We start from the raw sequence: 53108 nt of genomic DNA, 5'->3' as shown, positions 1-53108 counted from the left end.
GTTTGTCGCCGGTTACTTGGCCGGAAGGACCAGCCGGATCTGGACCGCAGTGCCGCCACCTTCACGTGGAAGCCACTGGATGCTCCCGCCAAGTTCACTGGTGACCAGCGTGCGTACGATCTGCAGGCCAAGACCCTCTACGTGGGGTGTGTCAGGAAGGCCCACCCCGTCGTCGGCAATCGTCACAGTGAGCTCCTCGCCGTCGTCCCCTTCGGAGCGGTCGGCAAGAAGCCAGACTGTTCCCGCCCGCCCTTCCAGGCCATGCTCCACAGCATTGGTGACGAGTTCATTGATCACCAGCGCCAGTGGAGTGGCAAAATCACTCGGCAATTCTCCGAACAGGCCTGAACGCTCGGTCCGGACCTGTTGCGATGGCGAAGCCACTTCAGCGGAAAGCCGGAACTGCCGCCCGATCAGTTCGTCAAAGTCCACGCTCTGTGTGAGGCCCTGGGACAGGGTCTCATGAACCAGCGCAATGGTTGCCACCCGGCGCATCGCCTGCTCGAGCCCCTGTTTCGCTTCATCGCTGACCATTCGGCGGGATTGCATCCGCAGCAGTGCGGCAACGGTCTGCAGGTTGTTTTTGACGCGGTGGTGGATCTCGCGGATGGTGGCATCTTTGGTCACGAGTTCCATCTCGCGCCGCCGGAGTTCGGACACGTCGCGGCAGAGGACCAGCGCGCCGAAGCGCTGCTGCTCATCACGCAGTGGAATTGCCCGCAGTGACAGGCTCACGCCGCGGGACTCGATCTCACTGCGCCACGGCATCCGGCCGGTTACTACCAGGGGCAAGGTTTCGTCCACCATCCGGCGGTCCTTCAGCAGGTTTGCCGTGACCTCGGCCAGCGAGCGTCCCTCCAGCGATTCCCCGTCACCCAGGCGCCGGAAAGCGGAGACCCCGTTGGGGCTTGCGTACTGCACCACACCCTCGGCGTCCAGCCTGATGAGCCCGTCCCCCACACGGGGCGCGCCGCGGCGGGAACCTGTGGGTGACGCGAAGTCCGGCCACAGCCCCAAGGTGCCCATCCGCAGCAGATCGTAGGCGCACTGCCGGTACGTCAGTTCCAGCCGTGAAGGCATGCGCGAACTCGACAGGTCCATGTGCGTGGTGACCACGGCCAGGGTGCGCCCGTTCCGGACCATGGGCACAGCCTCAACGCGGAGCGCCATCTCGCTGCTCCAGTTGGTTTCACTGGAGCGTTCGATGGAACGGCTGTTCCAGGCCTTGTCCACCAGCGGCTGGAGGTCCGAGCGGATGGGTTCGCCCACGAAGTCGCCGTGGAACACCGTATGGGTGGTGGATGGCCGGACGTGCGCCAGCGCCACATACCCGTGGTCGGGGTGGGGGAACCACAGCGCCAGGTCCGCGAACGCCAGGTCCGCGACCATCTGCCAGTCCCCCACCAGGAGGTGCAGCCATTCGGCATCGCCCGGCCCGAAATCAGCGTGTTCCCTGATAGGGTCCGTAAAGATTGCCACTGCACCTCCATTTGCGACGCAGCATAGGCTAGCGTCGGACGATTGACCTCAAGAGCCTCAATGCTACCGATAGTGAAGCCATATCGTCGGCCTCGAGGGCATTGACCTCATCGAACATGCTCTTCGCCCGGCCGAGCTGCTCCGCGTTCTGCGCTTCCCAGTCCTTGAGCCGCGCTTCCGGTGAGTCGCCGGCCGCGGTGGCGTCCAGCACCGCCGTCGTCATGTCCGAGACTGTGGAGTACAGGTCATCGCGCAAGGCCGCCCTGGCCAGGGCCTGCCACCGGTCCTGCCGCGGCAGGCTGCTGATCCGTTCCAGGAGCGAATCCGCATGGAACCGGTTGAATACGGTGTAGTAGACCGCTGCAATCTCCTCCACCGGATTCTTGCGCGCCCGCGCAATCTTCGCGATGTCCAGCAGGACAAAGCTCTCGAAGAGCTCCGCCCACCGCAGGGCCAGCCCTTCGGGAAGCTCCCACTCGCGCGCCGTCTCAAGCCAGCCGGCTACCCTGTCCCGGTCGTCGCCGCGCAGGTAGTCCAGCAGGCGGGCCCGCATCGGGTCGACGAGGGGCTTGAATTCCTCCACAACGTCGGCAATGGGCCGGGTAACGCCGCCCTGTCCCAGCAGCCACCGGACTGCGCGGTCGAGCAGCCGCCGGATGTCCAGGTGGACGGTGCTCCACTGTTCGGTGGGGAACGACGCCGGCAGGCTGTTCAGTTCCTCAACCATCGCGTCCAGCTCGTAAACCTCGCGCAGGGCGACGAAGGCTTTCGCCACGGCAACTTCCGAAGCCGAAGTCTCTTCCATGGTCCGGAAGGCGAAGGTGATACCGCCAAGGTTGATCATGTCGTTCGCCACTACCGTGGCGATGATTTCGCGGCGCAGCGGATGCGTGTCCAGCTCCGCGTCGAAGCGATCGCGCAGCTGCTCCGGGAAGTAGGCGCGCAGCGTCTTCCTAAACCACGGGTCGTCGGCGAGGTCGCTGTCGCGCAGCGCGGAGGCCAGTTCAATCTTGGCGTAGGCGGCAAGCACCGACAGCTCCGGCGAGGTCAGGCCCTGGCCCTGCTGCAGCCGTTCCTGCAGCTCGGCCGTGGTGGGCAGCGCCTCAAGCTCCCGGTTCAGGTCGGCCTTCTTCTCCAGCCAGTCCATCAGGCGTTCGTAGCTCGGGCTCCACTCGGCCACGCGGGTACGGTCGTTCAGCAGCAGGATGTTCTGGTCGATGTTGTCCTCAAGGACGAGCCGGCCCACCTCGTCGGTCATCGAGGCAAGGAACCCGGCGCGCTCTTCGGCGGACAGCTTCCCGGCAGCCACCATCCGGTCCACGAAGATCTTGATGTTGACCTCGTGGTCCGAGCAGTCCACGCCGGCAGAGTTATCGATGGCATCCGTGTTAAGGATGACCCCCTGCAGCGCAGCCTCAATACGGCCACGCTGCGTCATGCCAAGGTTTCCGCCTTCGCCGACTACCTTGACGCGCAGGTCCTTGCCGTCCACGCGGATCGCATCGTTGGCCTTGTCCCCTACCGAGGCATTGGTTTCAGTGCTCGCCTTGATGTAGGTTCCGATGCCGCCGTTGTACAGCAGGTCCGCAGGCGCCAGCAGGATGGCGCGGAGGAGTTCGGGGGGGCTGAGTTCGGTGGTGTCCGCAGGCAGTCCCAGGGCAGCCCGGACCTGGGCCGACACCGGAATCGACTTCGCCTGGCGCGGGAACACGCCGCCGCCTTCGCTGATGAGGGACTTGTTGTAGTCGTCCCACGAAGACCTGGGCAGTTCGAACAACCGCTGCCGCTCCACAAACGAGGTCTCCTCGTCCGGGTTGGGGTCGAGGAAGATGTGGCGGTGGTCAAAGGCCGCAACCAGCCGGATATGGCGGGAAAGGAGCATGCCGTTGCCGAACACATCGCCGGACATGTCCCCCACACCCACCACGCTGAACGGCTGCGTCTGCGTGTCCAGGTCAAGCTCGCTGAAGTGGCGCTTTACAGATTCCCAGGCGCCCCGGGCGGTGATGCCCATGGCCTTGTGGTCGTATCCCACCGATCCGCCGGATGCAAAGGCATCCCCGAGCCAGAAACCGTATTCGGCGGCCAGCCCGTTGGCGATGTCTGAGAAGGTTGCGGTTCCCTTGTCGGCCGCCACCACGAGGTAGGAATCGTCGTCGTCGTGCCGGACAACGTCCGACGGCGGGACGAGCCGCTCGCGGCCGCCTTCCGTCAGGAGGTTGTCGGTGAGGTCGAGCAGGCCGCGGATGAACGTCTTGTAGCTTTCGATGCCTTCGGCCATCCACGCGGCGCGGTCCACTGAGGGATCCGGGAGCTGTTTGGCGAAGAAACCACCCTTGGCACCGGTGGGCACGATGACCGCGTTCTTCACCGTCTGGGCCTTCACCAGGCCCAGGACTTCGGTGCGGAAATCTTCACGCCGGTCGGACCAGCGCAGGCCGCCGCGGGCCACCTTGCCGAACCGGAGATGGACGCCCTCGACGCGGGGGGCGTAGACCCAGATTTCGAACATGGGGCGCGGGAAGGGCAGCCCCTTGATCTGCGCCGGATCCAGCTTGAAGCTTAGGTGCGGCTTGTACTGGTAGAAGTTGGTCCGGAGTGTGGATTCGATCAGGTTGAGGAAGGTCCGCAGGACGCGGTCCGCATCCAGGGTGGCAACTTTTTCGATGGCCTCGGCCAGTTCTGAACGCACCGATGCCTGGGCCTCAACCCGCTGGTCTTCGCTCAGCGACGGATCGAACCGGGCGGCGAACAGAGCGCTGAGGCCCCTGGTCACGTCCGGATTCGCGAGCAGCGTGTCCGCCATAAAACCGAAGGAATTGGCGTTGCCCATCTGGCGCATGTACCGGGCGTAGGCGCGCAGCACCGTGATCTGGCGCCACTGCAGTCCCTCCCGGAGGGCCAGCCTGTCAAAAGCGTCGGACTCGGCAGCGCCGGTCACGGCGGCACCGAACGAATCGGCCAACAGCTCGTTGGTGGCCAGCGGATCAACCCCTGCCGGGTACTTCAGGCCGAGGTCATACAGGAAGAAGTCGCGGCGGTCCGCCGTCTCGATCTCGAACGGGCGCTCGTCGAGCACCTCCAGGCCAAGGTTGTGGAAGAAGGGCAGGATCTGGCTCAGGCTCTTTGGCTCCAGCATGTAGAGCTTGACCCGGGCGTCCTCCTCCAGCGTCGCCCCCGCACCTTCGGGCAGGTAAACGTGGACGCCCGGGCGTTCCTGCTTCGCTCCTGCCGTCCGTTCCGCGGCTGCACCATATTTTTCGAAGCGGGCGATGTCCTCAAGGGCGTCCTCAACTTCATAGTCCACCCGGTAACTTGCCGGAAAGGCTTCGGACCAGATGGCTGCAAGCTCCTTGGCCTCAGCGACGTCCCGGCCTTCGCGCAAAACTTCGGCGATGCCCTCACTCCAGGAGCGGGCGGCCAACACGAGCCGCTTTTCCAGTTCCTCTGTGTTCACATGGCTGACGTCGGCACCTTTGGGCAGGCGGATGCGGAAGAAGAGCCTGGCGAGTGCAGATTCCGTCATCCGCGCCTCGTAGTCGATGGACACGGCCTGGAAGGTTTCGCGCAGTTCCTGCTCGATGCGGAGCCGGACGTTCGTGGTGTATCTGTCCCTGGGAAGGTAGACCACCGCGGACATAAAGCGTCCGTAAATATCGGGCCGCAGGAAAAGCCGGGTGCGCCGGCGCTCCTGCAGTTTCTGGATTCCCAGGGCTGTGGCGGCGAGGTCCGGGACCTCGATCTGGAAGAGTTCGTCCCTGGGGTAGGTCTCCAGGATGCCCAGGAGGTCCTTGCCCGAGTGCGAGTCCGGCGGGAAGCCGGCGCTGTTCAGGACGGCGTCGACCTTTTCCCGGACGATCGGGATGCTGCGGACGGAGCCGGTGTAGGCGCTGGTGGCGAAAAGGCCGATAAAGCGCTGCTCACCGTTGACGTTGCCTGCCGCGTCGAAACTCTTGATGCCGATGTAGTCGAGGTATGCGGAGCGGTGGACCGTGGAGCGCGAGTTGGCTTTCGTGATGACAAGGGCACGCTTTTCGCGGGCTTTCTTCCTGCCGGTGTCCGTCAGGTGCTGGATATGCGGTGAATCCGCGGCTGCGCGCAGCAGTCCCAGGCCGCTGTCTTCGCGCAGTTCCAGGACGTCTTCCCCGTCCACGTTGAGCAGGTCGTATTCGCGGTAGCCCAGGAAAGTGAAGTTGCCGTCGTCCAGCCAGTGCAGCAGGTCCTTCGCCTGGCGCAGCTCGGCAATCTGCGCAGGGTTGGCCACCTTGTCCAAATTCTCGGCGATTTCGAGCGCTTTCTGGCGCATCTTGGGCCAGTCTTCAACCGCCGCCCGGACGTCATTGAGAACCCGGCGCAGGCCTTCCAGGAGCGAGGCCTTCACTTCATCGGAGACGCGGTTGATCTCAACGGCGATCCACGACTCCATGTACGAGGCGTTTTCACCCTGGGCGATGAGGTGGGACAGGTTGGGCATGGCAGCGGTGTCACCGCTGGAGATGCCGATATGGGAGGGAACCTTATTAACCTTCACCAGCGCGCCGGTTTCCCTGTTGCGGGCGGCTACAAACAAGGGGTGGACCACCAGCCTGATGGCCGCGTGCTGGCGGACCAGCTCTGCGTTGACGGAATCGACAAGGAAGGGCATGTCGTCTGTGATAACGAAGACCACGCTGCTGTCTTCCTCATCTTCGATGGAGATGTTCGCCTGGCCGGGTTTCCGGACGGAAGCGGCGCTGCGGTGCCTTTCCGCCCGGGTGGTCAGTACGTCCCCGGTGTAACTCCGGGCGTCCTCTTCGGCCAGGTGCTCATAGTAGTCCCCGAGAAAGCCTTCACGGCCTTCAATGGAAAGGGGCTGATCCTCCACGCTGGATCCAGACGACATCGACAAACGCCTCCATCACAAGTCTTCGCTGCATCGTTGCAGCTCTTACGGCGAGCCTAGTCTTTTAGTTTCCGCCTTGCTGTGGAAGAAAATACAGAGGTTTTAGATTATTGCTGGGCAGGTGCACAAACAAGGGCGGCGATGGCGCGGCGAAGCGGAGAATCCGGGGCAGCCTCGAGCAGCAGGGAGCCTCCGAGCAGCGCCGCGTCCGCCGCCGCTGCGTCGTCCGGCAGGAAGGCTTTGACTTCCGACGCCGGGCCGTACCGTGCCCAGGCATCCTGCAGTTGACGCTCCGGGCCCCGGCCCACCGAGGACGAGCGGACTTTGTTCATGACCACGACGGGCGCGGCCTGCGGCACTGCGGCTTCAAGCTCGGCGAGGCCGCGGACAAGGCGGGGCACGCCCACGGGATCGGCGGCTCCCACGGCGTAGACAGTGTCCGCCAGCTCCAGCGAACGAAGGGTGGCTGCATTGCGCCGCGGAGCCATCGTGTCAAAACTCAGTTCCTCGTCAGCCTCCAGGCAGAAACCGGTGTCCACCACAACAACTTCGGCAATCTGGCGGGCACGTTCAAGCACCAAGGCAAGGGCCGGTGCCCGCAGTTCGGTCCAGCGATCCGCGCGCGTGATACCGGTGAGTACACGGAAGGAGCCGAGTTTTGTGGCAACCGGAGTGGCCACCCTCTTCAAGGCGGCAGCGTCCAGCAGGCCCTGGTCCGCAAGCCTGCAAGCCTGGGCGAGGCCGGCGGATTCATCCATCAGGCCCAGCACCGCAGCAATGCTCGCCCCATAACTGTCCGCATCAACAAGGAGGACGCTTTTGCCTTCTGCGGCCAGTTCCCCGGCAATATTCGCCGCAACGGTGGTCCGGCCCGGTGATCCTGCCGGTCCCCAGACCGCGATGATCCGCCCGGGACCGGGTTCGTCAGGACTGCTGGCAGATTCCACTTCAATGGGGGTGAGGGCCGCCCCGGGATCGGCCGCGGAACTCCGGTGGGCTCCGCGGGGTCCGTCCCCGGTGAGCAATGCCACCGCCTCGGCAATCCTGTCCGACAGCACCGCCGATTCAACCCCGGTCAGGGCTGAGGCCACCCCTATCCCCCTCAGCCTGGCGGCTTCCTCGGCAGAGTCGGTCAGTGCGATGACGGCTACACCCACTGCGCCCAGGCGGTCAACAAGGGACGCGGTCAGATCCTCGGAGCCGTCCGCCACTACCGCAGCCCGCGCGAGGCCGCTCTGGCATGCGGCCAGCAGCTCGGTAAGCTCCGTACATCTCCGCACTACCGTCACGGGTCCATGCAGGCGTTCGAGCCCGCCGACCAGGTCCTCGCGGCTCTGGCCAACGGTGACGACGGGAATGCTCATCGAGTGCCGCCCCCCGGATTCCAGACCACGGAGATCTTCGCTTCATTGGCCTGCGCACCAAGCAGGGCAGGCATCTGCGCGTCCTCGACGAGCACCATGAGCACGGTGGTGCGGGATGATCCCAGCGCAGTTGTACCCTCGGTGACCTCGGCGATCTCAGCGCCGGGAAGCAGAAGTTTCGGTTCGCTGAATCCATTACGCGCGTCAGGCTGGGCCACCCAGACATCAACCCTGGCGCCCGGGACCGCCTGGGCGGGCAGTGTTTCCTCAATGGCCAGGGCAACAGGCTTGCGGTCAAGCTCATCAACCGCGCCCAGGCTGGCCTTGGGCACCAGCTGGCCCTTGCCGATTCTTTGTACTGCCACAACGCCTTCCGGCAGCCCCGACTCGGCCGTGATGTACTGCGACTCCACCTCATTCAGCCTGACCTTGGCCCGCACTACATTCTCAGGCGTGAGCTTTTCACCCACGGAGATGCCGTCCCGGGCAGCATAGACCTCTGTGGTCCGGTCCGCACTCCCCACCAGGAAAACGACGCCGGCCACGGATGCCAGCACCAGGAGGACACCTACCAACAGACGGGGATCCTTCCAGGAAGGTCTTTTCAACCTGGCCGCTGTGGCAGATGACTCAGGAACCATTACTTTTTCTCCCCCCGATGTGCAGCGGGACTGCACAATGTACCCCGACTCCCCATTGTTGCGGCAGGCGCCCGGGAACAAAAGCCATAAATCCAAACAAGGTCAAATTGTGGATAACGCCAGCAAAGAACACCCAACAGTGGCAAAATGAGGGCATGCCCAGGTTTCTCACGCTCGCAGATGTCGCGGAACAGCTTCAGATCAATTCCCCGGCTGCTTACGCCCTCGTGCGCAGCGGTGAGCTCAAGGCCATCCAGGTGGGCGGCCGGGGCCAGTGGCGCGTCGAGGAAAAGATGCTTGAGCAATACATCGAGGAACGCTACGCCGAGGCCAGCCGGATGATCCAGGAGTCCAAGTCCAAGTCGGTCTGACTCCTGTCCACGAGCCTAGGCCGCTACTCCCACGCCAGCTCACTCGACTGAACGGAGTGAGCTGATGGCCCCCAAGGCAGTAAAGGGAATAGTGGCAACCTGGCTGACCTGATGGTTGCGCCGCGCCTCCCCGCGAGGAAGGACTGCAAGGTCAAGATGATCCTTTCCAACACGATCGATTACCCCTCCCAGCCGCACCGACCCCGAAGCACTCCCCACAAGGACTGAGAGCTCCGCCCGGTCCCGTGCCATGCTGCGCAGGGCATGGGACAGCCCCAGCCTGCTCCGGACCGCCGACGTCTCCATGACTGAGAGCCTGCCCAACCCCACGTACCGTGCCGCCGCTGCATACGGCACCAGAACCTGGTGCTGTTCTTCGTTCAGAACCAGTGCATCTGCGCCGGCGTACATCAGCGTGCCTGAAAATGATTCCCCTGACGACAGGAAGACGGTAAGCCGGCAGCCCAACACTGCACGCAATCGGTCAGCGAGTTCCAGGCCAACCATTTCCGCCCTGGCCCGTTCGTTGATTTCGGCGTCAAGAGCCAGCCGGTCCGCTTCGGTGAATTGGCTTTCCAGGTCGTTAAAGAGTGCATCCCAGCGCATTCGGCCAGCGTAGGGTCCTACTGCCCATCGGTCAACGGCCGAAATCTTTTTCTCTCCAACGTATGGACAAAGGACGAATAGTGAGGGCAAACTGAAGCCACTTGCATCAAAGACCATCAAAGTACATCAAACAGGAGCTCCAATGGCGAAAGAAGTTGGACCGCAACCGTGGACCGACGCCATTTGCGCGGCAGTAATACTGCTGTTGGGTGTGCTGCTGTACGTAGTTGGTGCCGGGCTGCTTGAACAATGGCAGCAGTCCTCGCTCCACCGCCAGGGACCGGACGTGGAGGACCTGCTCTCAGCGGCGGCAGCAATCAGCGGGGCCCTCCTGGTGGGCTGGTGGGTTGTGTCCCTGCTCCTGGCCACAGCAACCACAGCGCTGGACCGGATGGGAAACCTTCGGGCCGCAGCAGTAACGCGGAGACTGTCGCCGGCCTTTATGCGGCGGCTGGTGCTTGCTGCCCTGTCTGTCCAGCTCGTGGCTGGCCCTGCCGCCCACGCGGATACGACAGTTCCGGGTCCGCAGTGGGCTCCCACCCAAGACCAGGTTTCCTCCGCTCCGGCGGACCCCGGAAACGCCGCCGGCTCATCGGCTTTTACCACCCCCGGTGACGGAGCCGACCGGGTGATGGCCCATCCGCCGATTGAAGAAGTTGTGAAGGACAACACGCCTCCTCCCTCCAGGCTTGAGCCGGGCTGGCAGCCAGCCGCCCCGACGATGAGCCCAGGACTGTTGACGGCTCCCGGAGTGCGCAGCATCGGGGACGCAGGAACGGAAGCCAGGGCCGTCACGGTCCTTGCCGGAGACACGTTGTGGGACATCGCCGCGTTTGCCTTGGGGCCGGAAGCGACGGATGTCGACGTCGCCTTGGCGTGGCCCCGGTGGTACGAGGCCAACCGGTCCGTCATCGGCCAGAATCCGGATGTGCTGCTTCCGGGACAAATCCTTCAGCCGCCCTCCGCGGCATAACTACGGGCCGGGCTTCCAAGTATCCCGGCCGCTCATTAAGGGGAATGCTATGACTGCAGTTACACCGATCAGGGCTGGCCAGCGACCTGGAGAGGCAGGAAGCCCTGCCCGGCAGGTCCTACCGGCTCCCGCCTCCGGATCCGCGCCAACCCATGCCGGAAATCCTGCGGGATTGCGGCCCGTTGATGAACTTTCCGAGGTCCGCGCGGTCACCAGGAGCACGGTGCAGGCGGCCATGGAGGTGCTCGCCGGAATCCGGCCAGTCCACCAGCTGGCACGCCGGCTGGACCCGCGGTGCCTGTCAGCTCTGCAGCACCGTGCCTGTCTCATCAGGCGCGAAGTGGCCCGGACGAACAATCCGGCACTGGCACGGCTGCACAGGAATTCAACGGTTCGCTCGGTGCGCGTTTGCGAAGTGGCTGCGGGAATTTTCGAGGCCAGTGCCGTGGTGGTTGACGACGTCCGTGCCCGGGCTGTTGCGCTTCGGCTGGAACGGGGCAAGCAGGTGTGGCGGGTCACTGAGCTTGTCATTGGCTGAGGACCCACGTCATTGGCCGAGGGCCGCGGCCCTCAGCAGCACCGAACTGCAGTGGAACTGGAGCAGGGCCGGGATATGCATCCCGGCCCTGCTCCAGTTGTGAACTTTCCGCCCGCTATCCGGCGGGCGGTTACCGCTTCTTCTTCTTCGCGGGGCGCTTGGCAGCATCCTGGGCTGCTGCCTTGGCCGGGTTTCCAGAACGGCCGGACTGCCGCGTCTCCACCCGGGTCTGCGTGCCGCCGCTTTCGCTGGGCGCCGTGTACTGCAGCTGCGCCGGCTGCGCCGGGGCTTCCAGCCCGGCGGCCCGCACCTGGGGCTCGACGTGCTCGGTGTGCCCGCCCTCGGCGTCGGCAACCACCACGTCCTGGGCGGGAGTGACTTCCACTTCCAGATTGAACAGGAAGCCCACACTTTCCTCACGGATGGCTTCCATCATGCTCTGGAACAAAGCGAAGCCCTCACGCTGGTACTCAACGAGCGGGTCGCGCTGGGCCATGGCACGGAGTCCGATGCCCTCCTTGAGATAGTCCATCTCGTAAAGGTGTTCCTGCCACTTACGTCCGATGACTGAAAGGACAACCCGGCGCTCCAGCTCGCGCATGCTTTCCGAGCCAATGGTCTCTTCCCGGGCCTGGTAGACCAGACGCGCATCGGACAGCAGCTCTTCCTTCAGCATCTCGACAGTAAGCCTGGACTTTCCGCCGGCTTCCTCGATGATCTCCTCCGGGGTGACACTGACCGGGTAGAGCGTTTTGAGGTTGGTCCACAGCTGGTGGAAGTCCCAGTCGTCCCCGTTGCCTTCGGCGGTCGCAGCGTCGATAAGAGCCGTGATGGTGTCCTCCACGAAGTACTGCACCTTCTCGTGCAGGTCGTCGCCTTCGAGGATGCGGCGGCGGTCGCCGTAAATGGCCTCGCGCTGGCGGTTGAGGACGTCGTCGTACTTCAGGACGTTCTTGCGCTGTTCGGCGTTGCGGCCCTCCACCTGGCCCTGCGCGGACGCAATGGCGCGGGAGACCAGCTTGGATTCCAGTGCGACGTCGTCGGGTACTGAGCTGTTCATCAGGCGTTCGGCCGCGCCGGAATTGAAGAGGCGCATCAGGTCATCGGTCAGTGAGAGGTAGAACCGGGACTCGCCCGGGTCCCCCTGGCGGCCGGAACGGCCGCGGAGCTGGTTGTCGATGCGGCGTGACTCGTGCCGCTCAGTGCCCAGCACGTAGAGGCCGCCGAGGTTCAGCACTTCCTCGTGTTCGTCCTTGACAGACTGCTTTGCAGCTTCCAGGGCGTCGGGCCAGGCGGACTCGTATTCAGCTGAGTTCTCTTCCGGGTCAAGCCCGCGCTTCGCCAATTCGGCCACGGCAGTGAATTCGGCGTTGCCGCCGAGCATGATGTCGGTACCGCGGCCGGCCATGTTGGTTGCCACGGTGACGGCACCCTTGCGGCCGGCCTGGGCCACGATGGCAGCTTCACGTGCGTGGTTCTTTGCGTTCAGGACCTCGTGGCGGATGCCTTCCTTGGCCAGGAGCCGCGACAGGTATTCGCTCTTCTCGACGCTGGTGGTGCCCACAAGCACCGGCTGGCCTTTTTCGTGGCGCTCGGCGATGTCCTTGACGACGGCGTCGAATTTGACGGTTTCGTTCTTGAAAACGAGGTCCGGCTGGTCGATCCGCTGCATGTCCCGGTTGGTGGGAATGGGCACCACTCCGAGCTTGTAGGTACTCATGAATTCCGCGGCCTCGGTCTCGGCGGTACCGGTCATGCCCGAGAGTTTGTGGTACATGCGGAAGTAGTTCTGCAGCGTCACCGTGGCCAAAGTCTGGTTCTCGGCTTTGATCTCAACGCCTTCTTTGGCCTCAATGGCCTGGTGCATGCCCTCGTTGTACCGGCGGCCGGCGAGGATACGCCCGGTGTGCTCGTCAACGATCAGGACCTCGCCGTCGAGGATGACGTAGTCCTTGTCCCGCTTGAACAGTTCCTTGGCCTTGATGGCGTTGTTGAGGAAACCGATCAGGGGTGTATTGGCGGATTCGTACAGGTTTTGGATTCCGAGGTAGTCCTCGACCTTTTCGATGCCGCTTTCCAGGACGCCGACGGTGCGCTTCTTTTCATCGACTTCGTAGTCCTTCTCCGGCTGGAGCCGGAGAACAACCTTGGCAAATTCGCTGTACCAGCGGTTGGTGTCGCCCTGGGCGGGACCGGAAATAATGAGCGGCGTACGCGCCTCGTCGATGAGGATGGAGTCCACTTCGTCAACGATGGCGAAGTGATGTCCGCGCTGGACCAGCTCGGCCTTGTCCCAGGCCATATTGTCGCGGAGGTAGTCGAAGCCGAATTCATTGTTGGTGCCGTACGTGATGTCGGCGGCGTACATCTGGCGCCGGACGGAGGGATCCTGGTTCGAAAGGATGCAGCCGCTGGTCAGGCCAAGGAAACGGTACACGCGGCCCATGAGGTCTGACTGGTATTCAGCCAGGTAGTCGTTCACCGTAACGACGTGGACACCCTTGCCGCTGAGCGCATTGAGGTAGGCAGGAGCCGTTGCCACCAGGGTCTTGCCTTCACCGGTCTTCATTTCTGCGATGTTGCCCAGGTGCAATGCGGCGCCGCCCATCAGCTGGACGTCGAAGTGGCGCATTCCCAGCGTGCGTGAGGACGCTTCCCGGACCGCGGCAAAGGCCTCCGGAAGCAGGTCGTCAAGCTTTTCGCCGTCCTGGTGGCGTTCGCGCAACCTGTCAGTTTCCTCGCGGAGTTCGGCATCCGTGAAGGTCTTGAACGAGTCTTCCAGGGCATTGATGGAATCGGCATAGTTCCGCAGTTGCCGGAGTGTTTTTTTGTCACCCGTGCGGAGAAGTTTTTCGATAAGTGATGCCACGTGAAGATGCTCCCAGTCTTTGCCGCCGAATTCTGGCGTTTTTAGTCTACGGGAGAGACACCGGACCGCTACTTGTTTTCCCTCAGAGCGGAGAGCGGCCTATCCCGCTGCCACCGCATGGGCGAGTTCCCCGGCGAGATCGCCCCGCGGGCAGACCTCCACACCGGGCAGTCCCAGCCAGTCCCCCATCAACCTGAGCTCCGCGGCGAGTTCGACGGCGGTATCCGGCGGGGCACCAGGTTCGGCAAAGGCGGACCGGGCCAGCAGTTTCCCGGCTGCGCGGTCAGCTTTGAGGTCCACCCGCGCCACGATCCTGTCGCGCAGGAGGAAGGGCAGGACGTAGTACCCGTACCTCCTTTTGTGTTCGGGCGTGTAGATCTCGATCCGGTAGTGGAAGCCGAACAGTTCCTCCAGCCGGCGCCGCTCAAAAACCAGGGAATCGAACGGGCTCAGCAGGGCGCGGCCGGCCGCACTCCGCGGCAGCCTGGCCTCGGCATGAAGGAACACCTCACGGTTCCAGCCCGCCACGGTCACCGGCTCCAGCCTGCCGGACTCCACCAGATGCTCGACTGATGCCGCGGCCGCCTTGACGGGGGTTCGGAAGTAATCGGCGAAACACCGCACGGTGCCGATGCCGTGGGCCCGCGCGGCGGCGTCGATAAGCCTGTGCAGGGCACGAACCGGATCATCCTCCCCCGGTTCAGCAACCGAAAGATCCGGCAGCACCTTCGAGGTGAGCGTATACCGCCGCTCAAATTGCTCGGTCCTGGAGGCCGCCGACACAAGGCCTTCCTCGAAAAGGTGCTCGAGGACCCGCTTGACCGCGCTCCAGTTCCAGCCCCAGTTGTTGTTCTGCTTTTCCTCGACATGGCCGATCCTGTCCGCGATCTGCGCCGCAGTCAGGGGCCGTGCCGTGGCGAGTGTTTGCAGGATCCTGGCGGAGATGGCGGCGCGCACGGCCGGATCCATGCTGTGGGCACCTACCCAGGTGCGTTTCTGCCACAAGCGGAGATCGGCGAAGTGCTCGGGCCGGATGTAGCTGGCTTCGTGGGCCCAGTACTCCACCATGCGCCGGGGATGGGTGGCCGACATCCGCTGGAGGATGGTGCGGTCGTAGTTCCCGAGCCGGGAGAAGAAAGGAAGGAAGTGGCTCCTGGCGAGGACATTGACGGAATCGATCTGGACAAGCTGGAGCCGGGCAAAGGTCCGGCCCACCGTCCGTGATGTCACGGGGCCGGTGGGCCGTCCTTTGTCGAGTCCCTGTGCTGCCAATGCGATCCGCCGGGCCTGGTCCAGGCTCAGCGTCGGCACATCAGTCCTCTCTGTGGATGGTGGTTACCACCCTAGGCGTTGGCTGCTGCGTCGTCGGAACGGTACGCGAGGATCTTTTCTTCAACCACGGTGTCGCCCGGTTCGCATTCGTGGTCCAGGGTGATTACCCCGTAGGTCCAGCCGCGGCGCCGGTACACAACAGACGGTGTGTTCGTGGCCTTATCCACGAAGAGATAGAAATCGTGGCCCACAAGTTCCATGTTGTCCACGGCGTCATCGAGTGAAAGCGACGCGGCGGGGAAGACTTTGCGCCGGATCAGGACCGGGGAATTACCGGCCGGGATGTCGTTGTCGACATCATAAGGAGACTTTTCTGCGGGAGCCGGCGAAGCTTCGCTGCGGTGGCTCGCCTCGACGTAAATCGGTTCGTGGGCGCTGGCGGGTTCAAGCGTGGCGGTGGCTTCACGGACGGCTTTGGGTGTGTGGCGTCCGTGGTGGACCTTCTTGCGGTCCTTGGCGCGGCGGAGCCGCTCGAGCAGCTTGTTGTATGCGAGGTCGAAGGCAGCGAATTTATCAGCGGCGCTTGCTTCGGCACGGATCACCGGCCCCCTGCCCAGTACTGTCACTTCTACAGTCAGCTGGTCGCCGGTCTGCCGTGAGTTGGTCTCCTTTGAAACTTTCGCATCGACGCGCTGGACCTTGTCCCCCAACGACTCGATCTTTGAGATCTTCTCCCCGGCATATTCGCGGAACCGGTCTGAGACTGTCAGATTTCGTCCGCTGATCATAAACTCCATGGTGCCCTCCAAATGACTTCGGTGACACGACGGCAGCACTTCGCTGGGCCGATCTGTTTGACAGTCAAGCCCCTTTCCGAGCCGCCATCGACAGGTACATTCTGTTCTTGGTACCCACCACCGACGTTAGTTCATAGCCACCCGTTATTCATCCTTTCGTGGTTTATTTTTTTCTAAGTCATGCCCCTTTCCGCGGCCCTCAACGGATGCGGCGCCGGCACCTGCGGAGTCCGGCGGGCGTGTCGCGGCGAGGACTACGGCGCCGGTCACCACAGCACCCGCGAGGTGCAGCGCCCGGGCTGCTTCCGAGAGCGTGGCCCCCGTCGTGAGGACGTCGTCGACAATGATGCAGGGGTGTCCGGCCACCTTGTTCCGCCCGCGCCGGCGGACCCGCATGGAGCCCCGCACCCGCCTGGCGCGGCCGCCGCGGTCCAGGCCTTTCTGGCCTCCGGGCAGCTGCAGAACGCCGGCTCCGCTCTTTTCCAGGACGTTAACCACGGGAAGGTCCGGCAACTCGCGTGAGACCTTCCGCAGGAGCAGGTGGACGGGGCTGAAGCCACGCTTCAGGAAAGCTGCGTTGCTGGTGGGTACCGGCACCAGGAGGATGCCTGCTGTGCCCTCCGTTCCCGCCCGGACGGCACCGGCGAGCGCCCGGCCCAGGCTGTTCCCGAGCTGGTGCTGGCCGTGCCGTTTGAAAGAAAGCAGGGCCTGCGCCAGTTCCTCCCTGTACACGCCTGCGGCTACCGCCGGCAACAGCACCGTCCCGCCGACGTCCATTAGGGCCGGAGCTCCCTGTTCAGCCCGAAAAGGTTCATGGGTGAGCCGTCGGATGTTGCGGTCGCATGGAATGCACAGCGCCCGGTCTTCGGCTCCACAGCATACGCAGTCCACCGGAACCGCCAGTGCGAGGAGATCCGCTGCCGCTCCTGCCAGGTGGTCCCCCAGTCGCAGCAACGCGCTGTGGTGGTCGGAGCGGTGCCTTGCAGGGCGCTCATCGGCCGGGACAAGGTCCGGGTCGAGGCGGACGTTCCCTGGCGCCCCGGCCGGCACCGTCAGTCTGTGGCTCACCGGTCAAGCATCCGCCGGGCATGTCCAAGGGGACACCCCACAGGCCCCCTATGTGGACAACAGCACCGCCTTCAGCCCGGGAATGAGGGGTCGATAGGTCCCTTGATCTGCGGCGACCAGCCGTTGCCCAGCCGCTGGAAGACGCCCTCCGCGGACTGGGCGTAGATTTCCTCCGGTCCGTTGCCGGCACTGAGTGCCACGAGCCCCGGCCACGGAGCCAGCTGCTGCGGCTGCCCCGACGTGAGCGAGAGCAGTTCCGGTGTGACGTTCGAACCGGCCGCCCCCTTCATTACGGCAACGGTGGTATCGCTGACCCACACACCTTGGTCGGGCCCGCTTTCGGTGGCCAGTGTGACAGGCGGCGTGAGCTCGCGGGGCGTGCCGTCGCCGCCGCGGATAATGCCCGTGACCTGCACCCGGGTCTTTCCGTTTTGCTCTGAGATCACCAGCGCGCGGACTCCCTCCCGCGAGATCCGGAAGTCCTTGACCGTCCGGCCCGCCAGCCAGGCGGGTGTCAGCGTGGCCGAGGGTACGGAGGCCCCCTCGGCCACTCCGGTGGGCCGGAACGCGACAACTTCGGTTCCCCCCGTGGCTCCCGGGCCCGCCGACCACAGCCAGTCGCTAAGCCCGAATGACGGCGGCGTCAGGGCGCTTCGTGTGGTCAGTGCCCTGGCAGGCTGGCCGGGATTGATGCTGTACAGGGTGGTGCGGCTGTCGTTGAGGAAAGCTGCCGTCTGCGATACCGGCGATTCGGCGGGGAACCGCGGCGTCAGAGACGATACCGGCTGAATGTCCGGCAACGGCGAGATCCTGTTGTTTTCGTATCGGACGAGCTCGTTGCCGCTGACCGCGATCTGGCGTGAGGGCACACTCTTGTCCACCACCGGGGGCAGGACCGAGCCGTTATCCTCCACGCGGACCAGGTCCTGGTTGGCGCGGAGCTCAACATTGACGACGTCCGGCTGGCTGCGGAAGGTCAGCGTCAGCTGCATCTGCATCCGCAGCCGGTCTTCGGGCGATGTTTCCGTCAGTTCCTTGGCGGTCAGGTCCACCTGGGCTGCACCTGAAACAACGGGCACCGATTCCCGGGCCAGCTTGATGCCTGAGGGAAAGGCGCTGGCTACGGCACCCCGCAGGTACGGCGCCGGCCCTGCAAGCAGCGCGCTGGTCATCGCCTTGACGGTTTTGTTCTTGATGAACCAGCGAACGTCCGGCACCGCATAGGTGAACGTGGGGTCATAGAAGTAGATGGGGTACGCGCCGTAGATTACCTTGAAGGTTTCTTCGGCGATGGCAGTCCCGTCGGGCAGGGCAGAAATACGCCACTCCCCGTCCACCTGCGTGACGGTGACCGGGATTTTTTCGATGGTCCCTTCCGGTGACTGGGTTGCTATCCCGTCAGCATCCACGGTGTACGCGACGTCGAGTTCGTAGTTGTAGACGTTTTCGGCTTCGCCGGGCACAACCTTCGCTTCCCGGTATACGAGGGCACGCTGGTCCGGCTTCCAGGAAACGGACGAGGCCTGGGTCAGATACTGCCGCGCGACTGCGTAGTCGTCCTCGTAGCCGCTGCCGGCACGATAGAAGTAGTCGATGATCGTTTCCGGTGACGCGCCGGCTTGCGGCGCTGCCGGCAGGAACACCGGGGCGCTCAGGTTGCCCGCACTGCTCTCGCTGCTTTTGCCCACAGGGCCGGACGTTGGTATCCGGGCGCAGCCGGCCAGCAGGGCAAGCAGGAGCACCAGCAGCGAAGCGGCCAGCCTGGCCCCGGTGGCGGCACGGCCCGTCATGGAGTCTCCTTCGAGGGTGCGGGAGCCAGCGGAGTGCCGGCCTCAAGGACCAGCATGTTCCTGTTGTCTGTTTCGCCGGGGATAGTGATGTCCTCCGGTTCCAGCTGCACGGGTGACTTATCGATCTCTTCCCCCTGGCGCAGGGGCAGTGTCAGCCTGAAGTTGGCACCGCTGCCCTTCTTACCCCACGCCTGCAGCCACCCGTTGTGGAGCTTGGTGTCCTCCATTGCGATGGAAAGCCCGAGGCCGCTGCCGCCTGTGGTGCGGGCACGGGCCGGGTCTGCCCGCCAGAACCTGTCGAACACACGCGCGGCTTCCGCAGGCGCCATGCCGATGCCGTGGTCGCGGACGGCGATCCCGACGGCGGTCTGGCTGGCTCCCACGGTGACCGTCACCGGCTTCCCCTCGCCGTGTTCCACTGCATTGAGGATCAGGTTCCGCAAGATGCGGTCGATCCTGCGGGCGTCCATCTCGACGACGATGGCGCCTGCGGGGGCGCTCAGGATGATCTCGGAGCCGTATTCGGCGGCGACCGGCGCCGCCCCTTCGATCACGTGGGCCACTACCTGAAGGATGTCTTCCGGCTCGGCGTCGAGCATGGCAACGCCGGCGTCGAAACGGGAAATTTCCAGCAGGTCCGAAAGGAGGGACTGGAACCGCTCCACCTGGTTGTACAGCAGCTCCGCCGAACGCTTGTTGATGGGATCGAAATCGTCCCGGGCGTCGTACAGCACTTCGGCGGCCATCCGGACTGTGGTCAACGGTGTCCTCAGTTCATGGGAGACGTCGGACACGAAGCGCTGCTGCATCTGGGACAGCGTAGCCAGCTGGGTGATCTGCTCCTGGAGGCTGGCCGCCATGTGGTTGAAGGAGGCACCAAGGCGTGCCACCTCGTCCTCGCCCCGGACCACCATCCGTTCCTGCAGCTGGCCGGCCGCGAGTTTTTCGGAGACCATTGCGGCATGGCTCACGGGGCTGACCACGTTGCGGGTCACGTACCAGGCTATGGCGCCGATCATCAGGACCAGCACCGCCCCGCCGGCCCACAGCACGCTTTGAATCTCGTTCAGGGTCTGCTGGGCGGTGTTGAGGTCGTAGATCAGGTACAGCTCGTAGACGGTGCCGTTAAAGGTCACCTTGTTTCCCACGGCGATGCCGGGCCGGTCCTCGGTGCCCACCGGGATCACGGTTGAGGCCCAATACTGGTCCTTTCCGGATTCCTGGACGGCCTTACGCAGTTCCGGGGGGATGACGCTGACGGTCAGCTGGTCCGAAGCCCGTGATTCCACCCAGCGGTTCCGCGGCTTGGTCTGTTCGGGCATCGCCTCGAAGACGTATCTCCGCTGGATCACCGAGCCCCGGCCCTCCACGGCGTTCAGGGTGTCGTACACCAGGGTGATCACGCTGGACTGGTCGGTGACCTGGGCGCCGTCGAACGTGTCCTGCACCTGCTTGACGTTGTAGCGTGTCTCGGACTCCGCCTGGGTCAGCCGCTCCTGGAAGAGGTTGTTGGCGATCTGGTTCGAAAGATAAGCGCCCACTACGGCAAAGGACGTAATGGCCAGGAGCAGGGTGGTCAGGACCGTGCGGAACTGCAGCGACCGGCGCCACCGCTGATGGAGCGCCCGTCCTATATACCGGAGGGCCGGGAGGAACTTCCGGAACCCGGTCCTTACCAGCCTGGCGACGCGCAGGCTGACAATCAGGGCGCGGCGCTGCCAGATCCTGGCCTGGAAGGACAGCCGCCGGAAGCCGACGGCGCGGGCATCGGTATGTTCTGGACCATTGGGGTGCCCAGGCTGGTGGTTCCCGCCTGCGGGGCCGGCAGGACTTTCCGTGGCGGGTTCGTTTGCAGGTCCCCCGGGGGGAACTGCGGGGTCAGGCCCCTGCTTTGTAGCCGACACCACGCACCGTCAGGACAACTTCCGGGGCTTCCGGGTCCTGCTCGATTTTGGACCGGAGCCGCTGGACATGGACATTGACCAGCCGCGTGTCGGCGGCGTGGCGGTAGCCCCAGACCTGCTCCAGCAGCAGCTCGCGGGTGAACACCTGCCACGGCTTGCGGGCGAGTGCCACCAGGAGGTCGAACTCCAGGGGCGTCAGGGAAATCCGCTCGTTGCCCCGGCTCACTGTATGGCCGGCGACGTCGATGGTGATGTCGGCGATCTTGAGGGTTTCGGGGGCCTTCTGGTCGCCGGGACGCAGCCGGGCACGGACGCGCGCCACCAGCTCGGCAGGTTTGAAGGGCTTGGGCACGTAGTCGTCGGCGCCGGATTCCAGCCCCCGGACGACGTCGGAGGTGTCCGACTTGGCGGTCAGCATCACGATGGGCACGTCCGACTCCGCCCGGACCTGCCGGCAGACTTCGATCCCGTCCACACCTGGAAGCATCAGGTCCAGCAGGACGAGGTCGGGCCTGGATGAACGGAACACGTCGAGCGCCTTGGCGCCGTCAGCGCAGAACACCGGTTCGAAGCCGTCATTGCGAAGAACAATTCCGATCATCTCGGCCAGTGCTTCGTCATCGTCTACCACCAGAATGCGTGCCTTCATAGTTATATATTCCCTTATCAGGCAGGCTTTGTCCTGTTCAGCGCCTTGCGGCATGGCGGAACGCTAGGTAGCCGTGCCCGCGGAACTATAGGCTGGGAGCATTGCCGGAGGTTCCCGGTGCCCACCGTTCTGTCGCGGCCCGGGCCTGGCTGCTTCAGTCACTGGTACAGGGGGAAGGAACACGGGTGTCAGAACAGGATCCGGGCGCGGAGCGGCCCCAGCCACCTGGCGGGCAGCCGCCTGGTGCGGGCGGGCAACCCCAATGGGGCCAGCAGCCTGGCTGGGGTGCGGCGCCTGGCTGGGGACAACCCCAAGGCCAGCCGTACTGGGGCTCGCCGCAGCCTCCCTACCCGGGCCCGCCCTATGGCCCGCCAACTTATGGCCAGCCTGCTTTCGGCCAACCGCCCTTCAGCCCCTACGGCCAGCCCCGCTACGTTTCGCCGCCGAAACCGGGAATCGTCCCGCTTCGTCCCCTGATGTTCGGCGAGATTCTGGACGGGTCCTTCCAGACCATCCGCCGGAACCCCAAGGCCATGCTGGGTGCTTCCCTCCTCGCCCAGTCCCTTGCTGCGATCCTTGCCGCTGTGATCACTGCCGTCACCGCAACCTCCATGGTCTCCATAGAGGCCTGGGCAGAGAGCGCCAGCCCGGCTGACTTTGCCTCCCTGGGCCTGGGGTTCCTGGCCGCCGTCCTGCTGGTTGCCATCCTTACCCTCTTTATCTCGGCCGTCCTCCAGGGAGCCATGGTGGTGCCGGTGGCACGGTCCATCCTCAACCGCCCCACGGGGTTCCGGCAGATGTGGATCCTGGCACGTTCGCGGGCGTGGACACTGGTACGCCTGGCTGCGGTGATGATGCTGGCCGGCCTGCTCGCTTTCCTGCTGCCCGCAGGCCTGGCCGCAGCGCTGGTTTCCACCATGGAAGGAACGGGGATCCTTTTCCTTATCCCCCTGATTCCCGCTGTTGTTGCCTTGCTTATCTGGATCTATATCAAACTGATGGTGGCGCCCGCCGCCGTCGTGATCGAAGATCTGGGCGCGCTCCAAGCCTTGCGCCGTTCCTGGGCGCTGACCCGCGCCAACTGGTGGCGGATCTTCGGCATCACCCTGGTGGTGAGCATGCTGGTGGGCATCATCGGGCAGGTGGTCATGATCCCGGTGAGCCTGCTACCCACGTTCCTCTCCGGTTTCCTGTCGCCACATGCCGGCAGTGACCAGGACATCACAGTGGCGGTTGCCGTAGGGGTTGCCACGGCGATTGTGGGCGCCCTGGTGGGCGCTGTCGGTTATGCCTTCCAGACCTCTGTTATGGCTTTGATTTACATGGATCTGCGGATGCGCAAGGACGGCCTGGATATTGCGCTGCTCCGCCAGCTGGAAACCGGGGCGGACCCGGATGGCATTCCGGGCCGCGGCATCGCCGCCAGTCCTGGGCCGGTGCCCGGGACCGGCCAGGGCGGGGTCTGGCCGGATGTCCGCTGAGCCTCCTGTCCTGCCCGCCGCGGAGGAAGCCCGCCGCTGGGCCGCCGAGGAACTGTCCAAGTCCGAATACCGGGAAGCGGAACCTGGCTGGCTGGACTCGTTGTGGCGCGGTTTCCTGGACTGGCTGGCATCGCTGGACGGGCCGCCCGGAGCCGACGCCCCGGTGCCGGGCCCTGCCATCGGCGTCGTAATCGCCGTGGTCATTGCTGTTGCCATCATCCTGGCCCGGCCCCGCCTGAATCCCAGAGCCCGGCAAGCCAGGGAAGTCTTCGAGCCGGACAGCGAACTCACTGCCTCGGACTACCGGCAGCGGGCAGCCGCGTCGGCCGCCGCCGGGAAGTGGGGGGACGCCGTCGTCGACCGCTTCCGTGCCGTGGTCCGCTCCGCCGAAGACCGCGTGGTACTCGAACCCCAGCCTGGCCGGACGGCGGACGAAGCCGCTGTCGCCCTGTCCCGGCCCTTCCCGGCCGAAGCAGCGCGCCTGGACCACGCCGCAAGGACTTTCGATGCAGTCCGCTACGGAAACTGGGCCCCGGGCAGCCCCGACTACGAGGCACTGACCAGGCTGGATACGGACCTCGAGGCAACCAGACCCGTCCGGCCGGAAACGGCGCTGGATCCGGCGGGCCAGCCATGACCGAAGCCCTGCAGGATACAGCCAGACCGGAAAACAAAGAAGACGGCGGCAGCCCGGATTCCCGGGCTGCACTGGGCAGGAACCCCTTGCACTGGCTTCGACGGCACCGCGGATTGGCGGTCCTGGCGGCCGTGGTGGCCGCCGCTTTGGGCCTGGTCATCTGGGGGCAGTTTGCCCCGAAGGGGGACGGTGTTCCCCTGTCCGTCCGGAATCCGGCACCGGAGGGCGCACGGGCTGTCAGCGAGATCCTTGGCCGCCACGGCGTAAGGGTCAACGACGTCGCAAGCTTCGACGAGGCCATGGCTGCGTTGGAGGGCAGCGGCTCCCCCACTCTCCTGCTCTACGACAGGAACGGGTACCTGGATGACGACCGGCTCAGCGAGCTGGCCGATGCCGCCGGGCAGGTGGTGGTGATCTCGCCCCGGCTGCAGACACTTGCCGCCCTGGACAGCGGCATCAGGCAAGCAGGTGTGGTGCCGGAGTCGGTGCCGGTCCTGGAGCCCGGTTGTTCCCTGCCGGACGCAGAGGCCGCCGGCCAGGTCACCGGCGAGGGTGGCTTTGTGTACGACGGCGGGACGTCCTGTTACCGGCCTGCCGGCACCAGCGCCGGGCTGATGGCCGTCAGCGGCGACGGCCGCCTCACCGTGCTGGGCAGTACCGCTGTCCTCAGCAACGACAAGCTCGACGAACTCGGCAACGCCGCCCTGGCCATCCGCACGCTCGGCAGCTCACCGGAGCTCGTGTGGTACCTCCCGTCCCTTGAAGATCTGGACACCACCGGTTCCCCGCAAACACTCGACGAACTGGCACCTGACTGGTCGCGCTTTATCGGGTTGTGGCTTGCCGTGGTGGCACTGGCGGCCATCGTGTGGCGCGGCCGGCGGCACGGACCGCTGGTGTTCGAACCCCTGCCAGTGGTGGTCAAGGCAGTGGAAACCGCGGAGGGAAGGGCCCGGCTTTACCAGGACGCGCGCGCCATCGGGCAGGCAAGGGACAACCTCCGCGCCGGAACCCTGGTGCGTTTGGCCAGGAAACTCCGCCTGGGTCCGGCCGCCACGGCCGATGAAGCCGCCGAAGCGGCAGCCCGGTTCCTGTCCCGGCCTTCCCATGAGGTCAAGCAGCTCCTGAACGAACATCCGCGCACCGAGGCACGGCTTGTGGCCTGGGCGCAGGAACTGAACACCCTAGAGAAAGAGGTCAGTAGCCGATGAGCGAACAAGGCAGCGGCCCCCGGGTCCTTGATTCCAGCGGCCAGGACCCTGCCGGACATGCTTCAGCCCGGCAGGCGCTCCTTGACGTGCGCCATGAGGTGGCAAAGGCCGTGGTGGGGCAGGACGCCACCGTTACGGGCCTGCTGATCGCCCTGCTGTCCCAGGGGCATGTGCTGCTGGAGGGCGTACCCGGTGTGGCCAAGACCCTGCTTGTCCGTGCACTGTCCGCGGCGCTGAGCCTCGACACCAAGAGGGTGCAGTTCACGCCTGACCTCATGCCGGGCGACGTCACCGGCTCCCTGGTCTATGACTCGCACACCTCGGAATTTTCGTTCCGCGAAGGTCCTGTGTTCACCAATCTCCTGCTGGCCGACGAAATCAACCGGACGCCGCCCAAGACGCAGGCCTCACTCCTTGAGGCCATGGAGGAACGGCAGGTCTCGGTGGACGGCGCCTCCCGCCCGCTGCCCTCACCGTTCCTGGTTGCCGCCACCCAGAACCCGGTGGAGTACGAGGGCACCTATTCCCTCCCCGAGGCACAGCTGGACCGGTTCCTGCTGAAGCTCACCATGCCGCTGCCGGAACGCCGCGATGAGATGGAAGTTATCCGGCGGCACGCGGCCGGCTTTGACCCCCGCGACCTTGCGGCAGCCGGCGTCCGGGCCGTGGCGGGCGCCGCGGATCTGGAGCGGGCCCGGCAGGCAGTGTCCACCGTGGCAGTGGAGCCAGAAATCATCGGTTACATCGTGGACCTGGTGCGGGCCACCCGTTCTGCGCCGTCCTTCCAGCTGGGCGTCTCACCCCGCGGCGCCACGGCCCTGCTGAACACGTCCCGCTCCTGGGCCTGGCTGTCCGGAAGGAGCTACGTCACTCCTGACGACGTCAAGGCCCTGGCACTGCCCTGCCTGCGGCACCGGGTGGCGCTGCAGCCGGAAGCGCAGATGGACGGGGTCCGGGTGGATGACGTACTGGGCAGCATCCTGGCCTCCGTTCCAGTACCCCGCTGATGGCCATCTCCGGGCGTTTTGTGCTCCTGGTGCTGGTGGGCCTGGTGCCGGTGCTGCTGCTGCCCGGCTGGGGAACCGTGTTCCTCGTTGCATGCTGCCTAGCCGCCCTGGCCGCCCTGGACCTGGTCCTGGCCGGTTCACCGCGCAGCGTTCATCTCGAGCGCCGGGACCCTGGCAACGTGAGCCTGCAGGGGACCGCGGAGTCCGTGCTTACTGTCACCAACAACGGCGGGCGCCGGCTGCACGGAACACTTCGGGACGCCTGGCAGCCATCCGCGGGAGCTCGGAATCCGGTCCGGAAACTTGACATTCCAGCTGGCGAAAGCCGACGGGCCACGGTGCGGCTGCAGCCTGTCCGGCGCGGGGACCTCAAGGCCCCGCACGTCACCATCCGCAGTTTCGGGCCGCTGCTGCTCGCGGCACGCCAGCGGACCCTCAGCTGCCCCGGGCTGTTGCGGGTCCTGCCGCCCTTCCATTCCCGCCGGCACCTGCCCTCCAAACTGCGGAAGCTGCGCGAACTGGACGGCAAGGCTGCCGTCCAGATCAGGGGTGCCGGGACTGAATTTGATTCCCTCCGCGATTACGTCCGGGGCGACGACGTCCGGTCCATCGACTGGCGTGCAACAGCCCGCCGTTCAGCGGTGGTGGTGCGCACCTGGCGGCCGGAACGCGACCGCCGCGTGGTGATGCTCCTGGATACATCACGGACGTCCGCAGCAAGGATCGGCGACGAGCCCTGCCTGGATACCGGTATGGAAGCCGCCCTCCTGCTGGGTGTCCTTGCGGAACGGGGCGGAGACAGGGTGGACTTCCTGGCTTTCGACCGGCGGACCCGGGCCAGGGCCGGATCAGCGGGCCAGGGGAACCTCCTCGGCCAACTGGTCCAGGCCATGGCCCCGCTGGAAGCCGAACTCATCGAACTGGATTGGCAGGCAATCCCGGTGCAGGTCCGCGCCGTGTCCGCGCACCGGTCCCTGGTGGTGCTGCTGACCTCTCTGGAAGGCGGCGCCCCGGAGGAAGGCCTGATCCCCACCGCTGTGCAACTGGCACGCCAGCATGTTGTGGTGGTGGCAGCGGTGCGGGACCCCCAACTCGGCCTGATGCTGCAGGAGCGCGGCAACGCCGCCGGGGTCTTCCGGGCCGCCGCCGCCGAGCGCTCACTCCTGCAGCGGGCAGCAGTAACGGCTGAACTCCGGCAGCACGGTGTGGAGGTGGTGGACGCAGAGCCGCAGGAGCTTCCGCCGAGGCTGGCCGACATGTACATCAGGCTCAAGGCGGCAGGTAGATTGTGAAGGACCAGCCAGCTTCCCGTTCCCCTCACAAGGAGGTCCTTCTTTGAACAGTCCCATTTACCGGCAGGCCCTCGGAACGGACTACGACCGGCTCCAGCCCGAACTGCAGGAATACTTTGCCCTCGCACCGGGCTCGGGCACGTACGGCGTGGGCGAAGGGACCTTCGACGTGGTGGGCTGCCGGCAGGACTGGCTGCGCCCCCTCCTGCGGCTTACCGGCGGCGAGGAAGCGTTCTTTCCCGAGTACGGGGAGGACATTCCCTTCCGGATTGAGAACCACGCCCACCAGGATCCCTTCGGCCGCTCCAGCTTGACCGCCCGACGGGAAATCCGGTTTCCCGGCCGGACGCGGATCTTCCAGGACACCACCAGCCTCACCAACCGGAACGGTGCACCCCAGCTGGTTGACTATGTGGGCCGGTACCGGCGGCTGGTGACGGACTTGAACCTTAGCGTTACCGCAGAGGGGCGGCTGCGCGGCGTGTCCGAAGCATCGAGGCTGTTTCTCGGCCCCCTTCGCATTCCCCTTCCCGCCGCCCTGGATGCCAAGGCCTACGCGGAGCAGTGGTGGGACCCGGCGGGGGGCAGCAACGGCAAGCACCGCATCCAGGTCAAAGTGATCCAGCCACAGATCGGGCTGGTCCTGGTCTACGCCGGCAGCTTCGACTACAGGCTGCGCCCCTACACGGGCGGAAGCTCCGCCCAGAGCTTCCTGCCCCGCTACGCGCAGCCCGACCGCTGGGAAAACAGGGTCTGACCCTAGCCCTGCGCCAGCTGATTCAGACCGTCCGCAACCTGGGTAAGCCGGCCGAGGATCGCTGTGGCTTGTGCCGGGGTGCGGCCAGCAAGTCCCGACGAGGGGGTGAGCCGGATGGTGCTGATCCCTTCAGGGGACAGGCCCAGCTGCCGCCACGGGCGCCACACTGCGTCAACGCAGTCGGCCGCCCGGGGCAGGGACTCCCCTGCCACGTTCAGGGCACCAATCCACAGCCGCTTGCCTGCTTCCGCGGCTCCCGCCAGTTGCTCCCACTGGCGGGAAGTCAACGCCCGCAGCGGAACAGCAATACCGTCCGCTCCGGCGGCCAGGATCTGCTCGAACGGCGCCTCGATCTCGGGAACGGAGATCACGATTTCCGCAGCGCCCGCCGCCCGTAACGCGTCCAGCACCACACGCCAGGATTCGCGTGCTTCGGAGGACGGGACTGCCCGCAGGGTGCGGTAGCCGCTCGAGGTCGGGATGGTGCCGGCCAGCAAGGCTGCGATATCAGGCTCATCGATCTGGACCACCAGCCGGGCTCCGGGAACGGCCGCCGCCACCCGGGAAAGGTGCCGGCCCACGCCGGCCGCAAGCGAGGCGGCAAGGTCCCGCCGGGCACCATAGTCGATCAGGGCGCGCTCGCCGTTGTGCAGGTGAAGGCCGGCCGCCAGGCTGAGCGGCCCTACCAGCTGCACTTTGATCTCGGCAGCCGGCCTGTCCTCGGTACCGGCAACATCGGCGAGGACGTTGATATCAGTGGCAAGCGCGGAGGCGGCCCGCCGGAAGTCCTTGCCGGGCCGGTCCACGAGGCGCCAACCGTAGGGCTGGACGTCGACGGCGAGTTCTTCCAGCAGGGTGGCCGTCCGTCCCAGTGCGTCTGAACCGACGCCCCGGTCCGGCAGTTCGGCAAGGAACGGCAGGTGCGGGCTGCCCAGCTCACCGCGGATGATCTTGGCCGCTTCCACCGGGTCCTCCCCGGGCCAGGAGCCGAGGCCGGTGGCAGTTACCTCCCGCGGCGGTGCCGGAACCTCAGCGGGCCTGGAACCGGCGTCGTGCCGTTGCTCCGTCACGCGAGTGCTGATGCCTGCGGGTGCTGTCCGGAGGCGGCCTCGTGGTCTTCGGCGATCGCTTCATGATGCCGGATGACCTCACCGATGATGAAGTTCAGGAACTTTTCCGCGAACGCGGGGTCCAGGTGTGCGTCTTCGGCCAGCCTGCGGAGCCGGGCGATCTGTGCCGCTTCCCGGCCGGGGTCCCCGGCGGGGAGCCGGTGGGCGGCTTTGAGGAAACCCACCTTCTGGGTTGCCTTGAAGCGCTCGGCAAGGAGGTACACCAGCGTGGCGTCGATGTTGTCGATGCTGGAACGGATGGACAGCAGTTCAGCCATCACCGACTTGTCCACCTGGCCGGCCAGGGAGCTGGCTGAGGGATCGTAGTCATCGGAGTCGGGAGCGTGGAGGTTGTGCTGCGTCATGGTTCAAGTCTATGGGCAGCCGAAGGAATCAACCGGGTGTTAAGCGCCGGTGCCGGCATTGTGCCGGCACCGGCGTTCAGAGACAAGAAGTTCTCAGATACCCAGCAACGCCCGGTTTTCTTCCCGCCGCCTCGCCTGTTCCTGCGGATCGGGTACCGGCAGGGAAGCGATGAGCCGCCGGGTGTAGTCGTGCTGCGGATTACCCATCACCTGGCTGCCGATGCCCTGTTCCACCAGCCTGCCCTTGTACAGCACGCCCACCCACTGGGACAGGATGTCCACAACCGCCAGGTCGTGGCTGATGAACAGGCAGGCGAACCCGAACTCCTGCTGGATGTCCCTGAACAGCTCCAGGACCTTCGCCTGCACTGAGACGTCCAGGGCCGACGTCGGCTCGTCAGCTATCAGCAGGCGCGGGTTCAGGCTCAGGGCCCGTGCCAGCGAGGCCCGCTGGCGCTGCCCGCCGGAGAGTTCGTGCGGGTAGCGTCCTGCGTACGACGCCGGCAGCTGGACTGCCTCGAGCAGCTCACCAACGCGTTTGCGCGCCTGCGCCGGGCTCGGCCTGGTGTGGATCACCATGGGTTCGGCGATGCAGTCCCCGATGGTCAGTTGCGGGTTGAAGGAGGCGGCAGGGTCCTGGAACACAAAGCCGATGTCCTTCCGCAGCGGCTTGAAGGTCCGCTCCCGGAGGTTGAGCATCTCGTACCCCAGCACTTTGAGGCTGCCGCCCGTGGTCCTGTTCAGCCCCGCGATGGCCCGGCCGATGGTGGTCTTCCCGGAGCCGGATTCCCCCACGAGCCCGAAAACCTCGCCCCGGGACAGGGTGAAACTGACACGGTCCACGGCCTTGTACGCGGGAGTTCCCAGCCTGCCCGGGTATTCGATGGTCAGGTTGTTGGCTTCAACCAGGATTTCCTCCTCCTGGTGGGCCCGGCGGGTCAGGCCCTCAGAGGCTGAATTGTGCCCCAGGTGCGGCACCGCGGCGAGGAGCTTGCGCGTGTAGTCCTGACGCGGTTCGGCAAACAGCGTCCGGGCCGGTGCTTCCTCAACCACGTCCCCCTGGTACATCACCACCACACGGTCGGCGAGGTCCGCCACCACCCCCATGTTGTGCGTGATGAGCACTATGGATGTGCCGTATTTGTCGCGGAGGTCCCGGAGCAGCTCCAGGATCTCAGCCTGGACCGTGACATCCAGGGCGGTGGTGGGTTCGTCCGCGACGATCAGGCCCGGATTCAGTGCCAATGCCGCCGCGATGACCACCCGCTGCTTCTGGCCGCCGGAGAACTGGTGGGGGTAGTAATTGACGCGGTGTTCGGGATCGGGGATGCCCACTTTGCGCAGGGCTTCGATGGCGCGGGCCTTCGCATCCCTGGCAGATACCCTTTTTCCGCCGCCGCTGCCCGCATGGGCCCTGATGCCTTCGGCGATCTGCCAGCCCACGGTGAACACCGGATTCAATGCGGTGGACGGCTCCTGGAACACCATGGCAACGTCGCGGCCCCGGATCTGGCGCAGCCGCGCCGCACTGACGCTGATCACGTTGGCCCCATTAATCAGTACGGTCCCGGAGCTGATGGCGGTCTCGGGAAGCAGGCCCAGGATGGTTTTCGCGGTGACCGTTTTGCCGGAGCCCGACTCCCCCACAATCGCCAGTACTTCGCCTTTCCTGACCTCGAGGCTGACGTCCTTGACCGCATGGACATCGCCGGCGTCGGTGGCGAACGTGACCTTAAGGTGGTCGATGTCGAGGACGGGATGGCCGGCGCCGGCCTGCTGGTCCGGCGACGGGTTGCTGTTGACGCTCACGAATTCCTCACTTCTGCTTCGATGGCCGCTGTGCCCGCGGGAGCCGGGGCGCTGCCGCCGCCGGCGCGTTTGCGGCCGCGGAGCCGCGGATCGTTCAGGTCGTTGATGCTCTCGCCCACCAGGGTGAGCCCGAGGACCGTCCACACGATCGCCAGGCCGGGGAACAACCCGGTCCACCAGATCCCTGAGGTGGTGTCCGCAAGGGCCTTGTTGAGGTCGAAGCCCCATTCGGCGGCGGAGCTCGGTTCGATGCCGAATCCCAGAAAGCCCAGTGCGGCGAGGGTGAGGATGGCTTCGGACGCGTTGAGCGTAAAGATCAGCGGCAGCGTCCTGGTGGCGTTCCGGTAGATGTGCCGGGTGATGATGCGGAAGTCGGAGGCACCCACCACCTTTGCCGATTCCACAAAGGGTTCAGCTTTGAGCCGGATGGTTTCGGCCCGGATCACCCGGAAATACTGCGGGATGAAGACCACCGTGATGGACACGGCCGCTGCCATGATGCCGCCCAGGAGGCTTGACTGGCCGCCGCTGATGACAATGGCCATCACGATGGCCACGAGCAAAGAGGGGAACGCATAGATGGCATCCGCAACCACCACCAGCACCCGGTCCAGCCACCCGCCCAGGTAACCGCTCACCAGGCCGAGGATAACGCCCGCGAAGATGGACAGGACAACGGCCACCACAATGACCAGCAAGGCCGTCTGCGTCCCCCAGATCACGCGGGATAGAACGTCGTAACCACCCACGGTGGTACCCAGCAGGTGTTTCCCGCCGGGCGGCTGCTGCGTGGGGAAGCTGCCGTCCGCATCAGAGAGCTGGGCGAAGCCGTACGGCGCGATCAACGGGGCAAGGAGGGAAGTCAGCAGGAACAGGCCGGTCAGGATCAGTCCAATGACCAGCATCCCCCGCTGCAGGCCAACGCTTTTGTTGAAATGCGAGACCACCGGCAGACGGCGGAAGAACGGTGCGCGCGGATTGGCCACGGGCGCGGGAACATCAGGAGTGCTCATGGTCAGTACCTCACGCGGGGATCGATCAGCGCGGCAATGATGTCCACGATGAAGTTGGTCATGGCAACGATGACCGCCAGGAGCACCACGATGCCCTGGACAGCCACGAAGTCCCGGGCAGTGAGATACGTGGCCAGCTGGAACCCCAGCCCCTTCCATTCGAAGGTCTTCTCCGTCAACACCGCACCGCCGAGCATCACGGCGATCTGCAGGCCCATGACGGTAATGATGGGGATCAGCGCCGGCTTGTAGGCGTGTTTGGTCACCAGCCGGAACTCACTCACGCCGCGGGACCGGCCCGCCTCCACGTAGTCCCTGCCCAGGGTGCCGATGACGTTGGTCCGGACGAGGCGCAGGAAAATGCCTGCCGTCAGGAGCCCCAGCGCAACGGCGGGCAGGACGGCGTGGGCCATGACGTCGCCGAGGGCTGCCATGTTTCCGCTGCGGAGGGCATCCAGCCAATAGATTCCGGTGGGCGCCTGCAGTGAGGTCAGCGCCAATTCGCTGGAGGTTTTCGCCCTGCCGGCAACGGGCAGCCAGCCGAGCCACACCGAGAACGTCAGCTTGAGCAGCAGGCCCGCGAAGAACACGGGGGTGGCGTAGCAGAGGATGGCGAAGATCCGCAGGACGGCGTCGGGAAGGTGGTCCCGGCGGTGGGCCGCCAGCATGCCCAGGGGTATCCCGACGAGCAGCGCCACTATCAGTGCGTTGATGCTGAGTTCCAGGGTGGCCGAGCCGTAGGTGGTGAGCATCTCGGTCACCCTGCGGTTATCCGAGAGCGTGGTGCCGAAGTTCCCGGTGGCCAGCTGGCCGAGGTATTCGAGGTACTGCACAAAGAGGGGCCTGTCATAGCCGGCCGCATGGATCCGCTCCTGCAGCTGCTCCGGCGGGAGGCGCCCGCCCATGGCCGCCGTAATCGGATCCCCGGTGATCCGCATCAGGAAAAACACCATGGTGACCAGGATGAAAATCGTGGGAAAGATCAGGAGGAACCGGATAAGGATATATTGGCCGAGCCCTCCGCCGGAGGATTTCTTTTTGGCCGGCAGCAATCCGTCCGCATCCGCGGGCGGTGTTTCAATCAAAGTGGTCATGGATTACCTAAAATTTTGGTGCCCCAGGCCAGCTGTCCCCCGATGCTGGCCGATAGCCGGCAACGAGGCGGGACGCACATGGCGTCCCGCCTCTGCCGCCGCCAGGGCCGGTTGATGTGGGGGCTACTTGGAGATAACACCCAGACGGGTCTTGAAGGACGCGTCCAAGGTTGTCTCCACACCCTTCACGTCTGCCCCGGCCACCAGGACCTGCGCACCCTGCAGGAGCGGCAGCGTCGAGAGGTCCTTGGCCACGGCTTCCTGCGTCTCGCCCAGGATCTTCACGCGTTCGTCCTTATCCACTGTGGTCAGCTGCTTCTGGATCAGCGACGCCACGTTGGGATTGTCGTAGTGGTTCTTCAGGAAGTTGTTGGGCACGAAGAACGGAGTGAGGTAGTTGTCCGGATCGGAATAGTCCGGGAACCAGCCCAGCTGGTACACCGGGTAGGCATCCGCGGTGCGGTCCTTGGAGTAGGTCACCCATTCGGTGGACTGCAGGTCCACGGTGAACAGCCCGGATTTCTCCAGCTGTTCCTTGATCATGGCGTATTCGTCGCCGGACGAGCTGCCGTAGTGGTCGGGGTTGTACTGGAGCTTGAGGTTGACCGGAGCCGTCACACCGGCGTCGGCAAAGACCTTCTTGGCCTTGTCCAGGCTAGGCTTGCCGCCCTCGCCGTACAGGTCCTTGAGCGGCTGCTCCGCCCCCAGGAAGCCATCAGGAACCACCGAGTACGCGGGAAGGTACGTTCCCTTGTAGACCTGGGTGGCGATGGCATCGCGGTCAACAATGTTGGCCATCGCCTGGCGGACGGCCAGGGCCTTGGCGGGATCAGCCTCGGGCGTCTTGGCGCCAAAAGGCATGGTGTCGAAGTTGAAGACGATGTAGCGCAGTTCCCCGCCCGGCCCCTTGTGGACCTTGACCTTGGAGTCCTTCTCAAGGTCCGCCACGTCGGTGGCCGTCAGCGACCGGCCGGCAACGTCGATGTTGCCCTGCTGGACATCGAGCTTCAGGTTGTTGGCATCGGCGTAGTACTTGATGTTGGCACCGTCGTTGGCCGGCTTGCCCAGCAGGCCCTGGTAGTCCGGGTTGGGCTTGAGGCTGACGAGTTCGTTCTTTTTGTAGCTTTCAATGCTGTAGGGCCCGGCGAACGGTTTGCCCTTGACGATGTCGTCGTCCGACATGACCTTGTCGGCGGGGAACACTTCTTCGTCCACGATCGGGCCGCAGTTGGAGGCAAGGACTCCGGGGAAGACCTGGTCGTTGGCGGCCTTGAGGTTGAAGACAACGGTGGAATCGTCCGTTGCCTCCACCGACTCCAGGTTCGCGAACAGCGAGGAGGGACCATTGGGGTCGGCGATCTTGACCACGCGGTCGATCGAGAACTTAACGTCCGAGGACGTGAGGGCGTGTCCGTTGGCGAATTTCAGGCCGGGCTTGAGCTTGACGGTGTACTCGGTGGGAGCCGTGAAGGAAGCGGATTCCGCGATGTCCGGTGATGCGTCCGCACTTCCGGGCTTGGCATTGAGCAGGAACGGGTACACCTGGTTCATCACCAGGAAGGAACCGGCGTCGTAGGAGCCGGCCGGATCGAGGGTGACCACTTTGTCAGTCGTTCCGAAGGTGATGGCGCCGCCCGCCGCGTCGCCGGTTGAGGTTCCGCCACCGCCTGAGGGGCCCGTGCAGGCTGTCAGTGCGAGCGCGGAAATGCCTGCCAGCGCGATAGCGCCGTGCAGTGCTTTGATGCTCTTGGTCATCTGTGAACTTTCTGTTCGATGAGTTCGCGCCCGCCTGCCTTTGTGTGGATACCTGGGGCCAGGCGGGAACGCTGTGCTGATGCCTAAATTCAATCAGAGAGTCAACCCTCAGGGCGGACCATTTTGTGAGTTGAGACACAAAATTTACCTGATTGATCCGGGGCTCTCAGTTGTCGGGGGATCAACGAACAAAACCGCCCCGGCAGGACCGGGGCGGTGATGGATTTTTTCTGGCTTAGAGCGCCGCGCGCTGCAGGGAGCGGGCGGCGTCGATGGTCGCCTGGCCCAGGACCCTGCTGCCCTGGTAGAGGACAACAGTCTGGCCTGGCGCGACGCCGCGCAGCGGGTTGGTCAAGGTCACCACCAGCTGGCCGGCGCCGTCCGATCCGCTGGGTTCCATCCGGGCCGTCGCGGGAACGGGGTCGCCATGTGCACGGACCTGCGCGTAGCAATCGAAGTCCTCGCCTGTGTCTACCTCGCCGATGGGCAGCCCGGCCCAGGACACCTTGATGCCGCGGATTTCATCAATCGCGAGCAGCGCCTCCGGTCCCACCACCACTTTGTTTTCCTTGGGCCGGATTTCCAGGACGAAGCGCGGCTTTCCGTCGGCGGCCGGCGTGCCAAGCTTCAGCCCGCGCCGCTGGCCCACGGTGAAGGCGTTGGCACCGGGGTGCTCCCCCACTTTCGCGCCGGTTTCGTCCACGATGTCACCGGTGGCCATGTCGATTTTCTCGGCGAGCCAGCCGGCGGTGTCGCCGTCGGGGATGAAGCAGATGTCGTGGCTGTCGGGCTTGTTGGCCACAGAGAGGCCGCGCCGCTCAGCCTCTGCCCGCACCTCGGCCTTGGAGGGCGTATCAGCCAGCGGGAACATGGAGTGCTTGAGCTGCTCGTGGGTCAGGACGCCCAGGACGTAGCTCTGGTCCTTCGCCCAGTCGGCGGCGCGGTGGAGTTCGCGGTTGCCGTCAGCGTCTTCGATGACCTTGGCGTAGTGCCCTGTGCAGACGGCGTCGAAGCCCAGTGCAATGGCCTTTTCCAGGAGCGCGGCGAACTTAATCCGTTCATTGCACCGCATGCAGGGGTTGGGTGTGCGGCCCGCGGCATATTCGTCGATGAAGTCCTGGACGACGTCTTCCTTGAAGCGCTCGGAGAAGTCCCACACATAGTAAGGAATGCCCAGGACGTCGCAGGCGCGCCAGGCGTCGCGGGAGTCTTCGATGGTGCAGCAGCCGCGGCTTCCGGTGCGGAGCGTGCCGGGCATGCGGGACAGCGCCAGGTGGACGCCGACGACGTCGTGTCCCGCCTCGACGGCGCGGGCGGCGGCAACGGCGGAATCAACGCCGCCGCTCATGGCTGCAAGAACTCGCATGGTTGCTTTCTGTTGGGTGGTTCCGGCTTGTGGCCGGTGCTGGGTGCCGTGCTGGCTGAAGGCGCTGCCGCGGAGACGGTCAGTCTCCGTCGAAGCGATCTTCGCCTATCTATTCTACGGCCTGCCGCAAGGGCGGTTTCAGCGGCCGCCCAAGCCCTGCCGGGCTACGGTGCCGGCGGTCTGGATGGAGGATTCGTGGCCTGCCATGCCGGCCTGCCGGGCCCTGGCGTAAGCACCCGGAAGGGCGGCCAGCAAAGCGTCGACGTCCTCATCCTTCGAGGAATGGCCCAGGGTGAAGCGCTGGGCGCCGCGCGCTGTTTCCTCGTCCAGCCCCATGGCAAGCAGCACGTGGGAGGGCCGGGGCACACCCGCGGTACAGGCCGATCCCGTGGACGATTCCACTCCGGCAAGATCCAGCAGGAAGAGCAGGGAGTCCCCTTCACAGCCCGGGAAGGTGAAGTGCGCATTGCCGGGAAGGCGGCCGTTCCCGGGTGCCCCGCGCAGGACGGCTTCGGGCACCCGCTCCCGCACGCCGTCGACGAGCCGGTCGCGGAGGGCGGCGATCCGGGCCGACTCGGTACCAAGACCGGCAACTGCATTCTCAGCGGCCGCAGCAAAGGCGGCGATCGAGGCGGTGTCCAGGGTGCCCGAGCGGACGTCGCGTTCCTGCCCGCCACCGTGCTGGACCGGGGTGAGTTTCACCGACCGCCCCAGCAGCAGGGCACCTACCCCCACGGGTCCGCCGATCTTGTGTCCGGAGATGGACATGGCATCCAGTCCGGATGCCTTAAAATCCACCGGCACTGAACCGAAGGCCTGCACGGCGTCGGAGTGGACGGGAACGCCCGCGGCGTGCGCCAGTTCCACAACGCGGTGGATGGGCTGGATGGTCCCCACCTCGTTGTTGGCCCACATGACGGTGACCAGCGCGATGGAATCCGGGTCACGGGCAAGTTCAGTTTCCAGGACTGCCAGGTCCACTGCCCCCTCGCTGTCCACGGGGAGCCAGGTGACGTCGGCCCCTTCGTGCCTTTCAAGCCACTCCACGGTGTCCATCACGGCATGGTGTTCGACGGCGGAACAAAGGATGCGCCACCGCGCCGGCTTTTCGCCCGCGCGGGACCAGAACAGTCCCTTGACCGCGAGGTTGTCCGACTCGGTGCCGCCGGAGGTGAAGATCACTTCCGAAGGGTGCGCCCCTGCCGCTGCAGCGAGCGCCTCGCGGGCGTCTTCCACCGCCCGCCGGGCGCGCCGGCCCGAACCGTGAAGGGAAGAGGGATTGCCGGTGCGGGCAAGTTCACGCGTCAGGACAGCCAGCGCCTCCGGGGAAAGAGGGGTGGTGGCAGCATGATCGAGGTAAACGGACACCCTGCAATTCTAGCCGCCATGCCCCTGCCGTTCAGGCGGACGGCGTGATCCTGGCGCAGCAGTGGCCGGGCACATCGGCAGGCACCACCCGACCGCCGGACGCTTCCAGGCGGGCCGCCGCCCCCTGAAGGAACGCCCCGTTCATGGCGCACACCACCCCCGGATGTTTGTCGGACAGCCGATGGAACGGGCAGTTCGGCAGGAGGAAACCGCCGTCGCCGTCCGGTTGGGGCCGGTAGCCGGCCTGGACAAGGAAGTCCTGAAGTGTCTCCGCCGCCTCCGCCATGGCGTTCCCCACCCGCCACGACTCCGACGGCAGTGTGTCCTCGATGGGTTCCCCCGCGCTGGTGGATTTTTCAATGGCGGCGGCCATCAATTCCCCGGCGAGGTCGTAGTTCCGGTCCGGCACGGAGGCCCCGATTTCGCCGGCAACGGGACGGTACATCTTGGCAGGGCGGCCCGAGCCGGGGCCGGCTTTCCCTGGCGGCTTGTGGAACTCGACCGCGAGCAGGCCGTCTTGCACCAGGCGGTCCAAATGGAACGAGACGGTACTGCGGGGAAGACCGGTGCGCTGTGCAACGTCGTCGCGGCCCACCGCCCCGGGCGACGATGCCACGAGTTCAAAGAGCTGGCGGCGCTTTTCATCGCCGAGCGAGGCGAGTGCTGCCATGCGGTCCGCCCAGGGAAGTCTGGCCATTACTCCACCAATCCAAAGTCAAGATGTATTGATTATAGACCTCCAGGGTTTCTAAAATAGAAAAACCTACTTTTAGAAGGAGTCAGTTGTGAAAACCACATCAGCACTGCGCGCCAACACCGCCACCATGGAACCGGCCAGGCAGGCCTTCCTGTTGTTGCGGACTGTTTTCACGGTCGCGCCCATCATCTTCGGGCTCGATAAGTTCACGAACATCCTGGCGGACTGGACCATCTACCTTGCACCGCAGGCAACGGCGCTGGTGGCCTTGCCTGCCCAGACGTTGATGTACGTGGTGGGGGTGGTGGAAGTCCTCGCCGGCATCACTGTTGCCGTCCGGCCCAGGTTCGGCTCGCTCCTCGTGGCAGCATGGCTCGCCGGCATCATCGTCAACCTCCTGCTCCTCGGAAGCTTCTTCGACGTTGCCCTGCGTGATTTCGGATTGCTCGTCGCTGCCCTCGCGCTGAACCGGCTCTCGCAGCGGACCGCCCGGCCGTCCGGGATCTAGGCCGAAGGAGGCAGGACCGGCAGGAACCGCACAGCGTCTGCCCGCGCCGCGGCCAGGGCAGACGCATCCGGGCATGAGACAGAAACGTAGACCGACGATCCGGACCTGCCAAAGAGCCTTGCCATGACCGCAGTGGCCCGGGCTCCTGGCGCCGCCGCCTCTTCCAGGACCAGCACCTCCAGCGTGTGGCCAGGGGTGGACTCGTCACCACCCCACCGCAGCGTGGCCGGTTTCAGGTACCCGGGCAGGATGGTGGGATCCAGGTATTGGAAGAGCGCCACCGTTGACTCCCGGTCATCAGCGCGCGCCAGCACCGCCTGGTTGGTCCGGACCTTGGCAGCCACGAGGCACCCGTCCGCTTTGAGGTACTGGCTTTCGCCAGCCACATTGTCCTTGACCATCTTCCAGCCTGGAGCGTCCTTCAGCCCGTCCGAGATGCCCACGGGAACTCCCTCGGCGAGGATGCCACCGGACGCGAAAGGCAGGTCCTGTGCGGCCACAGCCTCGGCATCGTGGCCGGGGGTGATGGTGGGGGTGGCAAGTACCGGGGCAGTTTCCGCAGGTTGGGCTGCCGACGGGTCGGGAACACCAACGCTGCAGCCAACGGTCATCACGGAGGCGAGAACTGCTGCCGCCAGCGGCAACCGTCCCAGGCCGATCCTGCCGGCCGGTGCCGCCGTCGTCCGCTGATCCATGTCCGCCCCCACTGTGTTCCCTGACCCGCTGTTGCTGCCTGCATTCTCTGTCTTCCGCCGCCGGAGCAGCCTTCACGAGTCTAAACTCCGCCGGATCCTGCCGGTGCCGGGAACCCCAAGCCCGGGCACGGACGTTGTCAGAACAAGGGCCGATAAGCTGGCCCTACAGGGCTGCCCGCCGTGGACCGGCCGTTTCAACACGAAGGATGAGTGCTTGACCGAGAGCAGCTCCCACTACCAGGTGCTTCGCGTGGCAGTCACCGCCACCGAAAAAGAGATCAAGGTGGCCTACCGCCGGGCCGCCCGACTGGCCCACCCCGATCACGGCGGGGATCCTGCCGCTTTCCGCCGCGTCACGAGCGCCTATGAAACCCTGATCGACCCGCAGCGCAGGAAAGCGTACGACCGCTCCTATGCTGCAGGTACAGCCAATGGAACCGACGGCGAGCCGCACTTTGATGCGCCGCCAGCGGGCAGCAGGGCTTCGGCCACGGTGCACAAGACCGCCGGCGCCCGGAACACTGCGGGTGACCCGCCGGTTTACGTCCCGCCCTACACCCCGGGAGCGGACGGCGGCGTGCCCCTGATTCCGTTGGCGCAGGCCAGCCAGCAGGTCCACGGGATGCCGCGGAAGCGCGGCATTTTCGGGGCCGAAGCACGGATCCAGCGGGAAATGCGCACGGTCCAGCTCCTGACGCGGCAGGTACTGCCGGCCATTCCGGCAGCGCGACTGATCAATGGACTCGAGTCGCCGGCCGACAACAGCCACATCGACCACGCGGTGCTGTCCGGATACCGCCTGGCGCTCATCGGCTCCATGCTGCTGCCGAAGGGTGCCTACGCCTGGGACGGCAGGACCCTTAACCACGGCGGGCGCTCGATTGCCCCGCCGCAGCTGGCGCACGTGGTGCGTGCCATGCAGGACATCTTCCCCGAGCTGAACGTCACCGGCTGGACGGTGGTGCTGAGCCCGGGCGGGAACCTGCACGAACCGGTGATCGACAACCACCGCCGGTCCCCGGGGGCCCTGGAGAGCGTCCGGATCGTCAACGCGGCAGGTCTGGTGCGGGGCGTCAAGGAGTTCCTGGCGTCAGGACCGGCCCCCAACACGGTTAACGTCCCGGTGCTGGCCCGGCTGCTGCGCGGCATGCACTGACCCGCGTTGACTAGGATGGGATGGTGTTCCGCATCCTCTTCCATGAACCCGAAATCCCCGGCAATACCGGCAACGCCATCAGGCTGGCAGCCATTACCGGTGCCGAGCTGCACCTGGTGGAGCCCCTGGGGTTCGACTTCTCGGACGCGAAGCTTCGCCGCGCCGGCCTGGATTACCATGACCTCGCCGTCGTCACCGTGCACGCCAACATCGAGGATGCCTGGCAGCATCTGCAGCCCGAGCGTGTTTATGCCTTCACCTCAGACGGAGCAGCCAGTTACACGGACATCGCCTACCGGCCCGGTGACGTCCTGATGTTCGGGCGGGAATCGGTGGGCCTGCCGCCGGAGATGAAGACGGACCCTCACGTCACCACAACCGTGCGGCTGCCCATGCTGCCTGCACTGCGCTCGCTGAATCTGGCCAATGCTGCCTCCATCGCCGTTTACGAGGCCTGGCGCCAGCAGGGTTTCGCGGGCGCGAAGCTCTAGGACGCACCTGGTCCAGGCCGGTTAGGGGCGCGGCCCTCTCCCGGCCTGGACCACCCAAAGCCAGCCCCGCCAGGCTTCGCCGAAATTTTTTCCGCCCCGCCCCATCCGCATCCCCAACTGTGCCGAATCCCTCCTGAGAACAGTCCATTAGCGATCAAGGAGCGGCAGGTGACACTTCTCCGGGCAGGTTCCAGGACCAGCCGGGGCATCCCCGGCAGCACGGCTGAGGATTCACCTCCGGGAGACTTATGCTTGGTAGTAATGGATACTCCCGATGCTCCCGCGGTCACCGACACGCCGGCTGAGCTCAGTCAACGGCTCGCAGTCCTCTTGGGACAAATTTCCCAGGGCGACCGGACGGCGTTTGCAGAGTTTTACCGGCTGACATCCCGCCGGGTGTACGGCATGGCCCGCAGGGTCCTGATTGATGCTGAGCTCAGCGAGGACACCACCCAGGAAGTTTTCCTGCAGGTCTGGCAAAACGCGGCCAAGTTCGACCCCGCCGCCGGAAGCCCGCTCTCCTGGCTGATGACCATTTCCCACCGGCGCGCCGTGGACAGGGTCAGGTCAGCGCAGTCCGCCACGGACCGCGAAGCCCGCTACGGGGCCAGCACCCAGGACATCGACCACGACACGGTTTCGGACGAAGTGGGGAGCAGACTTGAAGCCGAGGCTGTGGTCCGGTGCCTGGCTACCCTGACCGAAACGCAACAGGAATCGGTCCGCCTTGCCTACTACGGCGGGCTCACTTACCGGGAAGTTGCCGAACGGCTGAACGCTGCAGTACCCACCATTAAGTCCCGCATCCGCGACGGACTGATCCGCTTGAAGACCTGCCTGGGGGTGAGTTGAAATGACAGACATGAACGATGGACGGGCCGGCCGTTCCGGCGCCTTTGGCGATACCGTCTCCGCTGACCTCGCTTCCGGCCGCGCCATCGACCTGGCCGAACTGTATGCGCTTGATGCAGTAACGGACGAGGAACGCCGTGCCATTGAGGAGTACATTTCAGCGGCTCCGGCAGCGGAGCGGGCTTCCTTCCTGGAACGTGTCCGCCAGTCCAGGGAAACGCTCACCCGGTCATTCAGGGTGGAGGAGGAGCCGCCGGCCGATCTTTTCGACCGGATCGTCGCCCAACTGCCGGCCCAGTTGCCGGCACAACTGCCGGTCCAGCCGGAGTCCCGGGGGCCCGCGCAGGGGGTTCCCGCCGATGAACTGGCCAGGGCACGGGAGCGCCGGGAGGAGCGGCGGCGTCCTGCCGGCACCCGCCGCTGGCTGGCGGGGATCGCGGCCGCAGCAGCGATCGCCCTGGGCGGTGTCGGCGTCGGGTCCTACATCGCCGACCAGAATGATCCCCTGAACCAGGTGGTCCGCGCCGATGATGTCCGCGAAGCCTCAGTACCCGTGGCCGCAGGCGGCACGGCAACGGTCCTGGTCTCTTCCTCCAAGGACGCGCTGGTGGTCAAGATGAACGGTGTCCCTGCCCCGCCCGAAGGCAAGGTCTACCAGATGTGGCTGATCCCAAGGGACGGCTCTGCACCGGTTTCCCAAGGCTTGATGGACGCGGAGGCGTTGTCCAAGCCTGCGGTGGTGGAGGGCATCGCCTCTGCTGCGGCGCTCGGGATCACCGTCGAGCCCGTCGGCGGATCCACCTCGCCTACGCTGCCCACCGTCGCTGCCGCTCCGCTGGGCGCGTAGCAGCACGATCCCGCTGAGCACAGCAAACAGCAAACGTCCCGTGATCATCCTGAAGGATGGTCACGGGACGTTTTTTGTGCCGTCCGGCTCAGAAACCGGCGATGGTTCCCGGCCCGTTGACGGCTACTACGTGGAAGGCTTCGGCACTGTGTCCTGCAGGCAAGCCGGCACGTTCGGCGTTGACGTGCATGCCCCGGCGCACTGCTGCTTCCATCGCGTCTACATCGGGATGCTGGCTGACGTGGACGTGGATCGCCTTCAGCTTGGCCTCCACATGGGGCGTCACGTCAACAAAGTGGTTCTCCCGCTCATCAGGCCCCGCGTACAGCCACAACCAGGGGAGCTTGTACGCCGCCAGCCCGGCTTCGGCAAGTTCGGGGTAGGCGAAGGGGTTTTCCAGCGCGGGGTAAACCGCCCGGGTTACGGCCTCCCCCACCGCCAGGTGGTCAGGGTGGCTTTTCTGGATGCGGCGCCAGTTCCGTTCCGGATGCATGGCCAGTACGACGTCGGGACGCAGTTCGCGGATGAGCTTCACCACGCCGCGCATCACCTCATGCGAGGCCTCGAGGTAGCCGTCGCGCTGGTGGAGGTAATGGATGTCGGATACGCCCACCAGCTCCGCCGCGCGCCGCTGCTCGGCGTCGCGCATGGCGATGATGTTGGCGCGGTGGGCGGGATCGAAGCCGCCGGCGTCGCCGTCGGTCATGATGCAGTAGCTGACCTGCACACCCGCCGCCGTCCACGCTGCAATGGTGCCGGCAGCGCCGAAGTCGATGTCGTCCGGGTGGGCCGCAAAACAGAGCACCCGTCCAATCCGGTCCGTGGCCGGATTGAACGGGCTCTGTGCCTGGCTGGCTGAGGCAATCAATAATCAGCCTTTGCGCTTCTTGATCTCAGCCGTGGCCTGCGGGAGGACGTCGAAGAGGTCGCCGACGATGCCGAAGTCCGCAATCTCGAAAACGGGAGATTCGGCGTCCTTATTCACCGCCACAATGACCTTTGCGGTCTGCATGCCGGCCTTCTGCTGGATGGCGCCGGAGATGCCTGCCGAGATGTAGAGCTGCGGGGACACGGTCTTGCCTGTCTGGCCCACCTGCGCATCGTGGCTGATCCAGCCGGCGTCGGTAGCTGCACGTGATGCTCCCACTGCCGCTCCGAGGGCATCGGCGAGTTCCTCCACGGGGCCGAAGTCCCCGTCCAGGCCGCGGCCGCCAGCCACCACGATGCGGGCATCGGTGAGGTCCGGGCGGCCGCTGGCAACCTTCTGCTCGCGGGCCGTGATCCGGGCAGCTGCTGCGGTGCTGCCGGCCGGAACCTCAACGGTGACGGTTTCCGGCGTGCCGGGCGCGGCAGCCGGCTCGGGAACCACATTGTTGGCCTTGACCGTCAGCACCGAAACGGGGGTGCTGGCCTTGCAGGCTGTGTTGTAGGAACCGGCGAGGACAGACTTGTGTGCCGTGCCGTCCGCATCCACGCTGACAACGTCGGTGATGACGCCGGCGTTGAGGCGGATGCCGAGCCGGGCGGCGATTTCCTTGCCCTCCGGCGAGTTGTCCAGCAGGACGATGCTGGCCCCGGTCTGCTCTGCCGCGGCTGCGAGGTACGCGGCCTTGGGTGCCACGAGGTAATCGTTCAGGTCCTCGGCGGAGGGGCGCAGGACAGTGCTGACGCCGTATTCCGCGAACCTGGCCGAGACGTCGCCCTGCAGTTCGCCGTTGAGGGCCACGGCGCTCTCGCCAAGGGAACGGGCGAGGGTCAGCAGCTCAAGGTTGCTCTTCTTCAGCGCGTTGCCGGGGTTGTCAATAAATACAAGTACTTTTGCCATGTCGGTGATCCCTCTTAGAGCAGCTTCTGGGCGGCCAGGAAGTCAACCAGCTTGATGCCGGCGTCGCCTTCGTCGGTGATGATGGTGCCGGCGGTGCGCGGCGGCCGCTCCTCCGCATTGATGACGGTGGTCCAGGAACCTGAGTGCCCCACCTGCGCGGCGTCCAGTCCGACGTCGGCGAGGGACAGGGTGGTGATGCTCTTGCGCTTGGCGGCGATGATGCCCTTGAAGTTGGGATACCGGGGCTCGTTGATCTGGTCCGTCACGGACACCACTGCAGGCAGGGGGGCTTCCACCGTTTCGGACGTTGTGTCCGCGTCCCGGCGTGCCACCAGCCGTCCGCCGTCCACGTCCAGCGAGGAGGCGAAGGTGACCTGGGGCAGGCCAAGGCGCTCGGCCAGCTGCGCGGGCACCAGGGAGGTTTCGCCGTCGGTGGAGGCCATGCCGGTGATGATCAGGTCCACGGGTCCGTCCTGGCCAAGGCGCCGGACAGCGGCAGCCAGTGCGAGTGACGTCGCTGCGGCGTCGGATCCCGCCAGGGCTTCGTCCGTCAGGTGGACGCCCTCGGTGGCGCCCATCTGCAGGGACTTCTTCACGGCGTTGACGGCACCGGCAGGTCCCATGCTCAGCGCGATGACCTGGTTGCCGGCCTTGCTGCCGCCACGTGCCTCGGCCAGCTGCAGTGCGGCCTCCAGCGCGTATTCGTCCAGCTCGGACAGGATGCTTTCGTCACGGTCCGTTGTGTAGCGCTCCCCGTTGAGGTGACGGTCGAACTGGGCGTCCGGTACATGCTTGACCAGGACGATGATCTTCAATGTCTTCTCCACTGTATCGACAGCAGCCTTCCATGCTTGTGGACAGCCAGCCGGGTAGGGTCATGGCCGCGGGATGCCCGGCGTACGGGTAGCTCCTAGCTAACCACATCGACGCTGGGCTCCGCCCGCTTCCATTACGCCAGTGTCGGCACTTTACGACGCCGGCAGGAACGTTCGACGGCGGTGCCCCCACTTGAAGCGGGGAACACCGCCGTCGAACCTTCCTTACGCTGCTGCGGCCGCGAGGTGCCGATGCTAGCTTGCGGTGCCGAGCGTAACGTCGAAGGTTTGTTCCGCGCCGTTGCGCTGGACCGTGATCTTGACCTTGGAACCGGCGGGCTGCTCCCGCACGGCCGCCGTCAGCTGCTCAGGCTCACCGATGGCAAGATCGTTGAATTTCGTGATGACGTCACCCACCCTGATCCCTGCCTGCCCGGCTGCGGAGCTTGCCTCCACGGTGGCTACCTCCGCCCCAACCGAGAATTCGGAGGCGGCGCTGGAGGCGGTCTTCTTCTTGACGCTGACGCCGAGCTGGCCGTGTGACGCCTTGCCGGTGTCGATAATTTCCTGGGCCACCCGCTTGGCGTGGTTGATGGGGATGCTGAAGCCTACGCCGATGTTGCCGCTGGACGAGGATGACGACCCGGAGCCGGCGGAGGCAATGGCCACATTGACGCCGATGATCTCGCCGCTGCTGTTCACCAGGGCACCGCCGGAGTTGCCCGGGTTGATGGCGGCGTCCGTCTGGATCACGTTGATCGAAATTTCGCCCTGGCCGGTGGTCTGCTGGCTCTGGCCGCCGCCCGGCGGGGCGAACTGGAAGCCGCCTTCGTCGTCGCCCTCCGCGTTGTCGCCTTCTTCGGGGGCGGCGGCGGAGGCAACGCTGATGGTCCTGTTGAGAGTGGAGACGATACCGTCCGTGACGGTGCCGGTGAGGCCCAGCGGGGAACCAATGGCAATCGCCGTGTCCCCTACATTGAGCTTGCCGGAGTCACCAAGGGTGGCGGGGGTGAGGCCGGAACTATTGTCCACCTTGATGACTGCGAGGTCGGACAACGGATCCGTGCCCACCAGCTTAGCGCCCAGCACCCTTCCCTCGCTGGTGCGGACTTCGAGGGACGCGTTGGCTGTCTGGCCGTCCAGGGTGACCACGTGGGTGTTGGTGAGGATGTGTCCCTCGTCGTCCAGGACGATGCCGGAACCGGTACCCCCGGCGCCGCCGCTGGTAGCGCTGATGGTTACCACGCTGGGCGAGGCCTTTACGGCCGCAGCGGTAATGGCGTTGACATTGTCCTTGTTGTTGACGATGACCGTGCCCGGCTGGCTGTTGCTGCTGGTGGTGGCATTGGAGCCGGCATTATCGAACAGTTCGCTGGAGCCAACGGTGGCGACTCCCCCGCCCACCAGGCCGGCGGCGAGGATGCTGGCCACCAGGGTGCCGACGCCGAACGATGCCTTCCTGCGGGGGGCATCCTTGGGGTTCGGGGCCAGGCCCACAGGAGCGCCGGCCGCTGTGTGCTGGCCATAGTAGCCAGGGCCGTGCGGTGCGGGCGCTCCATCGTTCCCGTGGGACTGTCCATACACCGGCCCGCCGGCCCGGTCGCCGCCCTGCCCGCCCGGGGCGTTCTGTCCATAGAACGGCTGGCGCTGCGGATAGGGCTGGCGCTGGGGATACGCCGGACGTGTCCCGGGCAGTTCCTGGGTGGGGTTCTCCGGTTCAAGCCTTTCCGTGGGGTACTGGCGTGGGCCGGGTGCTGCACTTGCCCCGGCGGTGTCCGAAGCTTCCGGGTTATCCGCACCATGAACCTCAGGATTGTGCCCGGGCTGGGCGGACTGCTGCTGCCACGGATCCTGCCGGCCCGGACCGCGGTTCTCGGGAGCAGCGCCGGGGCTCTGGTTCTCAGTCATGGGACTTCCTTTCATCCTCGTCTGCATTAACTATGGACTCCCTCCCTGTGTCTGGCTCGGATGTTTGCTGAGAGCTTGCTGAATCCCGTTGTTCCGCGGTTTTCCGGCGCCGGGCACCGTTTCGCTGGTGGCATATTCAGCTCAATGGACGGGCTGTGGGGTGCACCATAGAATCAAGATGATTGCCACAGCGACCTGCGGCTTTACACACTGCGTGGGGGCGCTGCTGCATTCTGAGACGACCGGTTCGTCCCGAATCGGTGTCAGGCGTGCTGAAGGGTTGCACATGCGGTCAAAGTTCAAACGTATTCTCGCCGTGATCGGCCTTACCGGGTTGCTGGCGGTGCCCGCCGGCGCTGCCTGGGCCGAGGATCCGGTCCCGATCCCATCCGGCCAGAACGTAGTAGATAACGCGAACGTACTTGGAAGCCGCAAGGGCGAAGTCCAGGAAGCAATTCAAAAGCTCCTGAAGGACGACAAATACAATCTCTACGTCGTGACTGTGGACAGGTTCACCAACCCGACCGTCCCGGCAGAGTGGGCCGCCGCCGTCGCGACGAAAAAGGGCATGGGCAGGTCCGACGCCATCCTCGCGATAGCCAAAGATGACGGCAAATTCAGCTTTGTCCTGAACTCGGCCAGCCCCATCAAATCCAAGCAGGGCGCCATCAGCCAAAACGCGGTTACGGCCAACCTGGCCGGGGGAAACCCCGATTTCGCCCAAGCAGCAATTGACACGGCAGCAGCGATCGGTGATGCCGCCCGCGGAGGAAGCGGAGATGTGCCTTCCGGTGACGGAGCCGGAGCGGCTGTTCTGGTGGGCACGGGTGTAGTGGCTGCCGGTGGCGCTGGCGCCTACCTGTACTTCCGTAACCGGCGGAAGAAGGCTGCCGCAGCCCAGTCATCCAGCGCAAGCTACGGCCCGCAGGGCGGCGAGGTGGACCCGCTCGCGTCCCTCAGCGTGGAGGAACTGAGACGCAAGAGCGGTTCGCTGCTCATCGAAGCGGACGACGCCATCAAGTCCAGCGAACAGGAGCTGATGTTCGCCCAGGCACAGTACGGTGATTCCGCCGTCGGCAATTTCACCAAGGCCCTGGACGAAGCCAAGGCCCACATGACGGAGTCGTTCAAGCTGCAACAGCAGCTGGACGACCACATTCCGGATACCGAAGAGCAGCAGCGCACCTGGCTGGGCGAGATCATCCGCCGCTCCGAGGCCGCACTGGCCTCGCTCCAGGAGCAGAAGGCAGACTTCGATTCCCTGCGCGAACTGGAGAAGAACGCACCGCAGGCACTGGCACGCGTCAATGCCGGCGCCCGTGAAGCGGACGCTAAGATCTCCAGCGCAGAGGCCTCCCTGACCGCCCTGCGTGCCAAGTATGCCGAGACTGCCCTTGCCCAGGTTTCGGACAACATCCTGCAGGCCAAGGAGCGCCTCGCTTTCGTCCAGAACGCCTCAGTCACCGCTGAGCAGAAGCTGGGTGAGGGCGAAGGAAGCATGGCGGCAGTCGCTGTTAGGGCAGCGGAAGAGAGCCTGCACCAGACGAACGTGCTCCTGGATGCCATTTCCAAGGTGTCGTCGAGCCTTGACGAGGCCCGCAACGGCCTTGAGTCCGCGGTGGTGGACACCTCCCAGGACCTTGCCCAGGCTCGTGCCATGATCCAGTCCGGCGCCCATCCCGAGCTGGCGGGCCCGGTGGCCGGCGTGGAAGCGACGCTCGCCCAGGTCAAGTCAGACATCCAGGGCGGGAAGATCGATCCGATCGCAACCCTGCAGCGGGTGGAAACCGCCCACCAGTCCCTTGACCAGGCCCTAAGCGGAATCCGCGACCAGCAGGAGCAGTCACGCCGGGCGCAAGCGTCGCTGCAGCAGACCATTATGTCCGCCCAGGCCCAAATCAGCGCCACCTCCGACTACATCACCGCCCGGCGCGGCGGTGTGGGAACCGAGGCCCGTACCAGGTTGGCGGAGTCCCAGCGGAACCTGGACTACGCGCTGTCCATCGCGCGCACCGATCCCGTCACAGCCTTGACCTACGCGCAACAGGCGCACGCCCTCGCTGCCCAGGCAGCGCAGCTGGCGCAAGCCGACGTTGACCACTTCGACGGCTACGCCAACCAGGGCTACGGCCGCGGCGGAATGTTCGGTGGAGGCGGCGGAGGCGGACTCGGCGGCGCCATCCTGGGCGGCATCCTGATCAACTCCATCCTCAACGGCGGCGGTGGCGGAGGTTGGGGCGGCGGCCACAGCGACGGCGGCGGCTGGGGTGGCGGTGGCGGTGGCGGCGATTTTGGTGGCGGTGACTTCGGCGGAGGCGACTCCGGAAGTTTCTAACGGACCTGCGTAGCCATACCCGGCCAAACCCAACGGCTTAAGAACCACACAAGCAACACACAACTGTTCACTGATTTCAGTGGTCATCACAGAGCAGGACGAAAGGTAGCACCATGGTTAAACAGTCCATTTTCGGCCGTATCGCACAGCTGGCAAAGGCGAACATCAACACCTTGCTGGACAACGCTGAGGACCCGCAGAAAATGCTGGACCAGATGGTCCGGGACTACACCAACAACATCGCTGAGGCCGAGTCCGCCGTGGCCCAGACCATCGGCAACCTCCGGATGCTCGAGGACGACTACAACGAGGACGTCAAGAACTCCCGCGACTGGGGCAACAAGGCACTGGCCGCATCCCGCAAGGCGGACGAGTACCGAGCCAACGGCAACGTGTCCGACGCCGAGAAGTTCGACAACCTGGCCAAGGTGGCACTGCAGCGCCAGATGTCGGCCGAGAACGAGGCCAAGGGCGCTGAGCCTGCCATCGCGTCCCAGCGTGAAGTGGTGGACAAGCTCAAGACCGGCCTGGACCAGATGAAGGGCAAGCTCAACCAGCTGACCAGCAAGCGCAACGAACTGGTGGCCCGGTCCAAGACCGCCGCGGCCCAGTCCCAGGTGCACGATGCGATCAAGAGCATCGACATCATGGATCCCACCAGCGAGGTGGGCCGCTTCGAAGAGAAGATCCGCCGCGAAGAGGCCCGGGTCCGCGGGCAGCAGGAACTCACCGAGTCCAGCCTGGACGCGCAGTTCAACCAGCTGGAGGACCTGGGCGAGCAGGTGGAGATCGAGGCACGCCTGGCGGCCCTGAAGTCCGGCGGAAGCGCAAAGCCGGCCATCGGCTCGGGCAACACTGCTGGCGCTGAGTCCACCGTGAATGAAGCCGATTTCGACAAGCTCTGACAGCCTCGCAGGACGTCCCCGCCGAGGATACCGGGGAGACTGAGGACCGATGAAAGGCCGGGGCCGCCGCCCCGGCCTTTCTGGTTCCCGTATGTGTAGCGTTGGGTCATGGTTTCCTCCCACCCCACGTCCCTCGTCTGGCTGCGCGATGACCTCCGCCTGGACGACAACCCTGCACTGTCCGAAGCGGCAGCCCTTGGCCTGCCCCTGACCGTGGTCTACGTCCTGGACGAAGAGTCCGACGGCGTGCGGCCACTGGGCGGAGCAACCCGGTGGTGGCTGCATCATTCCCTGACGGCACTCGCCTCAGCCCTGGAAGCCAACGGTTCCCGCCTGCTCCTTCGCCGCGGACCGGCGGCAGGTGTCATCCAGGCCCTTGCGGACGAGACCGGGGCGGCCCATCTGTTCTGGAACCGGCGTTACGGACTGCCGGAGCGGACGGTGGATGCCGCCGTCAAGGAGCAGGCCGGCAAGAACGGCATGGAGGCTTCAAGCTTCCAGGCGAATCTTCTGTTCGAACCCTGGACGGTCCGCACCGGAGCCGGCGGCCCCTACAAGGTCTTTACGCCCTTCTGGCGCGCATGCCTTGCCGGCGCTGACGTCCGCGAGCCCCTGGAACCGCCCCGGCAGCTGCCGCCGCCCGCCGCCGCGAAAGATGGAGGCCTGCCCCGAAGCGAAGAGCTGGACAGCTGGGACCTTCGGCCGCACTCCCCCGACTGGAGCGGAGGCCTGTCCGAAACGTGGGAGCCGGGTGAGCAAGGCGCCAGGCACCGCCTTGAGGACTTCTTGGACGGGCCGGCCGAGGACTACGGGACCGGGCGTAATGTGCCCGGAGTGGAGGGCACCAGCCGACTCTCCCCCCACCTGCGCTTCGGGGAAATCAGTCCCTTCCGGGTGTGGCGGGAGATCCGGCGGCACTTCCCGCACAAGGTACCGGCCGACGTCGGGATTTTCCGTTCCGAACTGGGCTGGCGGGAGTTCTGCTGGCACCTCCTGTACACCAATCCGCAACTGGCCACCCGCAACTACCGGCCGGAGTTTGACCGGTTCCAGTGGCAGGCGCTGAACACCAATGAGCTGAAGGCCTGGCAGCAGGGCCGGACCGGGTACCCGTTCGTTGATGCCGGCATGCGGCAGCTGTGGCAGACGGGCTGGATGCACAACCGGGTCCGGATGGCGGCTGCGTCATTCCTGGTCAAGAATCTTCTGGCGGACTGGCGGATCGGCGAGGAGTGGTTCTGGGACACGCTGGTTGATGCGGACGCCGCCAGCAACCCGGCCAACTGGCAGTGGGTGGCGGGGTCCGGTGCGGACGCCTCCCCGTACTACCGGATCTTCAATCCGGTGACCCAGAGCAAGAAGTTCGATTCAGCCGGGCGCTACCTGCGGCAGTTCATTCCGGAACTGGCAGGCCTCGACGGGAAGGCCATCCACGAACCATGGAAAGCCGGAGACGCGGCTGGCTACCCCGAACCGCTGGTGGGGCTGCCGGAGTCCCGGGAGCGTGCCCTGGAAGCATACGCGAAACTCAAGGACTGACCTGTGGTCGATAAACCCGTGAGGGCGTAGTGTGCCCACCTTAGCGGCTGACCTTGCCCATCAAAGAGGCAATAGGCCGCAGGAAGATCGGACGGGCCAGGAACCACGCAGCCACCATGACCACTACCGAGGCGAGGAATACCCAGAACCCAAACCAGCCGTCGTCGTCCCGTACGCCGTACATGTGGTTGAGGTTGCGCAGCGCCCCGGTGGCGAGCACCAGGAAGACGTGGACCACAATGAAGGCGACAAAGTAGATCATCACCGGGAAGTGGACGGCGCGGGCCCATTCAATGGGGAAAGCCTTGTTGAGGCCGGCCGCCTTCTTGGGCCACGCCGAGGACATGCGCAGGCCGGTGATGAAGGACAGCGGCGCGGCGATGAACACCGTCGCGAAGTACGCCAGCAGCTGGAGCGCGTTGTAGTTGATCCAGCCGTTCTCCGTGGGCCAGTCCAGCGACGCGTACTGAAGCGCCGCCGAGAGCGCGTTGGGGAACACATCCCAGCTGGTGGGGACGATCCGCATCCACTGACCGGTGGCGAACAGGAGGACGGCGAACACCAGGCCGTTCAGGATCCACAGGGCATCCAGCGTGAGGTGGAACCACAGCTCAAGACTGATCTTGGTGGGCGGGTTCCTGGTCTTGATGAAGCCCTTGTTGTTCCGGGTCCAGTGGCCGCTGGGACGCGTGGTGGTCCGCACCTGCCAGCCGGTCCGGATGATGAGCAGCAGGAAGAACGCGTTCAGGAAATGCTGCCACGCCAGCCAGGCGGGAAATCCTTCCGGCGCCCCTGCCGGAAGCTCCGAGTGCCCGGGGTAGTCGGCAACGAAGGAAGCGACGGCCGGCAGCCCCACCAGCCACTTGGCAATCAGCACCACCAGGACCAGCGCCACGAGGACGGCGGGCACACCCCAATAGAGACGGGACCGCTTGCCCGCAACAGTGCCGGGCTTCTTCGTGGGTGTGGACATCGAGCAACATTCCTCTCGAGAATGACGTGGTGCTCACGATCTGTGAGGCTCTGCGAAAGAGAATACTAGGAACTGCCGGCAATCAAGGAAAAAAG

The 53108-nt window shown here is 65.4% G+C and carries 44 protein-coding genes; 17 read left to right on the top strand and 27 right to left on the bottom strand.

The genetic code is table 11. The annotated features are described in order from the left end of the window. Positions 1–12: 12 nt before the first annotated feature. From ARTSIC4J27_RS07240 to ARTSIC4J27_RS07225, 4 genes are all read right to left on the bottom strand, one after another. Positions 13–1479, bottom strand: coding sequence for a sensor histidine kinase (locus tag ARTSIC4J27_RS07240; RefSeq protein WP_050054539.1), 1467 nt, complete (start codon positions 1477–1479; stop codon positions 13–15). A 28-nt stretch (positions 1480–1507) separates the two neighbouring features. Beyond that, on the bottom strand, positions 1508–6361 hold the full coding sequence (locus tag ARTSIC4J27_RS07235; protein ID WP_050054538.1) for an NAD-glutamate dehydrogenase: 4854 nt from the start codon (positions 6359–6361) through the stop codon (positions 1508–1510). A 107-nt stretch (positions 6362–6468) separates the two neighbouring features. Next, the gene (locus ARTSIC4J27_RS07230) at positions 6469–7725 is read right to left on the bottom strand and encodes an AAA family ATPase (protein ID WP_050054537.1); all 1257 of its coding nucleotides are present in this window, start codon (positions 7723–7725) and stop codon (positions 6469–6471) included. Beyond that, a complete protein-coding gene (locus tag ARTSIC4J27_RS07225) occupies positions 7722–8366 on the bottom strand; it encodes an SAF domain-containing protein (protein WP_050054536.1) in 645 nt (214 codons plus the stop codon). Before ARTSIC4J27_RS07225 ends, ARTSIC4J27_RS07230 begins: the two co-directional genes overlap by 4 nt. A gap of 155 nt (positions 8367–8521) precedes the next feature. Between ARTSIC4J27_RS07225 and ARTSIC4J27_RS07220 the strand changes: the two genes are divergently transcribed. After that, positions 8522–8737 (top strand): helix-turn-helix domain-containing protein, encoded by a 216-nt coding sequence (locus ARTSIC4J27_RS07220; protein ID WP_045729765.1) that lies wholly within the window; start codon positions 8522–8524, stop codon positions 8735–8737. Between the two features lie 39 nt (positions 8738–8776). On the opposite strand, the gene ARTSIC4J27_RS07215 is transcribed toward ARTSIC4J27_RS07220, so the two are convergent. Then, entirely contained in the window at positions 8777–9343 is a 567-nt protein-coding gene (locus tag ARTSIC4J27_RS07215; protein ID WP_050054535.1) for a hypothetical protein, read from the bottom strand. 142 nt (positions 9344–9485) lie between these two features. Between ARTSIC4J27_RS07215 and ARTSIC4J27_RS07210 the strand changes: the two genes are divergently transcribed. Then, a complete protein-coding gene (locus ARTSIC4J27_RS07210; RefSeq protein WP_050054534.1) occupies positions 9486–10316 on the top strand; it encodes a LysM peptidoglycan-binding domain-containing protein in 831 nt (276 codons plus the stop codon). A gap of 49 nt (positions 10317–10365) precedes the next feature. Further along, entirely contained in the window at positions 10366–10854 is a 489-nt protein-coding gene (locus ARTSIC4J27_RS22900; protein ID WP_050054533.1) for an Rv3235 family protein, read from the top strand. Positions 10855–10984: 130 nt separating this feature from the next. Here ARTSIC4J27_RS22900 and secA read toward each other — a convergent pair whose 3' ends face one another. The 7 genes from secA to mtrA all read right to left on the bottom strand — a co-directional run bounded on the left by secA (position 10985) and on the right by mtrA (position 21203). Next, positions 10985–13723: a preprotein translocase subunit SecA gene (secA, locus tag ARTSIC4J27_RS07200; RefSeq protein ID WP_050054532.1), complete on the bottom strand. Its 2739-nt coding sequence runs from the start codon at positions 13721–13723 to the stop codon at positions 10985–10987. A gap of 99 nt (positions 13724–13822) precedes the next feature. Further along, the gene (locus tag ARTSIC4J27_RS07195; protein ID WP_050054531.1) at positions 13823–15034 is read right to left on the bottom strand and encodes a winged helix-turn-helix domain-containing protein; all 1212 of its coding nucleotides are present in this window, start codon (positions 15032–15034) and stop codon (positions 13823–13825) included. 32 nt (positions 15035–15066) lie between these two features. Beyond that, the gene (gene hpf / locus ARTSIC4J27_RS07190; RefSeq protein WP_050054530.1) at positions 15067–15792 is read right to left on the bottom strand and encodes a ribosome hibernation-promoting factor, HPF/YfiA family; all 726 of its coding nucleotides are present in this window, start codon (positions 15790–15792) and stop codon (positions 15067–15069) included. 144 nt (positions 15793–15936) lie between these two features. Beyond that, on the bottom strand, positions 15937–16860 hold the full coding sequence (locus ARTSIC4J27_RS07185) for a ComF family protein (RefSeq protein ID WP_235436587.1): 924 nt from the start codon (positions 16858–16860) through the stop codon (positions 15937–15939). A gap of 71 nt (positions 16861–16931) precedes the next feature. Then, positions 16932–18650, bottom strand: coding sequence for an LpqB family beta-propeller domain-containing protein (locus tag ARTSIC4J27_RS07180; RefSeq protein WP_050054529.1), 1719 nt, complete (start codon positions 18648–18650; stop codon positions 16932–16934). Next, positions 18647–20392: an MtrAB system histidine kinase MtrB gene (mtrB, locus tag ARTSIC4J27_RS07175; RefSeq protein WP_152683804.1), complete on the bottom strand. Its 1746-nt coding sequence runs from the start codon at positions 20390–20392 to the stop codon at positions 18647–18649. The genes ARTSIC4J27_RS07180 and mtrB overlap by 4 nt, the downstream gene beginning before the upstream one ends. Before the next feature lie 136 nt (positions 20393–20528). Further along, a complete protein-coding gene (gene mtrA / locus ARTSIC4J27_RS07170) occupies positions 20529–21203 on the bottom strand; it encodes an MtrAB system response regulator MtrA (RefSeq protein WP_050054527.1) in 675 nt (224 codons plus the stop codon). Positions 21204–21388: 185 nt separating this feature from the next. On the opposite strand from mtrA, the gene ARTSIC4J27_RS07165 reads away from it, so the two are divergent. Genes ARTSIC4J27_RS07165 through ARTSIC4J27_RS07140 form a run of 6 tightly spaced genes read left to right on the top strand, consistent with a single transcriptional unit; the run spans position 21389 to position 27588 of the window. Then, the gene (locus ARTSIC4J27_RS07165; protein WP_235436586.1) at positions 21389–22684 is read left to right on the top strand and encodes a DUF7847 domain-containing protein; all 1296 of its coding nucleotides are present in this window, start codon (positions 21389–21391) and stop codon (positions 22682–22684) included. Then, a complete protein-coding gene (locus tag ARTSIC4J27_RS07160) occupies positions 22674–23321 on the top strand; it encodes a DUF4129 domain-containing protein (protein ID WP_050054525.1) in 648 nt (215 codons plus the stop codon). Before ARTSIC4J27_RS07165 ends, ARTSIC4J27_RS07160 begins: the two co-directional genes overlap by 11 nt. Further along, positions 23318–24532, top strand: a complete 1215-nt coding sequence (locus ARTSIC4J27_RS07155) for a DUF4350 domain-containing protein (RefSeq protein WP_050054524.1) — start codon at positions 23318–23320, stop codon at positions 24530–24532. The genes ARTSIC4J27_RS07160 and ARTSIC4J27_RS07155 overlap by 4 nt, the downstream gene beginning before the upstream one ends. Then, complete coding sequence (locus ARTSIC4J27_RS07150) at positions 24529–25539, top strand: AAA family ATPase (RefSeq protein ID WP_050054523.1); 1011 nt, start codon at positions 24529–24531, stop codon at positions 25537–25539. Before ARTSIC4J27_RS07155 ends, ARTSIC4J27_RS07150 begins: the two co-directional genes overlap by 4 nt. After that, positions 25539–26831 (top strand): DUF58 domain-containing protein, encoded by a 1293-nt coding sequence (locus ARTSIC4J27_RS07145; protein ID WP_050054522.1) that lies wholly within the window; start codon positions 25539–25541, stop codon positions 26829–26831. Before ARTSIC4J27_RS07150 ends, ARTSIC4J27_RS07145 begins: the two co-directional genes overlap by 1 nt. A gap of 43 nt (positions 26832–26874) precedes the next feature. Beyond that, a complete protein-coding gene (locus ARTSIC4J27_RS07140) occupies positions 26875–27588 on the top strand; it encodes a DUF4166 domain-containing protein (protein ID WP_050054521.1) in 714 nt (237 codons plus the stop codon). Positions 27589–27590: 2 nt separating this feature from the next. On the opposite strand, the gene ARTSIC4J27_RS07135 is transcribed toward ARTSIC4J27_RS07140, so the two are convergent. The 9 genes from ARTSIC4J27_RS07135 to ARTSIC4J27_RS07095 form a co-directional block, all read right to left on the bottom strand. Continuing rightward, positions 27591–28658, bottom strand: coding sequence for a uroporphyrinogen decarboxylase/cobalamine-independent methonine synthase family protein (locus ARTSIC4J27_RS07135; RefSeq protein ID WP_050054520.1), 1068 nt, complete (start codon positions 28656–28658; stop codon positions 27591–27593). Then, complete coding sequence (locus tag ARTSIC4J27_RS07130) at positions 28655–29062, bottom strand: chorismate mutase (protein WP_050054519.1); 408 nt, start codon at positions 29060–29062, stop codon at positions 28655–28657. Before ARTSIC4J27_RS07130 ends, ARTSIC4J27_RS07135 begins: the two co-directional genes overlap by 4 nt. Before the next feature lie 93 nt (positions 29063–29155). Next, positions 29156–30871 (bottom strand): ABC transporter ATP-binding protein, encoded by a 1716-nt coding sequence (locus ARTSIC4J27_RS07125; protein ID WP_050054518.1) that lies wholly within the window; start codon positions 30869–30871, stop codon positions 29156–29158. Then, positions 30868–31884, bottom strand: coding sequence for an ABC transporter permease (locus ARTSIC4J27_RS07120; RefSeq protein ID WP_050054517.1), 1017 nt, complete (start codon positions 31882–31884; stop codon positions 30868–30870). Before ARTSIC4J27_RS07120 ends, ARTSIC4J27_RS07125 begins: the two co-directional genes overlap by 4 nt. A 2-nt stretch (positions 31885–31886) precedes the next feature. Further along, on the bottom strand, positions 31887–32978 hold the full coding sequence (locus tag ARTSIC4J27_RS07115; RefSeq protein WP_050054516.1) for an ABC transporter permease: 1092 nt from the start codon (positions 32976–32978) through the stop codon (positions 31887–31889). 123 nt (positions 32979–33101) lie between these two features. Further along, positions 33102–34733: an ABC transporter substrate-binding protein gene (locus ARTSIC4J27_RS07110; RefSeq protein WP_050054515.1), complete on the bottom strand. Its 1632-nt coding sequence runs from the start codon at positions 34731–34733 to the stop codon at positions 33102–33104. 235 nt (positions 34734–34968) lie between these two features. Then, the gene (mnmA, locus tag ARTSIC4J27_RS07105; RefSeq protein ID WP_050054514.1) at positions 34969–36099 is read right to left on the bottom strand and encodes a tRNA 2-thiouridine(34) synthase MnmA; all 1131 of its coding nucleotides are present in this window, start codon (positions 36097–36099) and stop codon (positions 34969–34971) included. Positions 36100–36237: 138 nt separating this feature from the next. Further along, complete coding sequence (locus ARTSIC4J27_RS07100) at positions 36238–37467, bottom strand: cysteine desulfurase family protein (RefSeq protein ID WP_050054513.1); 1230 nt, start codon at positions 37465–37467, stop codon at positions 36238–36240. Positions 37468–37498: 31 nt separating this feature from the next. Further along, complete coding sequence (locus ARTSIC4J27_RS07095) at positions 37499–38164, bottom strand: helix-turn-helix transcriptional regulator (protein ID WP_152683803.1); 666 nt, start codon at positions 38162–38164, stop codon at positions 37499–37501. 88 nt (positions 38165–38252) lie between these two features. Here ARTSIC4J27_RS07095 and ARTSIC4J27_RS07090 point away from each other — a divergent pair, with 88 nt between their 5' ends. Next, positions 38253–38672 (top strand): hypothetical protein, encoded by a 420-nt coding sequence (locus ARTSIC4J27_RS07090; protein WP_407681122.1) that lies wholly within the window; start codon positions 38253–38255, stop codon positions 38670–38672. On the opposite strand, the gene ARTSIC4J27_RS07085 is transcribed toward ARTSIC4J27_RS07090, so the two are convergent. Further along, positions 38669–39367 (bottom strand): hypothetical protein, encoded by a 699-nt coding sequence (locus ARTSIC4J27_RS07085; RefSeq protein WP_050054511.1) that lies wholly within the window; start codon positions 39365–39367, stop codon positions 38669–38671. The genes ARTSIC4J27_RS07090 and ARTSIC4J27_RS07085 overlap by 4 nt on opposite strands. 214 nt (positions 39368–39581) lie before the next feature. Here ARTSIC4J27_RS07085 and ARTSIC4J27_RS07080 point away from each other — a divergent pair, with 214 nt between their 5' ends. From ARTSIC4J27_RS07080 to ARTSIC4J27_RS07065, 4 genes are all read left to right on the top strand, one after another. Next, positions 39582–40523, top strand: coding sequence for a J domain-containing protein (locus tag ARTSIC4J27_RS07080; protein WP_050054510.1), 942 nt, complete (start codon positions 39582–39584; stop codon positions 40521–40523). 23 nt (positions 40524–40546) lie between these two features. Further along, a complete protein-coding gene (locus ARTSIC4J27_RS07075; protein ID WP_050054542.1) occupies positions 40547–41014 on the top strand; it encodes a tRNA (cytidine(34)-2'-O)-methyltransferase in 468 nt (155 codons plus the stop codon). Between the two features lie 261 nt (positions 41015–41275). Further along, positions 41276–41866: an ECF RNA polymerase sigma factor SigK gene (gene sigK / locus ARTSIC4J27_RS07070; RefSeq protein WP_050054509.1), complete on the top strand. Its 591-nt coding sequence runs from the start codon at positions 41276–41278 to the stop codon at positions 41864–41866. Between the two features lies 1 nt (position 41867). After that, positions 41868–42713 carry an anti-sigma factor gene (locus tag ARTSIC4J27_RS07065; RefSeq protein ID WP_407681121.1) on the top strand — a complete coding sequence of 282 codons (846 nt, stop codon included), beginning with the start codon at positions 41868–41870 and terminating at the stop codon, positions 42711–42713. A gap of 88 nt (positions 42714–42801) precedes the next feature. On the opposite strand, the gene ARTSIC4J27_RS07060 is transcribed toward ARTSIC4J27_RS07065, so the two are convergent. From ARTSIC4J27_RS07060 to ARTSIC4J27_RS07045, 4 genes are all read right to left on the bottom strand, one after another. Next, complete coding sequence (locus ARTSIC4J27_RS07060) at positions 42802–43578, bottom strand: PIG-L deacetylase family protein (RefSeq protein WP_050054540.1); 777 nt, start codon at positions 43576–43578, stop codon at positions 42802–42804. A gap of 6 nt (positions 43579–43584) precedes the next feature. Further along, entirely contained in the window at positions 43585–44538 is a 954-nt protein-coding gene (locus ARTSIC4J27_RS07055) for an electron transfer flavoprotein subunit alpha/FixB family protein (RefSeq protein ID WP_050054508.1), read from the bottom strand. A 14-nt stretch (positions 44539–44552) separates the two neighbouring features. Further along, on the bottom strand, positions 44553–45353 hold the full coding sequence (locus tag ARTSIC4J27_RS07050) for an electron transfer flavoprotein subunit beta/FixA family protein (RefSeq protein ID WP_050054507.1): 801 nt from the start codon (positions 45351–45353) through the stop codon (positions 44553–44555). A 255-nt stretch (positions 45354–45608) separates the two neighbouring features. Beyond that, entirely contained in the window at positions 45609–47261 is a 1653-nt protein-coding gene (locus ARTSIC4J27_RS07045) for a trypsin-like peptidase domain-containing protein (protein WP_050054506.1), read from the bottom strand. 286 nt (positions 47262–47547) lie between these two features. On the opposite strand from ARTSIC4J27_RS07045, the gene ARTSIC4J27_RS07040 reads away from it, so the two are divergent. The 3 genes from ARTSIC4J27_RS07040 (at position 47548) to ARTSIC4J27_RS07030 (ending at position 52040) form a co-directional block, all read left to right on the top strand. Then, positions 47548–49596 (top strand): TPM domain-containing protein, encoded by a 2049-nt coding sequence (locus ARTSIC4J27_RS07040; RefSeq protein ID WP_050054505.1) that lies wholly within the window; start codon positions 47548–47550, stop codon positions 49594–49596. A gap of 113 nt (positions 49597–49709) precedes the next feature. Further along, the gene (locus ARTSIC4J27_RS07035) at positions 49710–50501 is read left to right on the top strand and encodes a PspA/IM30 family protein (RefSeq protein ID WP_050054504.1); all 792 of its coding nucleotides are present in this window, start codon (positions 49710–49712) and stop codon (positions 50499–50501) included. Positions 50502–50609: 108 nt separating this feature from the next. Beyond that, positions 50610–52040: a cryptochrome/photolyase family protein gene (locus ARTSIC4J27_RS07030; RefSeq protein ID WP_050054503.1), complete on the top strand. Its 1431-nt coding sequence runs from the start codon at positions 50610–50612 to the stop codon at positions 52038–52040. 40 nt (positions 52041–52080) lie between these two features. Here ARTSIC4J27_RS07030 and ARTSIC4J27_RS07025 read toward each other — a convergent pair whose 3' ends face one another. Then, positions 52081–53013, bottom strand: a complete 933-nt coding sequence (locus tag ARTSIC4J27_RS07025; RefSeq protein WP_050054502.1) for a cytochrome b/b6 domain-containing protein — start codon at positions 53011–53013, stop codon at positions 52081–52083. Positions 53014–53108 lie beyond the last annotated feature (95 nt).

Source organism: Pseudarthrobacter siccitolerans, assembly GCF_001046895.1.
GTDB lineage: Bacteria > Actinomycetota > Actinomycetes > Actinomycetales > Micrococcaceae > Arthrobacter > Arthrobacter siccitolerans.
Note: the sequence above shows the minus strand (reverse complement) of the source record. Positions and strands in the feature narration are given on the sequence as shown.

Excerpts from the sequence above, each read along its gene's own strand:
- ARTSIC4J27_RS07235 (WP_050054538.1), bottom strand. The coding sequence starts at position 6,361 with ATGTCGTCTGGATCCAGCGTGGAGGATCAGCCCCTTTCCATTGAAGGC.
- ARTSIC4J27_RS07230 (WP_050054537.1), bottom strand. The coding sequence starts at position 7,725 with ATGAGCATTCCCGTCGTCACCGTTGGCCAGAGCCGCGAGGACCTGGTC.
- ARTSIC4J27_RS07225 (WP_050054536.1), bottom strand. The coding sequence starts at position 8,366 with ATGGTTCCTGAGTCATCTGCCACAGCGGCCAGGTTGAAAAGACCTTCC.
- ARTSIC4J27_RS07220 (WP_045729765.1), top strand. The coding sequence starts at position 8,522 with ATGCCCAGGTTTCTCACGCTCGCAGATGTCGCGGAACAGCTTCAGATC.
- ARTSIC4J27_RS07215 (WP_050054535.1), bottom strand. The coding sequence starts at position 9,343 with ATGCGCTGGGATGCACTCTTTAACGACCTGGAAAGCCAATTCACCGAA.
- ARTSIC4J27_RS07210 (WP_050054534.1), top strand. The coding sequence starts at position 9,486 with ATGGCGAAAGAAGTTGGACCGCAACCGTGGACCGACGCCATTTGCGCG.
- ARTSIC4J27_RS22900 (WP_050054533.1), top strand. The coding sequence starts at position 10,366 with ATGACTGCAGTTACACCGATCAGGGCTGGCCAGCGACCTGGAGAGGCA.
- hpf (WP_050054530.1), bottom strand. The coding sequence starts at position 15,792 with ATGGAGTTTATGATCAGCGGACGAAATCTGACAGTCTCAGACCGGTTC.
- ARTSIC4J27_RS07180 (WP_050054529.1), bottom strand. The coding sequence starts at position 18,650 with ATGACGGGCCGTGCCGCCACCGGGGCCAGGCTGGCCGCTTCGCTGCTG.
- mtrA (WP_050054527.1), bottom strand. The coding sequence starts at position 21,203 with ATGAAGGCACGCATTCTGGTGGTAGACGATGACGAAGCACTGGCCGAG.
- ARTSIC4J27_RS07160 (WP_050054525.1), top strand. The coding sequence starts at position 22,674 with ATGTCCGCTGAGCCTCCTGTCCTGCCCGCCGCGGAGGAAGCCCGCCGC.
- ARTSIC4J27_RS07155 (WP_050054524.1), top strand. The coding sequence starts at position 23,318 with ATGACCGAAGCCCTGCAGGATACAGCCAGACCGGAAAACAAAGAAGAC.
- ARTSIC4J27_RS07150 (WP_050054523.1), top strand. The coding sequence starts at position 24,529 with ATGAGCGAACAAGGCAGCGGCCCCCGGGTCCTTGATTCCAGCGGCCAG.
- ARTSIC4J27_RS07145 (WP_050054522.1), top strand. The coding sequence starts at position 25,539 with ATGGCCATCTCCGGGCGTTTTGTGCTCCTGGTGCTGGTGGGCCTGGTG.
- ARTSIC4J27_RS07130 (WP_050054519.1), bottom strand. The coding sequence starts at position 29,062 with ATGACGCAGCACAACCTCCACGCTCCCGACTCCGATGACTACGATCCC.
- ARTSIC4J27_RS07120 (WP_050054517.1), bottom strand. The coding sequence starts at position 31,884 with ATGAGCACTCCTGATGTTCCCGCGCCCGTGGCCAATCCGCGCGCACCG.
- ARTSIC4J27_RS07115 (WP_050054516.1), bottom strand. The coding sequence starts at position 32,978 with ATGACCACTTTGATTGAAACACCGCCCGCGGATGCGGACGGATTGCTG.
- ARTSIC4J27_RS07110 (WP_050054515.1), bottom strand. The coding sequence starts at position 34,733 with ATGACCAAGAGCATCAAAGCACTGCACGGCGCTATCGCGCTGGCAGGC.
- mnmA (WP_050054514.1), bottom strand. The coding sequence starts at position 36,099 with ATGCGAGTTCTTGCAGCCATGAGCGGCGGCGTTGATTCCGCCGTTGCC.
- ARTSIC4J27_RS07095 (WP_152683803.1), bottom strand. The coding sequence starts at position 38,164 with ATGGCCAGACTTCCCTGGGCGGACCGCATGGCAGCACTCGCCTCGCTC.
- ARTSIC4J27_RS07085 (WP_050054511.1), bottom strand. The coding sequence starts at position 39,367 with ATGGATCAGCGGACGACGGCGGCACCGGCCGGCAGGATCGGCCTGGGA.
- sigK (WP_050054509.1), top strand. The coding sequence starts at position 41,276 with ATGGATACTCCCGATGCTCCCGCGGTCACCGACACGCCGGCTGAGCTC.
- ARTSIC4J27_RS07065 (WP_407681121.1), top strand. The coding sequence starts at position 41,868 with ATGACAGACATGAACGATGGACGGGCCGGCCGTTCCGGCGCCTTTGGC.
- ARTSIC4J27_RS07055 (WP_050054508.1), bottom strand. The coding sequence starts at position 44,538 with ATGGCAAAAGTACTTGTATTTATTGACAACCCCGGCAACGCGCTGAAG.
- ARTSIC4J27_RS07045 (WP_050054506.1), bottom strand. The coding sequence starts at position 47,261 with ATGACTGAGAACCAGAGCCCCGGCGCTGCTCCCGAGAACCGCGGTCCG.
- ARTSIC4J27_RS07040 (WP_050054505.1), top strand. The coding sequence starts at position 47,548 with ATGCGGTCAAAGTTCAAACGTATTCTCGCCGTGATCGGCCTTACCGGG.
- ARTSIC4J27_RS07035 (WP_050054504.1), top strand. The coding sequence starts at position 49,710 with ATGGTTAAACAGTCCATTTTCGGCCGTATCGCACAGCTGGCAAAGGCG.
- ARTSIC4J27_RS07030 (WP_050054503.1), top strand. The coding sequence starts at position 50,610 with ATGGTTTCCTCCCACCCCACGTCCCTCGTCTGGCTGCGCGATGACCTC.
- ARTSIC4J27_RS07025 (WP_050054502.1), bottom strand. The coding sequence starts at position 53,013 with ATGTCCACACCCACGAAGAAGCCCGGCACTGTTGCGGGCAAGCGGTCC.